Origin of the sequence: Microbacterium sp. BH-3-3-3 (genome assembly GCF_007679045.1) — a bacterium.
In the GTDB taxonomy this organism is placed as follows: Bacteria; Actinomycetota; Actinomycetes; order Actinomycetales; family Microbacteriaceae; genus Microbacterium; species Microbacterium algihabitans.
The window spans coordinates 57672-113549 of sequence record NZ_VEFS01000003.1 but is presented as its reverse complement, the minus strand read 5'-3'; the positions used below and the strand labels follow the sequence as shown (position 1 = coordinate 113549).

Sequence of the window (55878 nt, the reverse complement as noted above, 5' to 3'; positions counted from 1 at the left end):
TTCATCTCTTTCATCTCGCTCTTGAACACGCGGGCCGACTGGCCCATGCTCTTCGCGAGCGCCGGCAGCTTGGCGGCACCGAAAAGAAGGAGGATCACAGCGAGAACGGCGAGCAGGTGCCATCCGGTCAGACCTTGCAACATGAGGACTCCTCGACTCGTTCGTGCGGAGCTTCAGTCTAACCCGCGTGGTTGCGGCGGGCTTCAGCCACGGCGCGCGGGCGGAAAACGGACGCGATCAGCGGTACTGCGCCAGTCCGGCCGCCGCCCAGGCGGCCGCGGCACGACGTGCCCCGGCCGGTTCGAGCAGTTCGACCTCTCCCCCGCGGCGGGCGGCGAGGCGTTTGAGGCTCTGCTCGTCGGCGAGGCGGAGGGATGCCACGGCGGTGCCGTCATGATCGTCGTCGACCTCGGCGCGCTCGAGGTAGTCGGCCAGCAACGGCGCGACCGCGCGGGGGAAGCGGAAACGCGCGACCACCTCGTCGTCGCTTGGGGCGAACAACTCGGGCACCGGGTCGGCTCCGTGGATCGCCGGGGTGTCGGTCACGCTCGGCGCGCTCACGCGGTCGAGGTGGAACGTGCGCACCGCTTTCCGAAGGTGGTCCCAGCCCTGCAGGTACCACTGGTCGTTCGCGATGTGCACCTTGATCGGATCCACCGTGCGGGTGGTCGGCTCGGCGCCCGGCGCGCGGTAGGTGAAGGTGACGGCCACGCGGGCGCGCAGCGCGCGGTCGACCACGTCGCGCACGCCGTCGACCGGGCCGGGTGCCACGATCACCGGCGGCGGCGCGGTGGCGGCCCCTCGCGCGAGCTTGGCGAGCAGCGCCGTGACGAGCTCGCTGTCGCCGAAGCCCGGCAGGCTACGGGCGAGCTGGAGCCCGGCGAGAAGGGCAGCGGCTTCGCGCGCGGTCAGCCGCGGCGACCGTTCGAGGCCGACGGTGTTGGTGATGGCGATGACGTCGTCGCGGTCGAGCAGATCCCAGTCGATGTCGAACAGGTCGTGCGGCAGCTGCCAGTAGCCGCGTTCTCCGGGAAGACCGATCACGGTGAGCCGCTCGACCATCGCGCGCATCTCGTCGGGGGTCACGTCGAAGTCGGCCGCGGCCTCGGCCACGGGAACTTCGCCCTTGCCGAGCAGGTAGGGCACGAGCTGCAGCAGCAGGGCCGCCCGGTCGAGGGCGGCGACGGGGCGTTCGGGGATCACGCGGCACCCCCGTGCAGCACGACGGTCGCCTCGAGGCGACGGATGACCTCGGCCCGCAGGTCGGCGGGCTCGACCACGCGCACCTCGGGTCCGTACGAGGCGAGTTCGTCGGCGAAGACGTGCAGGTCGACGTAGGGCACGACGATCCCCTGCGGGGCGTCCTGCGGCGCCTCCTGGGCCCGACGCGCGAGACGCAGCGAGGCCTCGGTGCCGGGATGCACCTCCAGCAGGGCCAGCTGACGGGCGGCGACCGCACGGAGCCCCGCCACCGCGCGCTCGCCCGCGCCCTCGAGCAGCTCGGGGGCGAACTTCTCGCGGCGCACGGTCACGTCGCCGACGATCCGCGAGAGCAGGAACGTGCGATCGGCGTCCATGTTGAGGTCGAACCCGTACACGTGCCAGCGCGCCTCGTACTCGACCAAGGCGAGGGGGCGGATGCGCCGCTCGCGCGGCTGCGCCTCGCCCGGGCGCAGGTAGGTGAAGGTCACGACGCGGTTCTGCTCGATCGCGCGCTGCAGCGTCGGGAACGAGGCGTCGCGCACGCGGATGCGCGGGGCGTAGCCGATGATCGGCTCGTCGACGACGATGCCGAGCGCGCGGATCTTGCGCAGGCCGCTGCGCGCGTCGGCCGAGAGTGATTCGCTCCCCCACACGCCGCCGGCGATGTTGAGCAGCGCGACCTCGGCCGGACTGAACACGATGTCGTCGGGGAGCGCGTACTCCGCCGTGGGCACGCGGTAGCGCGCCTCGCGCAGGTCGTCGGGGTCGGCGCGGTTGCCGATCGTCTCGATCGGCACGCCGAGTCCGCGGAGGTTCTCTTTATCGCGCTCGAACATCTTCTCGAGCGCGTCTTTGGAGGCTCCGGCCTCGAGCTGCTCTCGGTAGCCGGTGACCGACGACAGGATCGTGTCCTTGGTGAGCCCCTGCTCGGTCGCCATGAGCGCGACCACGAGGTTCACCAGGCGCTCTTCGGGAGCGCTACGAGACGCAGTGGCGGACACTCGCCCATCCTAGGCGCGGTTGCGCGGCCCGCCGCGGTGCCGCGGCAGGCGGATCGTCGGGCTCAGCCGACGGTGCCGAGGATGTCGACCACGTAGACCAGCGCGCTACCGGCCGGCGCCTTGAGGATCTGCTGGTCCTGGTCGGTCTGATCGGCGGGGACGACGACGAGCACCTGGGAGCCGACGGTCTGCCCCTCGAGGGCGCTCGCGAGCGCCGGCGGCAGGCCCGAGACCTTCGCCTGTCCGGGCGCGCCGTTCTTCCAGGTCGACGCGAACGTCGTCTTGGCGCCCCACGCGACACCCTGCAGGTGGATGATCACCGAGGAGTCGGCGGTGACGGTCTCGCCGTCGCCCTTCTCGATCGTCTGCGAGCGCTCCTGGGTGGGCGCGTCTCCGGCGGGCATGACCACACCGGGCGTGCCGTCGGGTGCGCGCACGACCGAGGGCATGCCCGAGTCGGCGTTGTACTGGTCGGCGCCGTTCGCAGCCGGGAGGAACACCTTGCGCACGTCGAAGACGAAGATCGCGCTGTCGCCCTCGTCGATGCCGAGCGCCTGCGCACCCTGCGCGCCGAGCTGGTCGCCGGGGAGGGCCACGGCCACGCGCGAGCCCTCGGCCACGCAGTGCAGCATCGGGGTGAGCGAGGGGATCGCCTGCGTGAGACGCACGATCGGGGTCGCCGAGGCCACGTCGGAGGGATACTGCGTCGCGATGACCTGCGAGCCCGTGGTCGCGTCGAGCACGGTCACGTCGACGAACGCCAACTGGTCGTCGGCGGTGATGCGCTGACCGTCACCCTCGATGAGGGTCTGCGTCCCGGCCTGCGAGGGGACGAAGGGCGAGCGCACCGAGACGGTGGGCGCGGAGCCGAAGTCGCCACTGGCGTCGACCACCGCGGCGATCGAGCTGTCGGTGGGGGTCGGGCACGACGAGGCGGCGGATGCCGAGCACCCGACGAGGCCCATTCCGGCCAGGGCGGTCACGGCAACGAGAGCGGGGAGTCTGCGCACCGGAACAGTTTAGGCGGTCGAACCTGTGTCCTCCGACGCAGCCCCCGCGACGGACTGCCGCACGCCCTCGGCCGACTTCTGCGCCTCGCGCACGCGCTTGCGCAGGTTCTTGTCGGTGATCTCGCGATCGCCCACCGCGCCGGGGGTCCACAGCTCCACGTCGTCGTCGCCGTAGCTCGACTTCGACGCGCGGCGCTTGACCTCGGGCGGGATCGCTCCGGGTGCGAGACGGCGCGCCGTGATGAGGAAGCCCGTGTGCGCGACCATGCGGTGATCAGGGCGCACCGCGAGACCCTCGACGTGCCAGCCGCGCACCATCGTCTCGCTGGCATCCGGCTCGGTGAACAGCCCCGTCGCGCGGATGTACTCGGCCACGCGGCTGAGCTGCGTGGCGGTGGCGATGTAGCAGAGCACGACGCCGCCCGGGGTGAGCGCGTCGGCGACGGCGTCGATGCACTCCCACGGGGCGAGCATGTCGAGCACGACGCGATCGACGGATGCCGGCTCCACGGCATCCGGAAGGCTCTGCACCAGATCGCCCACGACGACCTCCCACGTGGCGGGGGCCTCACCGTGGAACGTCTCGACGTTGGCGCGGGCGACCTCGGCGAACTCCTCGCGGCGCTCGAACGACAGCAGACGGCCGGCCGGTCCGATCGCGCGCAGCAGCCACAGCGAGAGGGCGCCGGAGCCGACGCCGGCCTCGACGACCGTGGCCCCGGGGAAGATGTCGGCCTGCGCGAGGATCTGCGCGGCGTCCTTGGGGTAGACGATCGCCGCTCCGCGCGGCATCGACATCACGAAGTCGCGCAGGAGCGGGCGCACGGCGAGGTAGTCGTGGCCTGCGCTGTTGGTGACGACGCTGCCGTCGGGCTGGCCGACGAGCAGCTCGTGCTTCAGCACGCCGTTGTGGGTGTGCAGCTCGCCCGCCTCGCGCAGGGTGATGGTGTGCATGCGACCCTTGGGGCCGGTCAGCTGCACCCGGTCGCCGACCCGGAAGGGGCCGCTCAGGTGGGGGGTCTCGCTCATCGGGTGATCCGCGTCTCGTCGGGGTGGATGGGGGTGTGCGCGGCGTGCAGCGCGCGGAGGTCGGAGGCGGTGCGTCCGGAGAGGCTGGGCCACAGCTGCGCGGCGCCGACGCCCTCGAGCGACACCATGTGCGGCACGCCGAGGCTCACGGCCCCGCTGGCGATGGCCGAGCGCAGCCCGTTGGGCGAGTCCTCGATCGCGACGGTGTCGGCGATGTCGACGCCGAGCGCCGCGGCCGCCTGCAGGTAGGGGTCGGGGAAGGGCTTGGGACGTTCGACGTCGTCGCCGGCGACCACGACGTCGAACGCCGGGAAGTCGATCAGGTCGGCGACCGTCAGCGCCATGCGGCGCATCGACATGGTCACCAAACCGGTCTTCACACCCGCCGCGCGCAGGTCGGCGAGCAGCTCGTACGCGCCCGGGCGGAACGGCACGCCGACGGTCGCGAGCTGGCGCAGCACCTCGTCGGTCAGGTACGCGATGATCTCGTCGACGCTCCACGGCACGCCGGCGTTCTGCAGGAGCCCGGCCGAGTCTTCGAGCGCGAGGCCGACCATGCCGAGGGCCTGTTCGTGCGACCACGTGCCGCCGAAGCGCTCCACGAGCGGGGTCTCCGCGGCCATCCAGTACGGCTCGGTGTCGACGAGCGTGCCGTCCATGTCCCACAGGACCGCGGCGAGGGCGGGAGAAGTCATCGTTCCATCGTATCGAGCGCGGGTGTCGCGCCCGCACCCGCTCCCCACCACCGTCGGCGCTTCAGCGGTCGGACCCTCCGGCCGCGGTCTCGCCCGTACGCCTATTCTGGAAGTCAGCCCCGACGGGGCAGAGGAGGTTGCGTGGACGCACTGGGTCGCCGGATCATCGTCGCCGCTTTCGACGGCTGGAACGACGCCGGAGAAGCCGCGTCGGCCGCCGCCGCGATGCTGCGGGCGGATGCCGAGTACGAGGTCGTGCACACGGTCGACCCCGAGCTCTACTTCGACTACCAGTACACGCGCCCGCAGGTCGGACTCGACGCCGAGGGGCGTCGCACCCTGACCTGGCCCGAGGCGAAACTGCTGCGCCCCGTCGAGCGCTCCGACGACGCCGAGATCTGGCTGCTCGTGGGAGTGGAGCCCGCCCGCGCGTGGCAGGCCTTCGCCGCCGAGTTCATCGACGTCGCGCTGCGCGAAGACGTCACCGGCTTCGTCGCGCTGGGCTCGATGATGTCCGACGTGCCGCACACCCGGCCCATCTCGGTCTTCGCCGGCAGCGACAACGAGGTGGTCCGCCAGGAGCTCGGACTCGAGCGGAGCCTGTACGAGGGACCCGTCGGCATCCTGAGCGCCATCGGCGTCGTCTCCGAGACCGTGGGCATTCCCACCGCCAGCCTTTGGGCGAGCGTGCCGCACTACGTCGCCGGTCACACCCCGTCGCCCAAGGCCACCCTCGCCCTTCTCGAGAAGCTCGAGGCCGTCACCGGCATCACCGTGCCGCGCGGCGACCTCGAGGTCGAGTCGCGCGCGTGGGAGGCCTCGATCGACGCCGCCGCCGCGGACGACGAGGAGATGACGGAGTACATCCACCAGCTCGAGCAGACCCGCGACACGTGGGACTCCCCCGAGGCCTCGGGAGACGCGATCGCCCAGGAGTTCGAGCGGTACCTGCGTCGGGGCGGCGACGGCCCGACGAAGCCCGGCCGCGACGACCCGCCGCGTCGCTGACCGCCGGGTCCCGGCCCTTCGACAAGCTCAGGGACCTCGCGCTGCAAGGTGGCTGAGCCTGTCGAAGCCACCGCACCCCACCGCGCCGCCCGGCCACTGACCAACGGGCCCCGGCCCTTCGACAAGCTCAGGGACCTCGCCGAACCGAGGTGGCTGAGCCTGTCGAAGCCACCGCACCCCACCGCCCTGCCCGGCCCTTCTACAAGCTCAGGGACCTAGCCGAACCAAGGTGGCTGAGCCTGTCGAAGCCACCGGGCCCCACTGCCCTGCCCGGCCCTTCGACAAGCTCAGGGACCTCGCGTTGCAAGGTGCTGAGCCTGTCGAAGCCACCGGACCCCACTGCGCCGCCTGGCCGCTGAACGCCTGGTCCCGGCCCTCCGACACGCTCAGGGACCTGGCCGAACCAAGGTGGCTGAGCCTGTCGAAGCCACCGCACCCCACCGCCCTGCCCGGCCCTTCGACAAGCTCAGGGACCTCGCGTTGCAAGGTGGCTGAGCCCGTCAGGGACCCCTCCACCGCACACGACGACGGCGCCGCCCCGATCGGGACGGCGCCGTCGTGGCATCCGGGATCAACTGGCGATGATCGTCGACTCCGCGGGGATGACGCCGAGCACCAGCAGCACCATGATCAGCACGCCGAGGGCGACGCGGTAGATCACGAACGGCAGGAAGCTGCCGCGCTTGAGGTACTGCATGAGGAACGCGATCACGACGTAGCCGACGACGAACGCGATGATCGTCGCAATGGCCGTCTCGCCGAGCGTGTACGGGCCCGTGCCCTCGTCGAAGCTCTTGTAGAGCTCGAACAGACCGCTGGCGAACACCGCGGGCACGGCGAGCAGGAACGAGTACTCCGCCGCGGCGGTGCGCTTGTATCCGAGCGCGCGGCCGAGCGTCGTGGTGGCACCCGAGCGCGAGACGCCGGGCACGAGCGCGAGGGCCTGGGCGAAGCCGTAGGCGATGCCGTGCGGGTAGGTGAGGTCGTCGAGGTCTCGGCGACGCTTTCCGTAGTGGTCGGCGAGACCGAGCAGGATGCCGAAGACGATGAGCACGATGGCCGTGATCCACAGGCTCCGGAAGTTGTCGCGGATGAGGCTCTGCAGCAGCACACCCAGAAGGGCGATGGGGATCGTGCCGATGATGACGAGCCAGCCCATGCGGGCGTCGGGGTCGTTGCGCGGCACCTTGCCGGTGAGCGAGCCGAACCACCGCGAGATCACGCGGACGATCTTCTTGCGGAAGTAGATCAGCACGGCGAGCTCGGTGCCGATCTGGGTGATGGCGGTGAAGGTCGCACCCGGGTCGGTCTGCGACGGGAGGAACTCGCCCACGATGCGCAGGTGCGCACTGGAGGAGATGGGGAGGAACTCGGTCAGGCCCTGGACGAGCCCGAGGATGATCACCTCGAAGATGTGCATTCGGTCCTTCAGTACGTTCGGAGGAGGTCGGCGAGAACTCGTCGACCGAACTCGAGCGCGTCGACGGGGACGCGCTCGTCGACACCGTGGAACATCCCGGTGAAGTCGAGATCGGCGGGGAGTCGCAGCGGCGCGAATCCGTAGCCGGCGATGCCGAGGGCCGACAGCGCCTTGTTGTCGGTGCCGCCTCCCATCAGGTACGGCAGCACGGGCACGCCCGGGTCGTGTCGGCCGAGCTGGGCGACCATGGCGTCGACGAGGTCGCCCGAGAACGGCACCTCGAGCCCGATGTCCTGGTGCACGATCTCGATGTCGACGTCGGGTCCGACGATGCGGCGGATGTCGGTGAGGGCGGCCTCTTCGGTCCCCGGCAGCACGCGCACGTCGATGAGTGCCTCGGCGCGGTCGGGGATGACGTTGTGCTTGTAGCCCGCGGTGAGTCCCGTGGGGTTGGTGGTGGTCCGCAGCGTCGAGCGGATGAACGCGGATGCCGCGCCCGTGCGCAACGCAAGGGCGTCGGGGTCGCCGGCGTCATCACCGGTGATGTCGGCGAGGCCCGCCAGCAGCTGGGAGGTCGTGTCGGTGAGGCGAATGGGCCACTCGGTGCGGCCGAGGGCGGCGACGGCCTCGGCGAGCTTCGTCACGGCGTTGTCGGGGTGCAGGCCGCTGCCGTGGCCGGCGCGACCGCGGGCGACGAGCTTGAGCCAGACGAGGGCCTTCTCGCCGACCTGCAGCAGGTAGGCGCGACGACCGCCGACGGCGATCGAGTAGCCCCCGACCTCGCTGATGGCCTCGGTCGCGCCAGCGAACCACTCGGGGCGGTCGCGGATGACGAGGGCCGACCCTTCGACCCCGCCGTTCTCCTCGTCGGCGAAGAAGGTCACGATGATGTCGCGCTCGGGCTGCTCCCCCGCGCGCACGAGCTCGGCCACGGCGGTGAGGATCATGGCGTCCATGTCCTTCATGTCGACCGCGCCGCGGCCCCACAGCACGCCGTCGCGGATCTCTCCCGCGAACGGGTCGACGCTCCAGTCCTCGGCGACGGCGGGCACGACGTCGAGATGCCCGTGCAGTACGAGGGCCGGCTTGTCGCGGTTGCGCCCCGGGATGCGCGCGCACACGTTGGTGCGGCGCTGGATCGGCTCGTAGTACTCGGTTTCGAGGCCGAGGTCCTCGAGGTATGCCCCGACGTACTCGGCGGCCTCGCGTTCGCCGTTCGCCCGGCCTCCGCCGTAGTTGGAGGTGTCGAACCGGATGAGCTCGGATGCGACGTGCGCGACCTCGGGCAGGTAGGGGACGACCTTGGGCATGGCCACTACGGTACCTGCGGCGGGGCCGCTCCCCCGACGCGTGACGCCCCGCGACGCGCTCCGCCGGCGCGCAGGACGCGCCCGGGCTGCTGCACCGGTTCGAGGCGCGGCCCCGGGCATGGTAATGTCGTTCCTCGTTGCGAAAGCGACAAATCACCCAGATGCGCGGGTGGCGGAATAGGTAGACGCGCTAGCTTGAGGTGCTAGTGCCCTTTAACGGGCGTGGGGGTTCAAGTCCCCCCTCGCGCACACACGAGAAAGCCCCCCGGGTTCATCCCGGGGGGTCTTTCTCATTTCTGCGACAGGGTAGGGCTCGGACCCGTGCGGGGTTGGGCCCCTGGCGCCCGAGAGGCTCCGCTCGGCTCAGGCCATGCGCCCGAAGGTCGCGTCGATGCCGACCATCTCCATCGCGGCGGTGGCCTCGATCAGCTCACGCAGGTCGGCGTTGGCTCCGGGCGAGAACTCCTCGAGGCGTTCGGGCGAGATCGTCATCGGCGCTCCCGCGGGAGCCTGCTCGCTGGCGTCCAGCTGCGTCCCGTCGTTCGAGGGCGAGGCGCCCTGGAAGATCTTGCCGGCTTCGGACTGGTTGCCGAGGTCGAACGAGTACTGCTTGCTCTGGAGTCCCAGATCGACCAGCCGCTTGACCTCCGGGAACTGCTCGGCGTTGGTCTTCGGGATCGGCAGCGAGGTGCGCCAATTCACCCCGAGCGTCTCGAGCGCCTTGGCGTAGGCGTTCTCGTGCGCCTGATCGCGGACGATCAGGTACGAGATCGTGCCGCGCGCCATCTTGTTGTCGGTCATCTCGTAGAGGCGGCACTTCTGCAGACGGCCGGTCGATTCGAGCATCAGGTTGTACAGCAGGTCGAGGACGAGATTGCCCGAGTTGTACACGTAGCTCCCCGACCAGGGGTTGCCGACGGAGTCGACCGGAAGCGCGCCCTGCGCTCCGACCAGGTAGTGGTGGATGTTCCCGTGGTCCACGGCGATGCTCAGCGGGGTGGCTCCGCCCGCCCCGGGCTGGTCGACGGGGTCGGCGGGCGTGCCGTGGTAGCCGGGCGAACCGTCGAGAAGGCGAGAGATCGTGGTGCCGATCAACTCGACGTGGCTGATCTCCTCCGTACCGATCCCCTGGATGAGGTCCTTGTAGGCCTTTCCCGACGGACCGCGGAAGTTCATGCTTTGGAAGAGGTACTGCATCATGGTGCGCATCTCGCCGAACTGCCCGCCGAGCCCTTCTTGGAGCGCGTTCGCGGCGGCCGGATCCGGCTCGTCCTGAGCGATGTCGTTGATGAATTCCTGCAGGTGAAAGTACATGTTTCCTCCAAGGGGGTGGGTGGCCGACAGTGCGCCCGAAACGCTCCGTCGCCGAGCCCGTAGCCATGGCGGGCGTCGGCGACTACCCTGCCCGGTGGCCAGCGGCGCCATCCGCTCTCCCACCCCCACGGCATCCGGAACCCCCGTCCCCGATCCCGTGACGCTGCGGAAACACCGATGTGACATCGCGCGCTTAGCGTCGGGCCATGGCTTCTTTCCACGTGCCCACGATCGACATCTCGGCGTGGGTGGGTCCCGGTCCTGACCATGCCCGCGCGGCGGTGGTCGCGGCGGTCGACCACGCGTGCCGCACCGTGGGATTCATGCAGATCGTGGGGCACGGGGTTCCGGATGCCGTGATGCACGACCTCGAGGACGCACTGGACGAGTTCTTCGGCCTCCCGCTCGAGGCGAAGAAGGCGTACGTGCGACCGGCGGGCGAGAACCGCGGGTACAGCCCGCCCAAGAGCGAGTCGCTCAGCTACAGCCTCGGGGTGGATCCGGTGACGCGCATGAACGACTTCTTCGAGGCGTTCAACGTCGGCACGTCGTGGCAGGAGTATCCGGGCGCGTCGGTGTCGCCCGACGATTACGCGACGAACACGTGGCCCGCCGAGACGGCGCTGTTCGAGCCGGCCGTTCGCACCTACTACGACGAGGCGCGACGGGTCGCCCACACGCTCACCCGCATCTTCGCCGCGGCGTTGCGCGTGCGCGACGACTTCTTCGACGGGCTCACCGACCACTCCATCGACGTGCTGCGGATGAACAACTACGCCCTGCCGCCGGGGTCGATCGAGCTCGGCGCCGAGTTGACGGGCATGGGCGAGCACACCGACTTCGGGCTCGTGACGGTGCTGTGGGCCGACCAGGTGGCGGGCCTGCAGGTGCTCGGGCTCGACGGCTCGTGGAACGACGTCGCGCCCGCCGACGGCGCGCTGCTGGTCAACCTCGGCGACGTCGCCGCGCGACTCACCAACGACAAGTGGCTCTCGACCCTGCACCGGGTGAAGCCGCCGGTGATCGACGGCACGATCGAGCGGCGGCGTTCGGCGGCGTTCTTCCACGACGGCAACGCGGATGCCGTGGTGGGCCCCCTTCCGCACTTCGTCACCACCGAGGCTCCTGCGCTGTACGAGCCGGTCACGGTGAGCGAGCACATCGCCGCGAAGCTGGCCGGGTCGCGTGCCGGGCGCAAGAACGTCTCGGCGGTGCGCGAGGCCGCGCGGGTGACCGCGGCGAGCCGAGCCTGAGCGCGGGTGGCGCTGCCCGAGGGCAGCGCCACGCCCGGCGTCAGGCCGCGGACACCCCGAACAGCAGGCCCAGCACGTAGGTGACGGCGGCGGCGCCGAAGCCGATCGCGAGCTGGCGCAGACCCCGCTTCAGCGGCGACGCACCCGAGAGCAGGCCGACCATGGCGCCGGTGCCGAGCAACGCGATGCCGACGAGCCCCAGCGCGAGGGCGACGGCCGGGAAGCCGGCCATGCCGAAGATCCACGGCAGCACCGGGATGATCGCGCCGGACGCGAAGAACAGGAAGCTCGAAAGGGCCGCTCCCCAGGCGCTGCCGACCACGTCGTGCGAGTTCTCGCCGGGGGCGGCGGCGACCGGCGCCGAGCCCGCCTGCGCGGCGGTGACGACCTCGCGGGCCTTGTCGAACGCGGCATCCGGATCCATCCCGCGCGTGCGGTAGACCAGGGCGAGCTCGTTGGCGTCGAGGTCGAGGTGGGGCAGGGCCGAGTCGGCGAAGTCGCTCTCTTCGGTGGCCTCGAGCAGTTCGCGCTGCGAGCGCACCGAGACGAACTCCCCCGCGCCCATCGACAGGGCGCCGGCGAGCAGACCGGCGATTCCGCTGAAGAGCACGAAGCTCGGCGCGACGCCGGTCGCCCCGACACCCATCACGAGGGCGAGGTTCGAGACGAGTCCGTCGTTGGCGCCGAACACGGCGGCGCGGAAGGTTCCCGACAGTCGGCGGCGGCCGCGCGCGGCGAGTCCGCGGACGACCTCGTGGTGCACGCGCTCGTCGGCGGCCATCGCGGCCGTGGCGTAGGGCTCGTCGGCATAGGGCGAGCGCGCTTCGGCGTTCTGCGCGAGGGCGAGCACGAAGATCGAGCCGAACCGGCGGGCCATCCAGGAGAGCAGGCGTGTTCCGATGCCGGGCGACGGCAGGCGCTTCGGCGTCTCGCCGAGGAGGTCGATCCAGTGCTGCTCGTGTCGGCCTTCGGCTTCGGCGAGCTCGAGCAGGATGTCGCGCTCCTCGCCGGTGCGGCGCGACGCGAGCTCGCGGTACACGCGCGCTTCGGCGCGTTCGTCGACGAGATAGCGCGCCCAGCGGCGGCGATCGCGGGCGGTGGGTGTGGCGAGGTTCGTCACGGGGCTCCTTCAGGTCGTCCCCCACCGTAATGAGGGCGATCCGGGCCCCCGGGCGCGTCGGTCGATACTGACAGCATTTCGGCTCCCCGAAGCCCGGAAAGACGCGGATGCCGAGGGGCCCATGCCAGCATTTCGGGGTCGCGAAAAGCGGGGTCGCGGGGCCGAGGTCGGGTAACGCGGCCGGCGGCGAGGCGCATCGCTCGGGCAACGGCGTCGGGCCCTTTGTGGCCTTGAAACTGCATTTCGCTGACGAGTCGGTTGCAGCCTGTCACCGGAATGTCAGCGAGATGCAGTTTCGCGACGCGGAGCGCGCGGGTGGCCCACGCCGACCCGCAGCCCGGACGAGACCGCAACCCGCCCGGATCAGGAGTGCACGCGCCGGCGCAGCACGTCGATGCGCGCCTGCAGCTGAGCGACGGTGGCGTGCGAGACGGCGGGGCCTCCGCAGATCCGGCGGAGCTCGGCGTGCACGAGGCCGTGCGGTTCGCCGGTCTGGCGGGCGTACAGCCCGACCATGGTGTTGAGCAGCTGACGCTGCTCCTTGAGCGTGCGGTGGAGAGGGGCGGGGAGCCCGCCGTCGTCGACCGAGGCCGGCTCGACACCGCTCTCCTTCTCGGTCGCCTCGCGGGTCGAGCGGTGGCGCGACTGCCGCGTCGCGCGCGACATGAGCACCTCGTGCACCTGCTCGGGCTCGAGAAGGCCCGGGATGCCGAGGAACTCCTCCTCCTCGATGGTTCCCGGGACCGCGAGCTGCCCGAACTCCTGCCCGTCGAACAGCACGCGGTCGAAGTGCGCGAGCGAGCCGAGCGCCTGGTACTCGAATTCCTGCTCGAGCGCGTCGGAGGCTTTGTCCTCGCGCTCGGCGGCATCCATCATGTCTTCTTCGGCGTTCCACTGGTCTTCCGCGTCGCTGTCGCGGTCGAGGGCGTGGTCGCGCTGCGCCTCCATCTCGCCGGCGAGGGCGAGCAGTTGCGGGACGTTCGGCAGAAAGACACTCGCGGTCTCACCGCGACGACGGGCACGCACGAAGCGGCCGATCGCCTGCGCGAAGAACAGCGGGGTCGAGGCGCTCGTGGCGTATACGCCGACGGCGAGGCGCGGCACGTCGACGCCCTCCGACACCATGCGCACGGCGACCATCCAGCGCGTCGTCCCCTTCGAGAACGTCTCGATGCGTCCCGAGGCCTCCGCCTCGTCGGAGAGCACGACGGTGACCTTCTCGCCGCTGATGTCTTCGAGGATGGCGGCGTAGGCGCGCGCGGCGGTCTGATCCGTCGCGATGACCAGGCCACCGGCATCCGGAACCGTCTCGCGCACCTCAGTGAGGCGGCGATCGGCGGAACGGAGCACCGCGGGGATCCAGTCGCCGTTGGGGTCGAGCGCGGTGCGCCAAGCCTGCGAGGTGATGTCCTTGGTGTTGTCCTGGCCGAGCTGGGCCTCCATCTCCTCGCCCGCCTTGGTGCGCCAGCGCATCTGCCCGGCGTAGACGAGGAAGAAGACGGGGCGCACGACGCCGTCGTCGAGGGCGCGGCGATAGCCGTAGGCGTAGTCGGTGCGCGAGAGGCGGATGCCCTTCGAGTTCGGGTGGTACTCCACGAACGGGATCGGCGCGGTGTCGCTGCGGAACGGGGTTCCCGACAGCAGCAGGCGACGCGTGGCGCGGTTGTAGGCCTCGCGGAGGGCGTCTCCCCAGCTGAGGGCGTCACCGCCGTGGTGCACCTCGTCGAGGATCACGAGAGTCCGGGCATCCATCGTCAGGCGCTGGTGCACCTCGGCCTTCACCGCGACCTGCGCGTAGGTCACCGCGACGCCGTGGTACTGCCGCGAGGGTGTGGCGTGCCGGTTGGAGAAGAAGGGATCGAGACGGATGCCGACGCGTGCCGCCGCTTCCGCCCACTGGGTCTTCAAGTGTTCGGTGGGAGCGACGACGACGATGCGGTCGATCACGCGACGACGCATGAGCTCGGAGGCGAGGCGAAGGGCGAATGTCGTCTTACCGGCCCCGGGGGTGGCCGCCGCGAGGAAGTCGCGGGGACCCTTGCCGACGCCGTCGGGCCCGTCGGAGCCGAAGTATTGATCCAGCGCTTCGGCCTGCCATGCGCGCAAGCGCTGCGCGGTTCCCCACGGGGCGCGCTGCGGGAACGACGGAGACAGGTGCTCTGCGGCGAACGAACCGAAATGCGGCTCGGTGCCGTCGAGCGATCCATCGATCTGCGGGTCGGCGATCGCCCCGGGCGCGGGGTCGGCGGCGACGGGTGCGGTGGCGTGCGCCGGGTCGACGGGGGCGTCGGGGGATGTGGGGGCTTCGGGGGCGGATGCCGGGGACGCGGCATCCGGAGTCGTTCTAGGAGGCGCGGGGGCGCCGAGGGTGGCCGGAGCGGGGATTGCGACCGGGCCCGGGCTGGCGATCGGGCCGGGGGTTGCGACGGGGCCAGGACTTGCGACCGGACCGGGACTCGCGACCGGACCGGGACTCGCGACCGGGCCGGGAGAGGCGATGCGGGGAGTCGCCGTTTCGGCGGCGGGGCTCGTGTGCGGGAGGGCCGAGGTGCGGGCTTCTTCTTCCAGCATCGAACCTCCATCCTTCGCGAGCGCGAACATCCACGATAGGTCACTCCCGCGCTCCCCGTCGCGGGGCGCGGATGGCGGCCCGCCGCCTGTGCGTCGGTCGGAGGTCGCCGGGCGGGCAGAACGCAGGAGTTGAGGCATCCGCCCCGTGTCGTGGCCAGTTTCTCTGCATGGCCGGGTCGGGCGCGTCGGAAACTCCTGCGTTGTGGACGTCGGCGCGGGCGGCGGGCGGCGCCGGGGCGGGCCGACGGGGCGCCCGGGGCACGCACCGCTCGCTCGCAGTGTCGGAGGCCGGGGGTACCGTGGAAGGCGGAGGTTTCGATGACACTCGATCCGCACTCGCCCCGCACCTCGCCCACGCCCGACAATCCCGGCCCCCACCCGTGGCGCCGCTTCGTCGCCCTGGGCGACTCGTTCACCGAGGGCATCGGCGATCCGCTGCCCGACGGCGGCCATCGCGGCTGGGCTGATCGCGTCGCCGAGGTGCTCGGCGCGCAGGTCGACGACTTCGCCTACGCCAACCTTGCCGTGCGCGGGAAGCTCATCGCGCAGATCGTGGCCGACCAGATCGAGCCCGCACTCGCGCTCAAGCCCGACCTCATCACCATCTCGGCGGGCGGGAACGACGTCATCCGGCCGGGCAGCGATCCCGACGCGGTATCGCGGCAGTTCGAAGACGCCGTCGCGCGCCTCAGCACCAGCGGGGCGACCGTCGTCGTGTTCACCGCGATCGACACGGAGTTCACGCCGGTGTTCCGCGGCATCCGGGGCAAGGTCGCGATCTACAACGAGAACATCCGCTCGATCGCCGACCGTTACGACTGCGTCGTCGCCGACCAATGGGGTCTGAAAGAGGTGCAGGACATGCGCTTCTTCGACGACGACCGCCTGCACTACAACTCCCTCGGTCACCACGAGGTCGCCCGCATGGTGTTGCGAGCGCTCAACGTGCCGAACGACCTCGAGCCGATGAAGGCCGAGACCATGGCCATCACCACCTGGCGCGCCGCCCGCGAGAAAGACTTCGTGTGGGCGCGCGAATACCTCGTGCCGTGGGTGCTGCGGCGCCTGCGTCACCAGTCGTCGGGCGATCACATCCGGGCCAAGCGACCCGAGCCGCTCCCGATCGTGACTCTCGCCCCGGGTCCGGATGCCGCGGGCCCCCGCGAGACGCAGGTCTGACCCCCGTGCGCACTCTTCCCGACGCGGTGGGCGCTCTCCTGCAAGCGGCTGATGCCGACACGCTGCTGCGCGACGCCGACGCGCTCGCCGAGGCTCTCGCCGACGCCGGCTGGGCTCCGGAGGTCGAGAGCGGTCGCTTCAGCGCCGAGGGGTGGGACGTCGTGTCGTCGGCCTGGCCGCCGAACCTGTCGGTGTTCCGCGACGGCGACCTGCTCGATGTGCGTCGAGACGCCCTCGCGATCGCCGCGACGCTGCACGCCGAGCCGCAGCGGTGGGCCTTCGAGACCGAGGGCCCCGACTGGTCGGGCTGGACCACCGACGACCCGCGGTGGGACGACGACCAGATCGACTGGCTTCTCTGGCACGGGCAGGGCGTCGTCGTCGAGCTGTTCACCGCGCCCGCGGTTGCGGGTGAGGTGCCCGCGCACCTGCACCTCGCGATCGAGCGTGCCGACTCCCCGCCCGAGGGGCTGCCGCGAGACGATGCGCGCGACCTCCGCGTGGCATCCGAGGGGAGCATCGTCGAGCGGTGGTTCCTCGTGGGTGAGAGCGACCTGCCCGACGAACTGCTCGCCACGCTCGAGGCCGACCCCGATCAGCGCGTCAGCGCAGCCGCGGCGTCGGAGCGCCGGATGCGCGACGGCGGGTTCGACGACCCGACCGGCTGAGCCGCTCTAGGCGGGTCTCCGTCTCAGACCCGCCGCCCCCGCCCGAGCTCCCACAGCGCCACCGCGCTGGCAGCTGCGACGTTGAGCGAGTCCACTCCCCCGGCCATCGGGATCGTCACGACGGTGTCGGCCGCGGCGAGCGCGTGACGGCTGAGTCCGTCTCCCTCGGATCCCATCAGCAGGGCGACGCGTTCGTGCCCGGCGGCCGAGAAGGCGTCGAGGGTGACGGCGTCGTCCGACAGGGCGAGGGCCGCGAGGTGGAATCCGGCGTCGTGCAGAAGGGGCGCGGCATCCGACCATTCGGGCAGGCGCGTCCACGGCACCTGGAAGACGGTGCCCATGCTCACGCGGACGCTCCGCCGGTAGAGCGGGTCGGCGCAGCGCGGCGTGACGAGCACCGCGTCGGCGCCGAGGGCGGCTGCGGAGCGGAACGCCGCACCGATGTTGGTGTGGTCGACGATGTCTTCGAGCACGACGACGAGCCGCGCGTCGCGCACGATCTCTTCGACGGATGCCAGCGCGGGGCGATGCATCGAGGCGAGGAGCCCGCGGTGCACGGTGTACCCGGTCACCTGCTCGGCGATCTCGGCCGCGACCACGTAGACCTCGGCGTCGTCGCCGACCAGGGCGAGCGCGTCGGCGAGGAACTTCTGTTGCACGAGCACCGATCGCGGGCGGTGCCCGGCACGCAGCGCGCGGTCGAGCACCTTGGCGGACTCGGCGATGTACAGCCCACCCGCAGGCTCGCTCACCCGGCGCAGCGAGACGTCGGTGAGGTCGCGGTAGTCGGCGAGGCGCGGGTCGTCGGCGGAGTCGAGCGGGATCACGGGCATTCCCCCATCCTCCCAGCACGCCCCGCTCGCCCCGCTCGCACGTTGAGTGTCCACAACACCCCGCCCCGTCCGTTGCATACGGCGTGTCGTGGACCCTCAACGGGGGGGGGACGCGCCGCGCGTCACGCGACGTGCAGCGCGCGGCCTCCCGCGATCACCAGGGCCCGCTCGGGTTGGCGCACGAGAGCGTCCATGGGGTTCTCGGCATCCACCAGCACGATGTCGGCGCGAGCGCCCTCGACGAGGTCGTGCACGTCGCGGCCGACCGCCCACGCTCCCGCGCTCGTGGCCAGCTTCACCACGCGCAGCAGGTCGTCGTCGCGCACGAGTCCCCCGGCGCGGGCGTACTGCCAGGCGATGCCGAGCGTGTCTCCGGTGCCGTAGGGGCTCCACAGATCGCGGATGCCGTCGGTGCCGAGCCCCAGCGCGACTCCGGCCGCGTCGAGTTCGGCGAGGGGCAGCTGCGTGTTGCGCAACGGCGCGACGGTGGTCATGCTGACTCCCGCCTCACCCATCGCCGCGAGGAGGTCGCGACGGCGGGCGGGCGCGAGGTCGGCGACGGCGAATCCGTGCGCGATGTTCACGCGTCCGCCGAGTCCGTGCCGCTGAGTGCGTTCGATGAGGAGCTCGATCTGGAACGCCCCGAGCTCGGCGGGGTCGTGCAGGTGGATGTCGATGCCGACGCCCGTGTCGGCGGCGAGCGCGACGAGGGCGTCGATCTGGCCCACGGGGTCGCGGTCGATCGTGGCGGGGTCGAGCCCGCCCACCCAGTTGACGCCGTCTCGCCCCGCGGCCTCTCGCAGCAGGTCGAGCACACCCGGGCGGCGCAAAATCCCGTCTTGGGGGAACGCGACGATCTGCACGTCGAGGGCGCCCTCGTATCGCGCGACCGCCTGTTCGACCGCCTCGATGCCGCGCAGGCCCACGCCGAGGTCGACGTCGACGTGCGAGCGGATCGCCGTGGTGCCGTGACGCACGAGTTCGCGCAGCACGACGGCCGAGCGTTCGATCGACGGGATGCCGAGGGCATCGCGCTGAGCGCGCTCGTGGCGGATGCGCCCGTCGGTGCCGCCCTCTCCCCCGTACGACTGCCACGGCAGGCCCCACCACGACTTGTCGAGGTGCGCGTGCGCGTTCACGATGCCCGGGAGGGCGAGGAGCCCCCGCCCGTCGAACTCGCGCACACCGATCGGATCGATGGCCGCGGGCCGGATGGCGGTCATGCGACCGTCGGCGATGTCGATGTCGACGGCATCCGCTCCCCACGGCCGCACGCGGCGGAGACAGGTGACATCGAGCATGGCCGGAGGCGACAGGGGGGTCATGGCCCCAGTATCCGTGGGCGAGCGCGCGGCTCGAGGGTGCCGCGCTCGACGAGCGATGATCCGGATGCCACGACCGGGGAACCACACCGACCCCTCGCCGCGCGGGTCCGGGTCTGCGGCTCGGGGGTGCCGCGCTCGACGAGCGATGATCCGGATGCCACGACCGGGGAACCACACCGACCCCTCGCCGCGCGAGCCGGGGTCGACGGCCCGCCATAGACTCGATACGACGGAGGTGCGCATGACCGACACGGTGCAGGATGCCGAGTTCTCGGCATCCGTCGATCGTGCCGTCGAGGTTCTGGCCGGCCGTCGCGTGGCCGTGCTGACGGGCGCGGGGGTGTCGACCGATTCGGGGATCCCCGACTATCGCGGCAAGGGTGCTCCCACGCGCACGCCGATGACGGCGCAGCAGTTCCTCTCGAACGCCGATGCGCGTCGTCGGTACTGGGTGGGCAGCCACCTCGGCTGGAAGGTGTTCGCCGCCGCCGAGCCGAACGACGGCCATCGCGCGCTCGCCGCGCTCGAGACGGCGGGTGTCGCCAACGGCGTGATCACGCAGAACGTCGACGGACTTCACGTGCGCGCCGGCAGCGGACGCGTCGTCGAGCTGCACGGCACGATGCGCCGCGTCGGGTGCCTGCAGTGCGGGCAGGTATTCGACCGCCGCGATCTGGCCGAACGCGTCGAGGCCGACAACCCCTGGATCTCCCTCCCCGAGAACGTCGAGCTCGGCCCCGACGGCGATGTCACCCCGGCGAGCGCCGACGGCTTCGTCGTTCCCGTGTGCTCGGTGTGCGGGGGCACTCTCAAGCCCGACGTCGTGTTCTTCGGCGAGTACATCCCGGTCGAGAAGTTCCGCGAGGCCGAGCAGCTGGTGCACGCCAGCGACGCGCTCGTCGTGGCGGGGTCGTCGCTGGTGGTCAACTCCGGTATCCGGCTCGTCGAGCGGGCACGGCGCAAGCGTCTTCCGGTCGTGATCGTCAACCGTGGAGCCACGCGCGCCGATCAGCGCGCGGCCGTGAAGATCGACGGCGGCACGAGCGACGTGCTGAAGGCCTTCGCCGAGCGGCTGCCCGGACTGCTCTGACTCCGGCGACGTCCGCGGCGGCACGAGCGACGTGCTGAAGGCCTTCGCCGAGCGGCTGCCCGGACTGCTCTGACGGCCCGACGCCTCTCGGCATCCGGTCATCCCGCGCCGGTTAGGCTCGAACCGTGACGATTCTGACTCTGGTGCGGCATGGCGAGACGGCGTGGAACTACGAGGGGCGCATCCAGGGGTCGACCGACATCCCCCTGAACGACACGGGTCGTCTGCAGGCCCGTGGCATCGCCGACACCCTCGCCGCGGAGTACGCCGGCCGTGAGGTCGTCGTCGTCTCGAGCGACCTGGGCCGTGCCGCCGAGACGGCCGACATCATCGCCGCCGCCCTCGGCACCGAGGTCTCGCACCGCTTCCCCGGCCTGCAGGAGCGCTCCTACGGCGAGGCCGAGGGCATGGACGCGCCCACCTTCTACGACACCTACGGCCCGTGGCACGCGGCCGATGTGCCCGGCGCCGAGACCTGGCCGGTCGTGCGCGAGCGTGCGCTGGCCGCGCTCGCCGAGGCCGTGGCATCCGCCCCCGACGGCGTCGACGTGATCGCCGTCGCGCACGGGGCGCTCATCCGCGAGGTCATCATGTTCGCCACCGACGGAGAGTTCCCCCGCGAGGGCGAGCGCCTGCCGAACTGCTCGGCGACGACGTTCCGCCTCGATGGCGACCGTTGGGAGATGCTGGCCTACGCCGGCGTCGCGAGCTGACCCGAGCCCAGGTCCCTGAGCCTGTCGAAGGGACCGGCACCCGCGGACACCCAGGACCCCAGGTCCCTGAGCCTGTCGAAGGGACCGGAACGCGCAGACCCAGGACCCCAGGTCCCTGAGCCTGTCGAGAGGACCGGAACGCGCAGACCCAGGACCCCAGGTCCCTGAGCCTGTCGAAGGGACCGGAGACCGCGGACACCCGGAACCCGCAGACACCCGGTGGCTTCGACAAGCTCAGCCACCTCCCACGCGCGAACCCCGGTCGCTGACCCCGGTGGCTTCGACACGCTCAGCCACCTCACTCGCGCGAACCCGATCGCTGACCCCGGCGGCTTCGACACGCTCAGCCACCACCCACGCGCGAAACCCGGTCGCTGAGCCCGGTGGCTTCGACACGCTCAGCCACCACCCACGCGCGAACCCCGATCGCTGACCCCGGCGGCTTCGACACGCTCAGCCACCTCACCCGCTCACCCCGCCCGTGCGATAAGCGAGCGGGCGTGGCGCAGGATCGGCTCGTCGATCATGCGCCCCCCGTGGCGGAACACTCCCCGCTCCCCCTCGGCCGCCGCGAGCACTCCGCGCGCCCACTCGACCTGCTCGGGGGGTGGGGCGTACGCCTCGCGGATCGTCGCGACCTGCCCGGGGTGGATGCACGCGGTGGCCGTGAATCCGGATGCCACGGCATCCCGCGCCTCGTCCGAGAGTCCGTCCAGGTCGGCGATGTCGACGTGCACGGCGTCGATCGCCCTCTTGCCGAACGCCCCGGCGGCGAGCAGCACCCGGGCCCGCGCGAGTCGAGCGATGTCGCGGTACAAGCCGTCGTCGTGGCGGCTCGAGGTTCCGCCGACGCTCGCCACGAGGTCTTCGGCACCCCACATGAGGGCAACGACCTGCGGGAGCGCGGCGATCTGCTCGGCGGCGACCACTCCGCGCGCCGTCTCGCACAGGGCGATGACTTCGTACCCCTCGAGAGGGGCGAGGGATGCCGGGTCCTCGGCCTTCGCGACCATCACGCGCCGCACGCGCGTCCGCGCGAGGGCGTTGAGGTCGAGCGCGAAGTCGGGCGTCTCGGGTCCGTTGACCCGCACGATCACGCGGTCGGGGTCGGGATCGGCGGCGATCAGCTGCGCGCGGGCGTCGGCCTTGGCATCCGGGGCCACGGCGTCTTCGAGGTCGAGGATCGCGGCATCCGCCCTCTCGAGCGCCTTCGACAGCCGCTCCGGGCGGTCGCCGGGCACGAACAGGAGTGCGGGCCCGAGCGCGAAACTCACGCCGCCGCCTCCTGCGCCCACACCAGCACCGTGCGGGTCGCGGTGGCGACCACCTCGTCGTTCTGCGAGCGTCCGGTGTGCTCCATCACGACGATCCCCTGTCCGGGGCGCGACGCCGACGGCCGCACCGAGACGATCTCGGTCTCGGCGATCAGGGTGTCGCCGACGAACAGCGGGGCCGGGAAGCTCACGTCGGTCAGCCCGAGCTGCGCGACGAGCGTGCCCTGGGTGAGCTGTCCCACCGACAGGCCCACGAGGGTCGACAGCGTCCACATCGAATTCACCAGCGGACGCCCGAACGGCTGGGTCGCCGCGTACGCCGCATCGAGGTGCAGCGCCTGCGGATTCATCGTCAGGGTCGTGAACACCACGTTGTCGGCATCCGTCACCGTCCGCCCGGGCCGGTGCGCGTACCTCTCACCGACGACGAACTCCTCCAGATACAGGCCGCGCTGCTCGATCATGCCGCCACGGTACCCGTGAGCCCCAGCGCACGCGAGATCACCATGAGCTGCACCTCGGTCGTTCCCTCGCCGATCTCGAGGATCTTGGAGTCGCGGTAGTGGCGCGCCACGGAATACTCGTTGATGAACCCGTTGCCACCGAACACCTGTGTCGCATCCCGCGCGTTCGCCATGGCGGCATCGCTCGCGGTCATCTTGGCGACGGCGGCGTCGACGGTGAACGGCTTTCCGGCGTCGCACAGGCGCGCGGCGTGCACCCACGCGAGGCGGGCGGTGTGCACGCGGGCGTGCATGCGCGCGAGCAGGAACTGCATGTTCTGGCGCGTCGACAGGCGCTCGCCGAAGACGGTGCGGCTGCGGGCGTAGTCGACGGCGGCTTCGAGGCAGCCCTCGGCGGCTCCGGTGGCGAGCGCGGCGATCGCGACGCGGCCCTCGTCGAGCGTGCGGAGGAAGTTCTTGAACCCGTGCCCGCGCTCACCGAGCAGGTTCGCCTCGGGAACCCGCACGCCGTCGAAGGTGAGCGGATGCGTGTCCGAGGCGTTCCAGCCGACCTTGTCGTACGCGGGACCCACGGTGAAGCCCGGCGTGCCGTTGGGCACGATGATCGTCGAGATCTCGGGGCGGCCCGCATCGGTGCGCCCGGTGACAGCGGTGACGGTCACGAAGCGGGTGATGTCGGTGCCGGAGTTGGTGATGAACTGCTTCGTCCCATCGATCACCCATTCACCGCCCTCGAGCCGCGCAGTCGTGCGGGTGGCGCCGGCGTCGCTGCCGGCCTCCGCCTCGGTGAGTCCGAATCCGGCGAGCGCGCGACCGGCGACGAGGTCGGGCAGGTACTCCGCCTTCTGCGCGTCGGTGCCGTAGCGGTAGATCGGCATGGCACCCAGGCCGACTCCGGCTTCGAGGGTGATGGCCATCGACTGGTCGACGCGCGCGACGCCCTCGATCGCGACGCACAGGCTCGCGTAGTCGCCGCCCTGTCCGCCGACCTCCTCGGGGAACGGCAGGCCGAAGAGCCCCAGGTCGCCCATCTGCTCGACCAGGTCGAGGGGCAGCATGTGGGCGCGGTCGGCTTCGTACGAGCGCGGCGCGATCACCTCGTCGGCGAACTCGCGCACCATCGCGCTCAGTTCGCGCTCGTCGTCGGTGAAGGCCTGCTGGCTGTCGATGCTCACGAGAGGGACTCCTTGTGGGAAGGGATGGGGGCGGATGCCGGGATGCCGGCGGAATCGTGCGGTTCGGGGTGGGAGGAGGGAAAGGTGACTGAGACGGCACTGCGGGTCCCGGGCCCTTCGACAAGCTCAGGGACCTCGGTAGCGGCGGTGGCTGAGCCTGTCGAAGCCTCCGGCGCGAGAGCACTGCGGGTCCCGGACCCCTCGACAAGCTCAGGGACCTCGGTAGCGGCGGTGGCTGAGCCTGTCGAAGCCCCCGGCGCGAGAGCACTGCGGGTCCCGGGCCCTTCGACAAGCTCAGGGACCTCGGGAGCGGCGGTGGCTGAGCCTGTCGAAGCCCCCGGCGCGAGAGCACTGAGGGTCCCGGGCCCTTCGACAAGCTCAGGGACCGGCGTTACGGGCGTCACCGTCGCGACAACCGCGTCTCGCGCGACCTGCGCGCCGGCCGCCGTGCGCAGGCGCACCGTCCCCGCGTGCGGGCTCACGACCGTGTGCTCCATCTTCATCGCCTCGATCGTGACGAGGCGGGCGCCCGCGTCGACGGCGTCTCCGTCGGCGACGTGCACGGCGACCACGGTGCCGGGGAGCGGAGCGACGAGGTCGGGGTCGACGGCCCCGGGCGCGCGGCCCGCGGCGACGCGGCGACGCTCCGTGGCATCTCGCCGCGACACCACTCGCAACCGGTGCGCTCCCCCGTCGGCGTGCACCCAGTACTCGACCGGTCCGCCCGTCACGACCGCCTCTCCAGCGGTACCCGGCGCGACAGCGTGCACCTGCCCGGCGTCGTCTTCCAGCGACACCGTGCGCGCAGCCACCGCTCCGCCGGCACGCCAGGCCCCCACGCGTCCCCAGACCGAGCCGTCAGCCGGGTTCCCGGCATCCGCGACTCTCTGCGCCACGGCGGCGAGCGCGGCCGGCGACGGTTCCGGAGCCACCGGGGTCCCGCGCCGATCGAGCAGCCCCGTGTCGAGGTCACCCGCGCGCACGGCGGGATCGGCGAGCAGAGCCCGCAGATCCGCGATGTTCGTGTCGACGCCGAGCACGATCGTGTCGGCGAGGGCGGCGTCGAGTCGCGCGAGGGCGGTCTCGCGGTCGGGTCCGTGCGCGATGACCTTGGCGATCATCGGGTCGTACAACGAGCTGATCACACTGCCCGTCTCGACGGCGCTGTCGACGCGGGCGGATCCCGGATGCCACAGGCCCACGGTCCCGGTCGCGGGGAGGTATCCGCGGGCCGGGGTCTCGGCGTACACGCGTGCCTCGATCGCGTGTCCGTCGAGGCGGATCTCGCCGAGCTCGAGCGCGAAGCCCGCCGCGACCCGCAGCTGCTGCTCGACGAGGTCGATGCCGGTGACCATCTCGGTCACGGGGTGCTCGACCTGCAGGCGCGTGTTCATCTCGATGAAGAACGGCTCGTCGAGCCGGTCGCCCGCGACGAGGAACTCCACGGTGCCCGCGCCGAGGTAACCGACGCTGCGGGCGGCGGCGACGGCGGCCTCGCCCAGGCGGGCGCGCGTCGCGGCATCCACGACGGGTGAGGGAGCCTCTTCGATCACCTTCTGGTGCCGCCGCTGCAGGGTGCACTCGCGCTCGCCGAGCGAGAGGGCCGTGCCGTGCGCGTCGGCGAGCACCTGCACCTCGATGTGGCGCGGGCGCTCCAACAGCCGCTCGAGCAGCAGGGTGTCGTCGCCGAAGGCCGCGGCGGCGACCCGTCGCGCGGTCGCGAGGGCGTCGGCGAGGTCATCGGGCCCGGTGGCGACGGTCATGCCCTTGCCGCCCCCGCCGGCGGAGGGCTTCACGAGCAGGGGGTATCCGGCGCGATCGGCTTCGGCGGCGATCTCGGCGTCGGAGAGACCGGTCGCCGAGAACCCCGGCACCGTCGGCACGTCGTGGGCCGCGACGTGCTCCTTGGCGCGGATCTTGTCGCCCATCACCTCGAGCGCCTCGACTCCGGGGCCGACGAAGACGATCCCCGCCGCGGCGCACGCGCGGGCGAAGCCGGCGTTCTCGCTGAGGAAGCCGTAGCCCGGGTGCACGGCATCCGCCCCGGACGACACCGCGGCGGCGACCACCGCGTCGACGTCGAGGTACGAGGGCACGCGCACAGCGTGGTCGGCTTCGCGGGTGTGGGGCGCGTCGGCATCCGCGTCGGTGAAGACGGCGACCGAACGGATGCCGAGACGCCGCAGCGTCCGGAACACCCGGCGCGCGATCTCGCCGCGGTTGGCGACGAGAACGGTGGAGAAGGGGCGAATGGTCATGTTCACATCCGGAAGAGGCCGAAGCCCCGGTCAGCCAGCGGCACGCGACTGACGACGTCGAGCGCGAGCCCGAGCATCGTGCGGGTGTCGGCGGGGTCGATCACGCCGTCGTCCCAGAGTCGGGCGGTGGCGTAGTACGGGCTGCCCTGCTCTTCGTAACGGTCGCGGATGGGTTTCTGGAAGGCCTGGTCGTCGGCATCCGTCCACTGATCACCGCGCGCGGCGCGCTGGTCGCGCGTGACGGTCGAGAGAACGGATGCCGCTTGCGCCCCGCCCATGACCGAGATGCGGCTCGAGGGCCAGGTCCAGAGGAACCGCGGGTCGTACGCGCGGCCGCACATGGCGTAGTTGCCGGCGCCGTACGAGCCGCCGACGAGGACGGTGAGCTTGGGGACGCGGGTGGTCGCGACGGCGGTGACCATCTTGGCGCCGTCTTTCGCGATGCCTCCGGCCTCGGCATCCCGCCCCACCATGAATCCGGTGATGTTCTGCAGGAAGAGCAGGGGGATGCCGCGCTGATCGGCGAGCTCGATGAAGTGCGCGGCCTTGAGCGCCGACTCGCTGAAGAGAACGCCGTCGTTCGCGATGATCGCGACCGGGTGCCCGTGCAGGCGCGCGAAGGTCGTGATGACGCTCTCTCCGTACAGCGCCTTGAACTCGTGCAGGGTGCCGGCGTCGACGAGGGTGTCGATGATGGCGCACATGTCGACGGGCTGCGTGACGTCGGCGGGGACGATGTCGTAGAGCTCCTGCGGATCCCGAGCGGGATCGTTCGGCGCCTCGACCTGCCAGACCGGCGCGGGCGTCTGCGGAAGGGTCGCGACGATGTCGCGGACGATCTCGAGCGCGTGCTCGTCGTCGTCGGCGAGGTGGTCGACGACTCCCGAGCGGCGGGCGTGCAGGTCGCCGCCGCCGAGCTGTTCGGCGGTGACGTCTTCGCCGATAGCGGCCTTGACCAGGGGTGGTCCGCCGAGGAACACCGTGCCCTGGTTCCGCACGATCACGCTCTCGTCGCTCATCGCGGGGACGTAGGCTCCACCCGCGGTGCACGAACCCATGACGGCGGCGATCTGCGGGATGCCGCGGGCCGACAGCTGCGCCTGGTTGCGGAAGATACGGCCGAAGTGCTCGCGGTCGGGGAACACCTCGTCCTGCATCGGCAGGAACGCCCCGCCCGAGTCGACGAGGTAGATGCACGGCAGGCGGTTGTCGAGGGCGATCTCCTGCGCGCGCAGATGCTTCTTCACCGTCAGGGGGAAGTACGCCCCGCCCTTCACGGTGGCGTCGTTGGCGACGACCATCACGTGGCGCCCGTGCACGAAGCCGATCCCGGCGACGACCCCGGCACCGGGAGCCCCGCCGTCGTAGAGGCCGTGGGCGGCGAGGGGTGCGACCTCGAGGAAGGGACTGCCCTCATCCAGCAGGCGGTCGATGCGGTCGCGGGGGAGGAGCTTGCCGCGGGCGGTGTGACGCTCTCGCGCGGCGTCGGATCCACCGCGGGCGGCCGTGGCGAGGGTTGCGCGCAGCTGTTCCGCGAGGTCGCGCTGGGTGGGCGGCGCGGGGGTGGCGGGCGCGGCGTTCGGTGACGTCTCGGGCGCTGGCGCGGTGACCGGTGCTGTGCTCATGGCGGCTCCGTCTCGGGGCCGCATCGTCGACGGCACCGTCGTTCCGGTCGGGGTCGTTTCCGCCGGAGGGGTTTTCAGTTAATGTTGGCTAACTGAGATTCCAGGCTAGCCCGAGCGGATGCCGATGACAAGAGCAAACGACGAGCCTTCAGGGGCCGACGGCGAGACGCGCGCTGACGCGGTGACCGCGGTCGCACCCGCTCGCGTCGACGTCTCGCCGGACGACGCCTCCGGCGCGGCACGCGACCGCGCGACGGGCCCGACGCCTGACCCCGCTTCCGGCACCGCCCGCGACCGCGCCAAGGCCGACCGCCGCGCGGCCCTGCTCGCCGCCGCCGCCCGCCTGTTCGCCGAGCGCGGGTTCGACGGCGTGACCCTCGGCGACATCGGCGAAGCCGCCGGAGTGAGCGGCCCGGCCGTCTATCGCCACGTCGCGGGCAAGCAGGCGTTGCTGGGCGCGATCCTCGTCGACGTCAGCGAGCGGTTGCTCGAGGGCGGGCGCCGGGTTGCCGGGTCCTCCGTCGCGCACACAACCGCAGACCCGGCCCCCACCTCCCGTGGGGCCGAATCCCTCCGCGATCCTGCACACACGGCATCCGCCCCCGACCGTCCTGCGGATCGCGGCGCCGACGCGCCGTCTCTCGCAGCCCCAAAGCCGCGTGTCGCGGCTGATCTCCGCACGACGGCGGCGCCCGCCGACACCGCGCTCCGCGCGCTCGTCGACTTCCACGTCGCGTTCGCGCTCGCCGAGGCCGATGTGATCCGCGTGCAGGACCGCGACCTGGATCGCCTCTCCCCCGACGACCGCCGCACGGTGCGCAATCTGCAGAACGCCTACGTTGCGGTGTGGACGGAGGCGCTCGCCACAGCGCTCCCGGATGCCGAGTCCCCCGCCGAGCGCCGCGTGCGAGCCCTGGCGTGCTTCGGTCTGATCAACTCGACCCCGCACAGCGTGCGCGGAGTGCCCGCGGCTCGCGTGCGCCCCACTCTGACCCGCATGGCGCTGGCGGCGCTGACGGCCTGAGTCCCCGCCATCCGCCCCGCAGCCGGCGCCCGGCTAGGCGCGCCCGCCTGGCACCCCTCAAAACCGGAAGGTGCCGAGGGCGACCACTCCCCCGGCACCCCGTCGATGCACCGCGCGACGACAACGCCGCCGCGGGTCGCTCAGCGCAGCAGCATCGCCCTCCCGGGCTCGCGCAGCACGCCGGCGACGTCGGTGAGGAATCGCGCGGCCTCGGCCCCGTCGACCAACCGGTGGTCGAACGAGAGGCTGAGGGTGAGCACGTCGCGCAGGGCGACCTCTCCGTGGTGCTCCCACGGCGTACGCCGCAGAGCGCCGACCGCGAGGATGCCCGCTTCGCCGGGATTCAGGATGGGCGTTCCGGCATCGACGCCGAACACGCCGACGTTGGTGATCGAGAACGTCCCGCCGGTCATCGCGGCGGGAGCGGTGCGTCCGGCGCGGGCCGTCGCGGCGAGCTCGGCGATCGCGTCGGCGAGGTCGACGAGGTCGAGCCGGTCGGCATCCGGGATCACGGGAACCACGAGACCGCGGTCGGTCGCGGCGGCGATCCCCAAGTTCACGTAGTGGTGCTCGACGATCTCACCCGCCGCTTCATCCCACTTGGCGTTGAGCGCGGGAGTCCGCCCGAGCGCCAGGCACACGGCCTTCGCGACGATCGCGAGCACGCCGATGCGGTGCCCGTCGAGCGCGCGGTCGGTCTTGAGCGACGCGAGCAGTTCGGTGGTCGCGGTGACGTCGAGGGTGAGGAACGTCGTCGCGTGCGGAGCCGTGAACGCGCTCTGCACCATCGCCGCGGCCGTGTGCTTGCGCACTCCGCGGATCGGCGTGCGTGTCACCCGGTCGCTGGACCGGCCGGTCGGGGGGACCGTCGACATTGAAGCGGGGGCGGATGCCGTGACCTCGCCCACCTGGCCGCGCGCCACCGTCCCACCGGGGTGAGCGGGGGCGGATGCCGCGACCTCGGGCATCGCCCGAGTGCGCGCAGCGAACTCCTCGACGTGGCCGCGCGTGACCATCTCACCCGGGTGGGCTGCGGCGACCAGCACGAGGTCGACCCCGAGGTCTTTCGCGAGCTTGCGCACCGGCGGGGTCGAGCGCGGACGCTCGAGAGGCAGGTCGATCGGACCGGTCTTGACGACGTCGTGGGGAGCGGCCTCGCGCACGGCGTGGTCGGAGTCGATCACCGCGGTCCCACCGCCGCGCGCGCGTCGCTTCGGACGGTTGCCGGATGCCGGGGCGGCGCCGTACCCGACGAGGTTCGGGGTCGCGCGGGCGGCGATGTCGTCGGCGGGGGCCTCGAGCGGTGCCTCGGTGACCGTCTCGACGGCGCGGCCGGCCCCGGCCTCTCGAGTCGCCTCAGCAGAGGGGGCCGCCGGGGTACCGGCATCCGTCCCGCCGAGGTCGAACGACACCAGGGGTGAGCCGACCTCGACGACGTCTCCGGCCGCGGCGTGCAGACCCTGCACGGTGCCGGCGTACGGCGAGGGGATCTCGACGATCGCCTTCGCCGTCTCGACCTCGGCGATCGTCTGGTTGAGGGTGACGGTGTCACCCTCGGCCACGTGCCACTGCACGATCTCGGCCTCGGGAAGCCCCTCGCCGAGGTCGGGAAGCAGGAACTCGGCGATCATCGAACGCCTCCTCCGATCGTGCCCGCAATCCGCCCTGCAGCACTGCGCTCCGCGATCATCGAACGCCTCCCTCGACGGTCGCGGCGGATGCGCCGCCGGTGGGCGAAGAGCCCGCACCGCGCTCGAGCACCAGATCCACCGCGTGCAGGATCCGGTCCAGATCGGGCACGTGGTGCTTCTCGAGCTTCGACGGCGGGTAGGGGATATCGTGCCCGGTGACGCGCCGCGGCGGCGTCTCGAGGTAGTGGAAGCACTCCTCGGTGATGCTCGCGATGAGCTCCGCGCCGACTCCCGCTTCGCGCGCGGCCTCGTGCGTGACGACGACGCGTCCGGTCTTGCGGACGGATGCCGCGACCGTGTTCATGTCGATCGGCGAGAGCGAGCGCAGGTCGATGACCTCGAGCGAGATCCCGTCGTCTTCGGCGGCGACGGCGGCGTCGAGGGCGGTTCGCACCTGGGCGCCGTAGGTGACGATCGTGGCATCCGTGCCCTCGCGGGCGACGCGCGCGAGGTGCATCGGCGGGGCGTCGGCGAGGTCGGCGTCGAGATCGACCTCGCCCTTGGAGTGGTACAGGCGCTTGGGCTCGAAGAAGATCACCGGGTCGTCGGAGGCGATCGCCTGCTGCAGCATGACGTAGGCGTCCTGCGGGTTCGAGGCGGCGATCACGCGGAGTCCGGCGGTGTGCACGAAGTACGCCTCGGGCGACTCGGAGTGGTGCTCGGCCGCGCCGACGCCTCCGGCCCACGGGATGCGGATGACCAGCGGCATCCGGATGCGACCGTTGCTGCGGTAGTGCAGCTTCGCGACCTGGCAGACGATCTGGTCGAACGCCGGGTAGACGAAGCCGTCGAACTGGATCTCGACGACGGGTCGGTAGCCGCGCAGGGCGAGGCCCACCGCGGTGCCGACGATGCCGGCCTCGGCGAGCGGGGTGTCGACGACGCGCTGCGCGCCGAAGCGCTTCTGCAGGCCGTCGGTGACGCGGAAGACGCCGCCGAGCTTGCCGATGTCCTCGCCCATGAGCAGGACTTTGTCGTCGTTCTCGAGTGCCTTCGACAGGCCCGCGTTGATCGCGGAGCCGAGGGTCAGGGAAGTCATCGCGACATCTCCTTCTCGTCGCCGTGGGGAGCTTCGGGCACTGCCGCGTTGATCGCGGAACCGAGGGTGAGGGAAGTCATCGCGACATCTCCTTCTCGTCGCCGTGGGGAGCTTCGGGCACTGCCGCGTTGATCGCGGAACCGAGGGTCAGGGAAGTCATCGCGTGCCCTCCTGCTCGAACCCCGCGAGGTAGTCCATGTACTCGGCCTTCTGCCTTTCGACTCCGGCATGCGGTTCCGCGTACACGTGGTCGAACATGGTCTCGGGCGCACGCGTGGTCGCTCCGATGCACGCGGCGCGCACGTCGGCGGCGAGGGCGTCGGCGGCCCGGGCGACCTCATCCATGCCGGAGTCGTCGAGCATGCCCTCGGCCCGCAGGTAGGCCTCGAGCCGGGCGATCGGGTCGCGACCGGCCCACCGCTCCACCTCGTCGGCGTCGCGGTAGCGGGTGGGGTCGTCGCTCGTGGTGTGCGGACCCATGCGGTAGGTCACGGCCTCGATGAACGAGGGCCCTTCGCCGCGGCGGGCACGGTCGAGGGCCCAGCGCATGGCGGCGACGCAGGCGAGGGCGTCGTTGCCGTCGATGCGGAGGCTCGGGATGCCGAAGCCCGGCGCCCGGCCCGCGATGGGGTACTTGGCCTGCACAGTGACGGGCTCGGAGATGGCCCACTGATTGTTCGAGCACACGAACACCACGGGGGCGCCGTACGACGAGGCGAACACCATCGCCTCGTTGACGTCGCCCTGGCTGGTGGCACCGTCGCCGAAATACGCCACGGCCACATCGGTCGAGCCGTCGCGCTGCGCACCCATGGCCCAGCCCGTCGCGTGCAGCGAGTGCGCGCCGATGATGATCTGGGGCGGGGCGACGTTGATCGACGCGTGGTCGTAGGCGGAGTGCTCTTCGCCGCGCCAGGCGAGCACGTAGCCCTCGGGCTTGGCGCCGCGGGCGAGCAGCACGCCGTGCTCGCGGTAGCTGGGGAAGGCGAAGTCGCCGGGAGCCATGGCGTGGGCGGTGCCGACCTGCACGGCCTCCTGGCCGCGGCAGGGCGCCCACAGGGCGAGCTGACCCTGGCGCTGCAGCGCGACGCCCTCGGCGTCGAGGCGACGGGTGAGCACCATGTCGCGGTGGAGGGAGCGCAGCTCGTGCGGCGAGAGGTCGGCGATCCAGGGATCGAGCTCGGCGTCGGCGATACGAGTGCCGTCCGGCTCGAGCAGGCGGAGGACGTCGTCGACGTCGTCCTGGGGGTCGTGGTCGTCGGCTCTTCCGGTCGAAGAGTCTCGCGTCTGGGTGTACGTCATCGTCATCCCTCCAGGTGCGGCCCGTGGCTCCTCGTGAGAGCCGGGGCGATCCGGGTGTCGGCAACAGCGCCGACGTGGCCGACCGTACGCGCGGAATGCACCCCGCTCAAGACCTCGTCGTCATATTGAGCACTGTGCCCATTGCAGACGGCCCCGGCGCTGCTAATGTTTCGCAGCATGAGCAAGCTCGACGCGGTCGACCTCGACCTCCTCCGCGCCCTGTCCGCCGATCCGCGCGCCACCGTCGTCGCGCTCGCCGAGAAGCTCGGCCTCTCGCGCAACACCGTTCAGGCGCGCATGAGCCGCCTCGAACGCGGTGGGGTGTTCCTGTCGTACGAGCGGACGTTGTCGGCGGAGGCGCTGGGCTTTCCGATCGAGGCGTTCCTGCAGGTGACCGTGCGCCAGGCCGAGCTGCCGATCATCCGCGAAGAACTCGCCAAGGTTCCCGAAGTGCTGCAGGCGCACGGGCTGAGCGGTCAGGTCGACCTGCTCGTGCGCGTCGCGTGCCGTGACACCCAGCACCTGTTCGACACCGATGCGCGCATCCTCGCGATCGAGGGCGTCGAGCGCACCGAGACCTCGCTGGTGATGGGCGAGGTGATCGGCTACCGCGTGGGCCCGCTGATGCAGCTGGCACGCGAGGAGAACTAGCCGCGAGGTCCCTGAGCCTGTCGAAGGGACCGGAACCCCTGAAAGACCGGTGGCTTCGACAGGCTCAGCCACCTCCGAACCGAAAGCCCCTGAGCCCGCGAGGTCCCTGAGCCTGTCGAAGGGACCGGAACCCGCGCCGGCCTACGGCGCCGGCACCACCGGGATGCTCGCCGTCTCGGTCTTCTCCTCGACCGCGCCGCCGGCGTCGAGCCGCACGAGCACGACGCCGACGAGGATCAGCGCACCGCCGACGAACTGCACGGGAGCGGGCGTCTCGCCGAGCAGCAGCCAGGCGAACCCGAGGGCGAACAGCACCTCGCTGAGCCCGACGAATGACGCGAGGCGCGAGCCGATGAGCGGCACCGCGATCACCCCGAGGGCGTACCCGACCGTGGTGGCGACGCCGCCCACCCAGAGCAGGGGCAGGATGCCGGGAACCTCGAGCCCCGCGAGCGACACCGTGATCGAGGGTGCGGCGAAGGGCAGGATCCCGGTGGCGACGAGGATGCCCATCAGCACGGTTCCGGTGATCAGGCCTCCCGCGGCGAGAGCGAGGGGCGGGAGATCGTCGCCCGCGCGCCCGGCGATGACGAAGTAGGCGGCCGCGCACACGGCGGCGCACAGCGCGAAGATCGTCCCCAGCAGGTCGAAGCGCGCCCCGCTGATGTCGACCACGAGCACGAGGCCGACCATCGCCACGACGGAGCCGATCAGCACCGCCTTCGAGGGAGCCGTGCGGGTGCGCGCCCAGACCGCGAGCACGAGCAGCACCGGCGCGATGTACTGGATGAGCAGGGCGACGGCCACCGGCATCCGCTGCATCGCGGCGAAGTAGAACAGCTGGCATCCGGCGACGGCCGTGAGGCCGAAGGCGAGGATGAGCAGTCCGTGTCGGCGGATGAAGCCGCGCTGTCGGCGGATCGCGAGGATCAGCGCGGGCGACAGCAGGAGCGCCGCGACCCCCATCCGCACGAGCAGGACCGCCCCGAGCGACCAGCCCCCGTCGAGCAGGGGCTTCACGAACGGACCGCTCGACGAGAACGCGAGGGCCGAGGCGACGGCGATCACGAGCCCGGTGACGGCTCCGGAGCCGTGTGGGGTGGGGCGCGGAAGGGTGACGGACGAGGTGGTCATGCGAGCCTGCTGTCAGGAGTGAAGAACGTTTACACTCGTGACAGTACGACCCGCGCCTGTCAGGAGTCAACATGGTCTTCATTCGTGACACCGAACTGGTGCTGCGCGCTGCCGTCGAGCTGGTCAACACCCTGCCGCAGACCGATGTCAGCGGCGTCGACACCCTCGAGGAGGTCGAGGCCCTCGAGGCCTTCACCGAGCGTCACGGCTACACCGGGTCGCGCACGCGCGATGCGCGCGAACTCGCGGCGGTCCGCGGCATCCGCCCCCGTCTTCTCGAGCTGTGGAGCACGGATCGCGACGGGGCGGTGCCCCTCGTGAACGCCATGCTCGCCGACGGTCGGGCGCTCCCCCAGTTGGTGCGGCACGACGGGCTCGACTGGCACATCCACGCGAGCGATCCGGCCGATCCGTTGGCGACGCGCATCCTCGTCGAGTCGGCGTTGGCATTCGTCGACGTCATCCGTGCGGACGAATACGCGCGCGTTCGCGTGTGCGACGCCGACGACTGCGCGGGCGTCTACGTCGACTTCTCGAAGAACGGCTCGAAGCGCTACTGCGACGCCGGCAATTGCGGCAACCGTATGAACGTCAACGCGTACCGTCGCCGCAAGGCCGAGGCTCCGGCCTGACCGCGGGGCGGGGATCTTCCCCTCTTCTGCGGCGATGACACCTGCCCGGGGGGGGTGACGCACCGCACTGATCGCGATCGCGTGCGGACCCACGTTCGCCGTATGGATCGCCGACCCGTGATGCGCGTTTCGTGGGCGGATGCCGAGAACCCGCCCGACCTTCCCCTCGGGCGCTCCGTCTCGACGCCGTCGGCGCTCGGCCGTCTCGCGCTCTCGTCTACGGTCGAGGCATGAGCAGCACCGCGACGGTCCGCCCAGCCACCCTCGACGACGCGGACTCGATCGCCGCCGTTCATGTCGAGACGTGGCGTGAGACCTACACGGGTCTCATGCCCGATGAGATGTTCGACGACACCGCCCTCGAGCGGCGGCGTGGGGCGTGGGCGTTCATGCTCGGCGCCGACGCGCCCCCGCTGACCATCGTGGTCGCCGAACGCGACGCGCGGATCGTCGGGTTCGCCCTCGCCGGGGCGTCGAAGGGCGCCGACGCGACGAAGGGATTCGAGCCGACGCGCGATCTCACCCTCTTCGCGATCTACCTGCTGGCTTCAGAGCACGGCACCGGTGTCGGTCACGCCCTGCTCACGGGGGCCATCGCCGACCGTCCCGCTCAGTTGTGGGTCGCGAGCGCGAATCAGCGCGCGCGGGCGTTCTACGAACGGCATGGCTTCCGCGAAGACGGGGTGTCGTTCGAGGATGCCCACATCGGCGGCATCGTCGAACTGCGCATGGTGCGGTAGCGAGCCCGCTCGAGCCGAGCCCGATGTCTCCAGCCTGGCTCGGCACCTTCGCTCAGCACGAGCCCCCGCTCACTCCGCGTCCACGAACCCCCGGATCGCCGCCGCCGCAGCCTGAGGCGTCTCGTAATGGATGAGGTGTCCGACGTCGGGGATCTCGACGAGCTCGGCTCGCGGGAACAGCGTCGCGAGGTGACGTTCCGCTTCGATCGGCGTGATGTCGTCTTTCTGCGCGGCGATGAGCAGCGTGGGTTGAGCGATGCGCGGCGCGAACTCGCGCACGTCGTGCGACACGCTCGTCACGAAGGCCTCGTGCAGCACATCGCGGTCGGCGAACCGCGAGAAGTATTCGTCGTGCTGCTCGTGAACGAACCGCCGCAGTTGCGGGTCGCGTGTCTTCGCCATGGCGTTGCTCATGACGCGGACGATGAGTCCGTTGCGCAGAAGCCCCTCGCCGATCGCGCGAGGAAGCTTCGCCCCGGCCAGGTAATAGAACACGGCGAGGCGGGTCAGAATCCCTCGCGGCCCCTCGAGCGCGGGTGCACCGATCGGGTTGACGAGGATCAGTCTGGGCGTCGACAGCCCTCCGGCGACAGCGGCCGACGACACGATCGAGCCGAACGAGTGGCCGAGGATCACGGCATCCGGAGCGACGTCTTCGACGAAAGCGCGCAGCCACGCGGCGTAGGTGTCGAGGTCGTGCGGGCGCCCGACGAGAGGGGCCGTCTCGCCGAACCCGGGAAGATCGGGCGAGATGACCCGGATGCCGGGAAGGTGCGCCACGACGGGATCGAGCCCGTGGTGCTCGCCGCGGAAGCCGTGCACCGCGACGATCGTGGTCGCTGCGGAATCGTCGCCGTAGACCCAGTACGCGGTCGTGCCACCGAGCACGTGCGCCTCGCGTCGCGTCACGGGGATCGCGGCGAGCAGTTCGGCGTACGGATTCGGCATGGGTCGAGTCTAGGAGGGGGTTCCGACATCGACCTGGGCGCTGCGACGGAGCCCCTCCGCGCCCCGCGCGAACGCGTCCGACCCGCGCCCCCACGTTCGGGCATCCGGGCGCCGCGACGGAGCCCCTCAGCTCCCCGCGCGAACGCGTCCGACCCGCGCGAGCGCGTCCGCCCCACGCCACCACGTTCGGGCACCTGGGCGCCGCGACGGAGCCCCTCCGCTCCCCGCGCGAGCGCGAATCCGGCCCCCGGCCGAGCCGCGGCATCCGCCCCGGTCCTCCCCCGTCGACCCCGGTGCCTGCGCGCCTGGCCGCCCATGTCGGAACCCCGCTCTACCGTGGGCGCATGACCACGTGGCAGGCCGAGCCGCTTCCTTTGTTCCAGACGCCCGAGTGGGCGCGCCTCATCGGCGTGTTCGATCTCGAGACCACCGGGATCGACGTCGAGAACGACCGCATCGTCACCGCGCACGTCGGCGTTCTCGACGTCGACGGACACGTCGTCGACGCCCGCGACTGGCTGGCCGATCCGGGTGTGGAGATCCCGGCCGGGGCGGCCGCCATCCACGGCATCAGCACGGAACGCGCCCGGGCCGAGGGCGCTCCGGCGCCCCGCGTGGTCGGCGAGGTCGTCGAAGCGCTGTCGGCGCTGTTCGCGGCGGGGATCCCGGTCGTGGCCTACAACGCGCCGTTCGACTTCTCGCTGTTGAAGAACGAGGCGATCCGGCACGGCGTCGAGCCCATCGCCGCTCCCTCGCCGGTCATCGATCCGCTCGTCGTCGACAAGACGTACGACCGGTATCGCCGCGGAAAGCGCACGCTGTCGGTCGTCGCCGAGCACTATTCCGTGCCGCTCGAGTCGGCGCACGAGGCCTGTGCCGATGCCGTCGCGGCGGGTCGGCTCGCCCTCGCGCTGGCCGAGAAGTTCGGTCCCTGGATGCCGTCCACCCTCGACGAGCTCCACACCCGCCAGATCGGGTGGGCCCGCGCGCAGGCGGCGAGCCTCACCGAGTATTTCATCAAGATCGGGCGACTGGATGCCACGGCTCCCCCGGTCGACGGAGCGTGGCCGATCCGCTGAGTGGTGCTAGCGAGGTTTTCTGCGTCGCGAGCGGTTGCCTGATCCGCTGAGCGGGACCAGTTGCGACCTCGCCACGGCTTCCCCGCTCGATGACGCGTCAGTGGTCCGTGAGCGGTCAGGATCCTGATCTCGAACGGTGTCCCCGGTCGACGGCTTCTCACATAGCCGCGACCTCGGCTCGGCTCTCCGGTCGACAGCGTCGGGCGGCCTCACTGCACGACCTCGACTCGGCTCCCCGGCGGACGCGTCGGGCAGCCCCACTGCGTGATCTCGACTCGACTCCCCGGTCGACAGCGTGGGGCCGGCCCGCCCCTCGATCTGCCCTGCCGGTCCGATCCTGCCGAGCGGTCCTGCCACCGATTCAGCCTGGCCCTCAGCGCCGGTGCGAACTGTAGTCCCCGTCCCCGATCCCGCCCGTGGCCTGGACTTCTCCCGACCACGAACCCAATGTCTGAGGTCCCCGATACCGTTCTCCCATGACCAGCACCGCCCCTTCCGAAGACCGGCCGCGACCGGTGTTCCGCGAGACCGACGGTGCGCCCTGACCCAGCGATGACGAGCTCGAGATCGAGGCCCGATGGGCGGCGATACGCGAGTCCGCAGACGTCGACTGGTGGCCGTACGATCAGCCCACGCACCAGTCCGACGCACTCAGCGCAGTGCCCGAGGTCGAGTGGTGGGCGGATGCCGACGACGACGCCCCCTGCGCCGTGAACGGCGTGGTCATTCCGCTCCTCGTCGGCGACTCGCCCGCGTCCGAGTGGGCGGATATCGCGGGAGCACCGTCGGAAGTCCCCCGCGAAGCGTCCAGCGAGACCGCCCCGCAGAACGCCGTCGATCCGTTCGACGAGTTCCTGTCGGCGGATGCCGATGACGGCGACGTCGACGCCCCTCTCCATCGGCTGAAGGCCGTCGCGCGGCTGCGCCAACGGGCGACCGCGGAGGAGTACCGACTCATCGCGTCCATCCTGCAGTCAGCTGCCGAAGACCCCACTCCGTGGGCGGGACCCGATCCGACCCGTGACCCCTCATGGAGCGACGCACGTCGGCGCACCATCCGCGCCGTCCGCCGCGATCGCGCGGACATGGCCGAACGCGCCGCCGTCGCCGAGATCGCCGTGCGTCTCCGCCTGTCCGAGCAGACCGTCCGCACGCGCGCGGCGCACGCCCGCACCCTCGACGAGCGCACCCCTGCGGTCTGGCAAGAGTTCAGCGAGGGGCGCATCTCGGAGCGCCACGCGGTCGAGGTCGCTCGACTGGCGTCGTCCCTGCCCGACGAGCCCGAGCCGTTGCAACGATTCGATGAGCAGGTGTGCGAGCGAGCCGTGGTGCTCACACCCGCGAAGTTCGCCGTCGCGGCGCGCGTCATCCGCGAGCGCGTCCACGCGGAGTCCCTCGAAGAGCGTCATCATCGCGCGGCGGCAGATCGCGGCGTCTGGATGTCCGCCGAGCTCGACGGCATGGCCTCGCTGAGCGCCCTCCTCCCTGCCGATCGGGCTCGTGCCGTGATGTCGCGCCTCGACGGAGTGGCTCGCTCTCTCCGCGCCCTCCCTGACGAAGACCGGACTCTCGCGCAGCTGCGCGCTGATGCTCTGGCCGATCTCGTCGCGACGGTGTCCTCCGGCGCCCCCGAGCCGGCGCGAGTGGAAGCCGCCACCTCGGACTCACCGCCGGCAGGGGCATCGATGTCGACCCAGCCCGCGGTCGCTCCGCCGCAGGTCGCTCCGCCGCAGGTCGCTCCGCCGCCGATCGATTCACCTACGATCGATGCACCCTCGTTCGATTCACCGCCGGTCGCTCCGCCGCACGTCGCTGCGCCCCCGGCCGCTTCGCCCCCGGCCGCTTCTTCCCAAGCCGCTTCGCCACCCGCCTTCGCCGCACCGCGTTCCACGCCCTCCGCAACGGTGATCGTCACCGTCCCCGCCCTGACGCTGCTCGGCGCATCCGCCGAACCCGCCACGCTGGAGGGCTACGGCCCCATCGATCTCGACACGGCCCGTCGCCTCGCCGGCAATGCGACCTCGTGGATCCGTCTGCTCACCGACCCCGTGACCGGCGCGCCCCTCGCTCTCGACCGCAAGACCTATCGAGTTCCGCTCGCGCTTCGTCGTTGGCTCGGCGTGACGCATCCGACGTGCGTCTTCCCCGGATGCAATCGGGCCGCCCGCGAATGCGACATCGATCACCGCACGGCGTGGGCCGAAGGCGGAACGACCGACGAAGACAACCTCGACCCGAAGTGCCGCCATCACCATCGACTCCGACACGAAACGCTGTGGGAGCCGTCCGCCTCGCCCGACGGTGACCTGACATGGCGTTCGCCGCGGGGCGAGACCTTCGACGCGGATCCGCCGCCGTTCTAGAACTCACGCGCGGATCCGGGGAAAGCTCATGCCCGCGGTCGTGCCCCCTGCGTCCGAGCCCACCCGGTCAAGTCCACAGGAGCGAGCCCACGCTGTGGAGCACACGAACCCGCCAGCTCGACTCACTCCGCCTGCAGCGCCCGCCTCCACGCCACTTCCCGCTCCAGCTGCCCCGTACGACGGAACATCCGCACCTGATACGTATTCGCGAGAACGCCCGCGAGCTCGTCCCGATCCGCGGGCACGAACCCGAGGCTCTGCCAGAACCCTCCCGACCGACGGCTGAAGAGCCAGGCCGTATGCGCACCCTCGGCGGCTGCTCGCTCGAGAGCGAAGACGGCCAAGGCGCGACCGTGGCCCAGCAATCGTCGCTCGGGCGCGACCGCGACGCTCCGGATCAACACATGCCGCCCGTCAGCGCTGACTTCCCATCCCGTGCTGCCGATGATCCGACCGGCGCCAGCCCGAGCGGCGTCAGCCGTATCGGCGCCAGCCCGAGCGGCGTCAGCCGTATCGGCGCCAGCCCGAGCGGCGTCAGCCGTATCGGCGCCAGCCCGAGGAACATCAGCCCGACCAGCGCCAACCTCATCGGCACCAACACCAAGAGCACCACCCCGACCAGCGCCACGCCCTCCGGCACCACCATCACCGGCCTCAACCCGACGAGCACCGACGCCACAGGCACCGTCCCCACCAGCCCTCTTCCCACCGACGCCCTCGCGCTCCACCCACAGGCGCACCGTCGGCGCGTCGAGGCCGGCCACGGTCAGATCCGCCTCGCGCAGAAAGACCTCGATCTCCGCGATCTCCTCCGCCGTCCGGCACCGCTGCAACTTCATCGCTCCAGCAAACCAGCCCGGCGCAGACACCGACCACCCGCCCCACCACCCCCTCCAGCCACACGCCCAGCCCCACACTCCCGACCACACCCGCCCACCCCACACTCCCGACCACGCGCGCCTGCCCCACGCCCTGCCACACTGATCCGGTGACCTTCCGCATCGCCACCGTGCAGGCCGAAGCCCGACCCGGAGCCCTGCTCCACAACGTCTCGCGAGCGGCGCACCTCATCGCCGCGGCGGCGGAGGCGGATGCCGATGTGGTGGTGTTCCCGGAAGCGTTCCTCACCGGCTACGCCGACGAGGTCTTCGCGGCGCCCCTTCCCGACCTCCACGACCTGCAGTGGCAGGATCCTCTCCGACGCATCGTCGACGAGACCGGCGTCATCGCCATCGTGAACACCGCCCTGCAGACGGGCGGCAGACGCACCCTCACCGACGTGGTGTTCGCTCCCGGACGTCCACCGTTCGCCGCCTACGCCAAACAGCACCTCCACGCCCCCGAACGCGAGATCTTCGACGCCGGCGAGCGGGGCTTCTCGTTCGAGGTGAAGGGCGTCCGCGTGGCGTTGTCGGTCTGTTACGACGCGAATTTTCCCGAGCATGCGGCCGCCGCCGCGGCATCCGGTGCTCTCGTGTACGTGAACAGCGGCGCGTACTTCCCCGGGGGCGAGCGGCGACGCGACCTGCACTACGCCTCGCGAGCCCTCGACAACGGCGTGTACGTCGTCTTCAGCGGACTCGTGGGCGCGCCCAGCGACTTCATCGGCGGTTCGGCCGTGTTCGATCCGCTCGGTCGTCGCGTCGCCTCCGTCGAAGGTCGTGAGGGGGTCGCGGTCGCCGCCATCGACCTTGCCGTCGTCGCCGAGGCGCGCGCCGAGCAGCGCATGTGGCGAAACCGCCGCGACGACCTCGGAGGATACGAGAACGCGGGAAAGCTCACGTCGAGGGTCTGAGGGCAGGCACGCATTCGCGTGGACACACACGCGACGACGGGGCAGCGGGTGCAGTTCGTCGTGACCGGCGCTCGTCGGCAGAACGACCCTGAAGGATGCGAGACCGCGCGACACCGCGCCGTCCGCTGCACCCCGCAGCCGAGCCCGCCGCCCGACGCACCCCACGCACCGACGCACCCCACGCAACCAATTCGGAAAAGCGAAAGCCCCCCATCCCGAAGGACGAGGGGCTTTCGCTGCGAGAACCGCTGCGGATCAACGACCGCCGAAGTTCTTGAAGCGCTGGTTGAACTTCTCGACGCGACCGGCGGAGTCCATGATGCGCTGCTTGCCCGTGTAGAAGGGGTGCGAAGCGGACGAGATCTCCACGTCGATGACGGGGTACTCCACGCCGTCGAGCTCGATCGTCTTGTCGCTCGAGACGGTCGAACGGGTGAGGAAGGTGTCGCCCGAACCGAGGTCGCGGAAGACGACGGCCTTGTACGTGGGGTGAATGTCAGTCTGCATGGGAGGTCCTTTGAGAAGTGGTGTCCTGGATTCTGCCAGGACGTCAAAGTCTGCGGCGCCGAAGGCACCAACGTCAGAGTCTATCAGGCCCGAGCAGTGCCCTGACACGAGGGCGCCGGTTCAGCCGACACCCGGATCCGAACTCTCAGACCGCGCGGGCCACGTACCGCCCGGCCTCGCGCGTCAGCGAGATCTCGAGCCCGACCGACATAGGGAGTCGAGCGCGAGAAACGCCCGGATCCGAACTCTCAGACCGCGCGGGCCACGTAGCGCCCGGCCTCGCGCGTCAGCGAGATCTCGAGCCCGACCGACAGACGGAGTCGAGCGCGAGAAACACCCGGATCCGAACTCTCAGACCGCCCGCGCCGCGTAGCGCCCGGCCTCGCGCGTCAGCGAGATCTCGAGCCCGACCGACAGACGGAGTCGAGCGCGAGAAACACCCGGATCCGAACTCTCAGACCGCCCGCGCCGCGTAGCGCCCGGCCTCGCGCGTCAGCGAGATCTCGAGCCCGAACGTCTTCGTGAGGTTCTCGGCCGTGAGGGCCTCCTCGAGAGGACCGGATGCCACGACCTCGCCGTCGCGCAGCAGCAGCACGTGCGTGAAACCGACCGGGATCTCCTCCACGTGATGCGTGACCATCACCATGGCGGGCGTGGTCGGCGCCTGCGCGTAGCCCGACAGCAGGGTGAGCAGCTCTTCGCGCGCACCCAGGTCGAGGCTCGCGGTGGGCTCGTCGAGCAGCAGCAGCTCGGGGTCGGTCATGACCGCTCGAGCGATCTGCACGCGCTTCTGCTCGCCGTCGCTGAGGGTGCCGAAGGTGCGGTCGGCGAGGTGGTCGAGCTTCCACTCGGCGAGCACGCGAAGTGCACGACGCTCGTCGATGTCGTCGTAGTCTTCGCGCCAGCGACCCACGACCGAGAACGCGGCCGTGAGCACGACGTCGAGCACGGTCTCTTCCGGCGGCACGCGACGCGCCATCGCCGACGAGGCGAAACCGATGCGCGGACGCAACTCGAACACATCGGTGCGACCGAGACGCTCCCCGAGGATCGTCACCGAACCCGACGTGGGGTGCAGCAGGGTGTCGGCGAGCTGGAGCACCGTCGTCTTGCCCGCGCCGTTCGGCCCGAGCACGACCCAACGCTGGTCGTCCGACACCTCCCAATCGAGGTGGGACACGATGTCCCGCGCGTTCCGGCGGACGACGACGTCGGAGAACTCGAGCACCTGGGGCATGGATCTAGCCTACTGTCCGAGACAGGGGCTCCCGGATGCCACGCGGCCCCTGTGGAGAGTGCCGGAGCGCCCCCGCGCCCGTCGCGCGCGGCGATTTCCGAGACGTCCCCGGTCGTCGTGCCGCACATCGCGACCGCGGCCGCCTACCTCCCCGCGACCTCCGCGTAGAGCGCCGCGGTGGTCTCCGCGATGGCCGCCCAGCTGAAGTCCTCGACGGCTCGCGTGCGACCGGCTTCTCCGTAGGCCCGGGCGGTATCGGCATCCGTCACGACCTCCGTCAGCACGCGGGCGAGATCGTCGACGAACCGCTCGGGATCGACGGGCGTTCCGGTCCCGTCCTGCACCTGCTCGATCGGCACGAGACGCCCGGTCACGCCGTCGACGACGACCTCGGGGATGCCGCCGGTCGCCGTCCCGACGACCGCTGCGCCGCACGCCATGGCCTCGAGGTTCACGATGCCCAGCGGCTCGTACACCGAGGGACAGACGAACGTCGTCGCCGAGGTGAGGATCGCGCTGAGCTCGTTGCGCGGCAGCAGCTTCTCGATCCACACGACCCCGTCGCGGGTGGCCTGGAGCCCCCGGACCAGCTCCTGCACCTCGGCCATGATCTGCGGGGTGTCGGGGGCGCCGGCGCACAGGATGAGCTGCACCTCGGGCGGCAGCTGCTCCGCCGCGCGCAGCAGGTAGGGCAAGCCCTTCTGGCGGGTGATGCGACCGACGAAGACGACCGAGGGGCGCGACGGATCGATCCCCTGCGACGCGAGGAACGCGTCATCCGACACCGGATGCCACGACTCGGTGTCGATGCCGTTGTAGATGACCCGCACCTTGGCGGGATCGAGCGAGGGGTAACTGCGCAGGATGTCGTCGCGCATGCCGGAGCTCACCGCGACGACCGCGGCGGCCCCCTCGTAGGCGGTCTTCTCGATGTAGCTCGAGACGGCGTAGCCGCCCCCGAGCTGCTCGGCCTTCCACGGGCGCAGCGGTTCGAGGCTGTGCGCGGTCACGACGTGCGGGATGCCGTGGAGCAGGGATGCCAGGTGCCCGGCGAAGTTCGCGTACCAGGTGTGCGAGTGCACGACGTCGGCGCCGGCGATGTCGGACACGATCTCGAGATCGGTGCCGAGCGTCTGGATCGCGCCGTTGGCGGAGGCGAGCTCTGCGGGCACACCGTATGAGGTCACGTCGGCTTCGTCACGGTCGGCGCCGAACGCGCGGACCTGCACCTCGGTGCCCTCGGCGCGCAGCGCCTTGACGAGCTCGGTGGCGTGGACTCCGGCTCCGCCGTAGATCTCCGGCGGGTATTCCTTGGTCACGATGTCGACGCGCATGACACGAACCGTAGTACAGCGAAAGGCGCGCCGCAGACGTGTTTCCGCAGCCGCATCCGCCCCTTAGTGTGGTGCCATGCCTGCAGCGCCGAAGGTCTTCGGAATCATCCTCGCCGGCGGCGAGGGAAAGCGACTCATGCCCCTCACGGCCGATCGCGCCAAACCCGCCGTTCCGTTCGGCGGCCAGTACCGCCTGATCGACTTCGCCATCTCGAACCTCATCAACTCGGGGCTGCGGCAGCTGGTCGTGCTCACGCAGTACAAGTCGCACAGCCTCGACCGTCATATCTCTCAGACGTGGCGCATGTCGCCGATGCTCGGCTCGTACGTCGCCTCGGTCCCCGCGCAGCAGCGACTGGGCAAACGCTGGTTCTCGGGCTCGGCCGACGCGATCCTGCAGTCGATGAACCTCATCCGCGATGAGAAGCCCGACATCGTCGTCGTCATCGGTGCCGACCACGTGTACCGCATGGACTTCAAGCAGATGCTCGACGCGCACATCGCCTCGGACGCGAAGGCCACCGTCGCCGGCATCCGTCAGCCGATCTCGCTCGCGAACCAGTTCGGCGTCATCGACACCGACCCCAGCGACCCGACGAAGATCCGCGCGTTCCTCGAAAAGCCGCAGAGCCCGGCAGGCCTCGCCGACTCGCCGCACGAGGTGCTCGCTTCGATGGGCAACTACATTTTCGACGCCGACGCCCTCGTCGACGCCGTCACGCACGACGGCGAGCTGCCGACCTCGGCCCACGACATGGGCGGCGACATCGTCCCCTACTTCGTCGACCGCGGCGAGGCGGCCGTCTACGACTTCCAGCGCAACGACGTGCCCGGGTCCACGCCCCGCGACCGGTCGTACTGGCGCGACGTCGGCACGATCGAATCGTTCTACGACGCGCACATGGATCTGATTTCGACGCTGCCGATCTTCAACCTGTACAACAACGACTGGCCGATCTTCTCGCAGACCTTCAACGCCCCTCCGGCGAAGTTCGTCCGTGACTCGGTCGGGCGCATCGGCAACGCGATCGACTCGATCGTGTCGCTGGGCTCGGTGCTGTCGGGAACCCACCTCGAGCGCAGCGTCGTCGGCCCGTGGGCCCTCGCGGGCGGCGGATCGACGATTACCGACTCGGTGCTGTTCGATAGCGTTCAGGTGGGTGCGGGAGCGCGGATCCACCGCGCGATCCTCGACAAGAACGTGGTGCTCGAGCCCGGGGCGACCATCGGCGTCGATCGCGAGCGCGACCTGGCCCGCGGTTTCACCGTCACCGAGACGGGCATCACCGTCGTCGGCAAGGACGTGCACGTCCACGCCTAGTCGTGAAACGCGGTTCCGGATGCCGAGAACCTCCGGATGCGAAGAGGGGGCGGTGACCGCGAAGGTCGCCGCCCCCTCGTTCGCAGCGATAGGAGGTGGGGAGCTTGCCGCTCCGCGTCAGACGCCCACGCGCTCGAACGCGTCGCGCGAGACTCGGCCTGCCCGCTACCCGTTCAGCTCCGCGTCGGACGCCCACTCGCTCGAACGCGTCGCGCGAGACTCGGCCTGCCCGCTACCCGTTCAGCTCAGCGTCAGACGCCCACGCGCTCGAACGCGTCGCGCGAGACTCGGCCTGCCAGGTACCCGTTCCGCTCAGCGTCAGACGCCCACTCGCTCGAACGCGTCGCGCGAGACTCGGCCTGCCCGCTACCCGTTCAGCTCCGCGTCAGACGCCCACGCGCTCGAATGCGTCGCGCGAGATGCCCTTCTCGAGCACGACCTTCGACCATTCCTTGGCCGTGTGCAGGCTGTGATCGCGGTAGTTGCCGCAGCTGAACGCGTCGGTTCCGGGCACGTCGTCCCACTGCACGTCGTCGACGATGGCGCGCAGCGAATCGCTGATCGCATCGACCAGGGCGGCCACGTCGGGCTCGCCCCACATGATGACGTGGAAACCGGTGCGGCATCCGAACGGCGAGATGTCGATGAGGCCGTCGATGCGGTCGCGCACGAGGCTCGCGAGCAGGTGCTCGATCGTGTGGAGTCCGGCCGTCGGGATCTCCTGCTCGTTGGGCTGCACGAGACGCAGATCGAAGTTGGAGATGACGTCACCGCGCGGCCCCGACTCGGTGCCGATCAGGCGGACGTACGGCGCCAGAACGGCGGTGTGGTCGAGGGTGAAGCTTTCGACATCGGCCATGAGGGGTCCCTTCTCAGGAGTCGGCGGTGCGAAAAGCCTACGCGGGGGCTCCGACATCGCCCCCGCGCATGACGCCGTGCGACGAGAGCGCAGTTGCGCAGATGCGACCGGTCGTGGACCGCGCGACCCCCGACTCACCCGCTAGGGTCGAGCGCGTGCCTGCGCCCGCTCGTTTCCTCGTCGTGCTCGATGCCGACTCCACCCTGATCCGCAACGAGGTCATCGAACTCCTCGCCGACGAAGCCGGCCGCGGTGCCGAGGTCGCTGCGGCGACCGAGGCGGCCATGCGCGGCGAGGTCGACTTCGCCACGAGCCTGCGCTCACGCGTCGAAGCCCTCGCGGGCGTCTCGACCGAGGCCTTCGCTCGCGCGATCGCACGCATCGAGCCGACTCCCGGCGTGCGCGAGCTCATCGCCGCGGTGCACGAACGCGGAGGGATCGTCGGAGTCGTCTCCGGAGGCTTCCACGAAGTGCTCGACACCATCGCGCCCGACCTGGGGGTCGACGTCTGGCGCGCGAACCGGCTCGTCGCCGACGACGGCCGCCTCACCGGCGAGGTCGACGGAGAGATCGTGGATGCCACGGCCAAGGCCGGCACGCTCCGCCGCTGGGCCGACGAGAACGGCGTCCCCCTGCGGTCGACGTTCGCGATCGGCGACGGCGCGAACGACCTCGAGATGATGAAGACGGCCGGCCTCGGTCTGGCGTTCAACGCGAAGCCCGCCGTACGCGAGCGGGCCGATCTGGTCGTGGGCGACGTGGATCTGGTGCAGGTCATCGCCCTCCTCCCCCGCTGACGCAGGGATCCCGCGCGAATCCCAGAGCGGGCGGATGCCGTGGGGCTCTCGGGTCGCGCGGACGGCAGGAGCGGTCGAACCGACGCCTGATCTGCTCTTTATCAGATGCACTCGCCGATGTCGGAACCCCGTCCTACGCTCGCAATATGGACGTCATCCTCGTACCCGGACTCTGGCTCACCGCGTCGTCATGGGACGACATCGTTCCCGCTCTCGAGGCGGCAGGGCATCGCCCGCACGCCCTGAGCATGCCCGGCCCCGCCGTCGGCGACCTCGTGATCGACGACTGGGTCGACGCCGTCGTCACCGAGATCGACCGTCTGGACCAGCGCGTCGTGCTCGTCGGACACTCGGGCGGGGGCAACGTCGTCTGGGGCGCGGCCGACCGACGCCCGGACCGGGTCGCGCGGGTCGTCCTCGTCGACACGATCGTGCCCCACCCCGGCGCGATGATCTCGGAGTTCCCCGTCGAAGACGGCGTGGTGCACTTCCCCGGGTGGGAGTTCTTCGACGCCGACGACACCGCCGACATCGACGAAGAGACGCGCACCCGCACGGCGACGCAGGTCGTCGACGTACCGGGTCGCGTGCCGACCTCGCCCATCACTCTCGGCGACGAACGACGCTTCGAAGTCCCTGTGACGGTGCTCTCAGGTCAGCTCGACGCCGAGTCACTGCCCCGCGTGCTCGCCGACTGGGGTGACTACGCCGATGAGTTCGGCAAGATCCGCGACGTCGAGGTCGTGCGACTCGGGTCGGGCCATTGGCCACAGTTCTCGCAACCCGAGAAGTTCGCCGAGAAGCTGGTCGCCGCCGTGCGCTGAGAGGCACAGCGGCTCGAGAAGCCGATCGAACGAGCGTCCTTCCAGCCGCGCCGGGTTTGGTGGCCCGCGCCGTCGCTGTAGGGCGCCGGGGTTGGTGACCCACGCTCTGGGGCGCCGGGTCAATGACCGACAATCTGGGGCGTCGGGGTTGGTGACCGACGCTCTGGGGCGCCGGGGTTATTGACCGAGGCTCTGGGGCGCCGGGGTTGATGACCGACGCTCTGGGGCGCCGGGTTCAGTGACCGACGCTCGCGGGCGTCGGGGTCAGTGCCCCATGCCGAGGCCACCGTCGACCGGGATGACCGCGCCCGAGATGTAGGCGGCGTTATCTCCGGCGAGCCAGGTGACGACGCCCGCGACCTCATCAGGCGAAGCGAAACGACCGGCGGGGATGCTCTTCTTGTACTCCGCCTGCGTGTCGGCGGGGAGCTCAGCCGTCATGTCGGTCTCGATGAACCCGGGAGCCACGACGTTGGCCGTGATGCCGCGACCGCCCAGCTCGCGCGTGAGCGAACGGGCGAAACCGACGAGGGCGCTCTTGGACGCCGCGTAGTTGATCTGTCCGGCCGAACCGTAGAGGCCCACCACGCTCGAGATGAGGATGACGCGACCCCACCGCGCTTTGAGCATGCCCTTCGAGGCGCGCTTGACGACGCGGAACGCGCCGCCGAGGTTGGTGTTGACCACGCTGTCGAAGTCGTCCTCGCTCATGCGCAGCAGCAGGGTGTCCTTGGTCACTCCGGCGTTGGCGACGACGACGGCGATCGGTCCGAGCTCAGCCTCGACCTGCGAGAACGCCGCGTCGACAGCAGCGGCATCGGTCACGTCGGCGCGCACGGTCAGGGTTCCCTCGGGGCCTTCGCCCGAACGGGCGGTGACGGCGACCTTCCAGCCCTCCGCGACGAAGCGCTCGGCGATGGCGCGACCGATCCCCCGGTTTCCTCCGGTGACGACGACGACGCGGTCCTGAGACATGGTGAGACTCCTGCGCTTGCGGGTGACGGAACCGGCCCAGCCTACCGACGACCGGGCCGGGACACCGCGAGCACACCGAAGCAACGACAGCCCGCCCGACATCTCGCCGCCCAGCCGTTCCCGACTCAGCCGTTGCAGACTCAGTCGTTTGACACGGGTGGAGACGCGCTGGAACGCTGGTGAAGACCGCAATGAAAGGGACTCCCGTGAGCGACGACCGCACGACCGATCCGAACCAGCCCGGATACACCGACGGCGCCTCGCCCTCGAACGGCGCCCCCTCCGCGTCGCCCTACGCCCCGCAGAGCGACACCGACTCCACGAGCGCCACCGCGAGCGGAACCGGCGACGCCGCGGCATCCGGGACCACGGCCTCCGAAAACACGGGCTCCGGAAACGCGGCATCCGGAAACACCACTCCCGACGCGCCCGCCTACGGGGCTCCCCCGGCTCCGCCGTACGGGGCCCCCGATGCCCCGTCGGCACCTCCCGCGCCGCCCTACGGCTCGGCCTACGACGCTCCCGCGCCCGACGCCGCGGCATCCGCCTACGGCTCCGCCCCCGCAGCTCCGGCCTCCGACCAGCAGGGCTACGGCCAGACGGCGTACGGACAGCAGGCCTACGGGCAGCCCGCCTACGGACAGGCATACGGACAGCAGGCGTACGGACAGCAGGCCTACGGGCAGCAGTACGGCTACACCGCCCCGCCGAAGACCAACCTGCTCGCGATCCTGTCGCTGATCGCCTCGCTCGTCGGTTTCATCATGTTCCTGCCCGTGATCGGACAGATCGCCGGCGTGATCATGGGCCACATCTCGCTCAAGCAGATCAAGACCACCGGAGAGCGCGGCCACGGCATGGCCCTCGCCGGTCTGCTGATCGGCTACATCAGCCTCGGCCTGATCGTCCTGTTCGTCATCGGCATCTCGATCCTGATCGCCTCGACCGCGAACTCGACCAGCTCGGGCTACGGCGTCTGACGCCCCCGTCGCGCACGACGAGCCGCCGGACGCAAGGCGTTCGGCGGCTTGTCATGACGTCGAACAACCGGCACCGCAACCCCGCCCCATGACATTCCTGCGGGCGTACCCTGAGACCACTGTGAAGACATCGCATCGAGCCCAATCCGCGACGTCGCTTCCCCAGGCTCCCCGGGATGACGCCGACACCCGTTTCGCCAAGTACATGGTGATGATGGGTATCCGTATCGCGTGCTTCATCGCCATGGCGGTCATCACCCCGTACGGCTGGTACACCTTTGTCTTCGCCGCCGGGGCGATCTTCCTCCCCTACCTCGCCGTGATCGTCGCCAACGTCGGCCAGGACGCCTCCAACCGGACCGTCATCAACCCCGAGCGCGCGATCGAAGCCCCGGTGACGCCCACGGCGACCGTGGCCCCCGCCGAGGGTCCGATGGTCATCCGCATCGCCGAGACCCCGCGTCAGGATCCCCCGCGCGACGACCGCCCGTGACGGCGTCGACGTCAGCGGGAAGCGCGCGCGTCGAATGCTCCCGAGCCGGATGCCGTGACGACGCCGTCTGGGCTGTGCACTGGCGCAACCCGCGCATCCACTCCGCCGACCGCCGCAAGACCTGGGTCGCGTGCGAGGCGCACGTGTCGTACCTGCGCGAGTTCCTGAGCGCCCGCGACTTCCCCGTGCGGGTGGAGGCCCTGTCGAACGAACCGGCGTGAGCGCCGCGCCGACCGACGTACCCTGGAAGACGTGACCGGAGCATTCGACGACGCAGCGCGACACGGTGCCGGGTCGTCGATCGTGAGCCGGTCGTCGAGCTTCCGCGGCATCCGGATCGTCCGTGACGACGCCGCCGTTCACCGAGGACACCGCTCATGAGCCGCCGCGAGACCCCCGCCGCCGCCCGGTGGGCGATGTACGTCGGCGTGGCCATCCTCTTCGCGATCGCCTGCGGATTCCTCTCGAACTGGCAGTTCTCCCGCAACGCCGAGCGCAGCGAGCAGCTCGAGCTCGTCGCGAACAACTACGACGCCCCGCCCGTCGCCCTCGGGGATCTGCTCGCCCCCGGGGCGCAGCTGACGCCCTCCGACGAGTGGCGCCCCGTGCGCATGCAGGGCGAGTACCTCACCGACGAACAGCTGCTCGTGCGCAACCGCGCGCACGGCGGCTCGGCCGCGTTCGAGCAGCTCGTGCCGTTCCGCCTCGACGACGGACGCACCTTCCTCGTCGATCGCGGATGGCTGCCGCCGGGCAACCAGCAGTCCGTCCCCGATGTCATCCCCGATCCGCCGTCGGGACAGGTGACCGTCGAGGTGCGCCTCCGCCCCGAAGAGGCCGCGCCCACCTCCGGTCGCAGCGCCGATCCGGGTCAGGTGCCGACGATCAACCTGGGCCTCGTCGCCGAGCAGACCGGCCCCCTCGAACCGGGCGCGTATGGACTGCTCATGTCGGAGACGCCCGCGCCGCAGACCGCGCCGAACACGGTGGATCCGCCCAGCAACGACCCCGGCCCGTACCTGTCGTACGCGGTGCAGTGGATCCTCTTCGCCGTCATGGGCTTCGGCTTCATCACCTACGTGATCGTCAACGAACGCAAGCTGCGCCGCGAAGAAGCGGAAGACGCGGACGAAGAGGGTGACGAGCTGATCGAGGTGACCCCCGAGCCCGAGAGCGTCACGACCGAGAAGCGCCGCGTCGACCCCGTCGCCCTCCATCGCGCGCGAAAGCGCCCGAAGGATCGCGACGCCGACGACGAAGACGCGCTGCTCGACCAGCGCTGAGAAGAACCGGCAGGATGACGGCATGCCCCTCATCATCCGTCGCGCGAACCCCGACGATCTCGCCGCGGTCCGACTGATCGGGATCTTGAGTTGGCCACCCACCTACGGCCCCGCACGTGGCGCGGAATACGTCGTCGACGGCCTCGACCGCTACTGGAACGAAGAGGCCATCGGCTCCGCGATCCGCGAGGGCCGCATCGATGTCGCCTTGGATGGCGGCGACGTGGTCGGGATGGCCGAGATCGATCGCCTAGGCGACGACTTCGTGCTCTGGAAGCTCTACGTCGCGCCGGGTCATCAGCACCGCGGGGTCGGCCGCCGACTCGTCGAGGCGGCTAAGACGCGCGCTCGCGCGAACGGCGGCGATCTCGTCACCGAGTACGACGTCGGCAATCCGGCCGTACGCGGCTTCTATCTGCGTGCGGGGTTCGTCGACGATGTCGCGCCGTGGCCCGGCACCGACGCCGTGTGGATGCGGTCGCCGCGCGAGACGCCTGTCTGATGAACGGATGCCGGTGGGAGGACGATCATCGTCGGAGACCGTGCACACAAGGTGTGGTGGCGATCCTCGTCGATCGCCCGCACTCACCGATGACTAGATAGATCATCCCGAGGGGCGAACATGTCCGCGATCTGACGGAGGCCATCCACATGAAGATCGGCGGAGGCTGCTTGCGGTCGCTTCGCATGCACATGTCCCCACGGCCCGCGCCGAATGTGAGCCGTCTTCATGCCGGCGGCGCGGGCTGGCAGGACATCGTTGTCGAGTCGGTCTCCCACGTAAAGAATGCGCTCCGGCGGCTGCCCCGCGGCGGTGACGACATGTTCGAAGAACCCGGGCGCAGGCTTGCGAATTCCCCAGTCCGCTGAGGATCCAACGAAGTCGGCTTCGACGCCCGCGTCTCTGAGATCCGCCGCGATGCGCCGAGGTTGATTGCCGGCAATGCCAACGTCCAGACCTGCGTCGCGAAGACGCTGCAGAGACTCCATGACGTCGGGATAGATGTCGGGTAATCCCACTTCGACGGAGGCCGGAGTCGCTACATCGAGAGCCGACCAGACGTTACGGTGGTCCTCTCCACGCTCGATGAAAACGCCCAACAGTCCCATCACCGTGAATGGTGAGGCGCCGACACTATCGGCCATAGCTGCCCACATTCGAGACTCGTCGACAAGTGTCTCCCCGACATCGAAGACCACGCAGCGAATGCCAGCGACGGAGAACGAGCCCATCGTCCGATGCTCTCATGAGGCGATTCCGGACTGCGGCCGCGCAAGGTCCCGCAACGCCGACGACGAAGACGCGCTCCGAACGGCGCGGCTGCCCGCCCCCGCGGCATCCGGAACGAACGCGCGAAGCGCCGCGGGCTGTTACGCCAGAGTGATCAGATCCGCGTAATCGCGGCCCCAGATGTCTTCGACACCGTCGGGCAGGATCAGCACGCGCTCGGGGTTGAGCGCCTCGACCGCACCCTCGTCGTGCGAGACGAGCACGACGGCACCCTCGTAGTGCGACAGGGCGCCGAGGATCTCTTCGCGCGAGGCGGGGTCGAGGTTGTTCGTGGGCTCGTCGAGCAGCAGCATGTTCGCCGACGACACCACGAGCGTCGCGAGAGACAGACGCGTCTTCTCGCCACCCGAGAGCACACCGGCGGGCTTGAGCACGTCGTCGCCGACGAACAGGAACGAGCCGAGCACCTTGCGGGCCTCGGTCGCGGTGATGTGCGGCGCCGACGACATCATGTTCTCGAGCACCGAGCGATCGACGTCGAGGTTCTCGTGCTCCTGCGCGTAGTACCCGATCTTCAGGCCGTGACCGGGCTCGAGCTGTCCGGTGTCGGGCTGGTCGACGCCGGCGAGGATGCGCAGCAGCGTCGTCTTTCCGGCACCGTTGAGGCCGAGGATGACCACGCGCGACCCGCGGTCGATCGCGAGGTCGACGTCGGTGAAGATCTCGAGCGAGCCGTACGACTTCGACAGACCGGATGCCATGAGCGGAGTCTTGCCGCACGGTGCGGGCTTCGGGAAACGGAGCTTGGCGACGCGCTCGTCCTGACGCACGTCATCGAGGCCCGACAGCATCTTCTCGGCGCGGGCGACCATCTGGTGGGCGGCCGCGGCCTTCGAAGCCTTCGCACCGAAGCGCGCGGCCTGCAGCTGCAGCGCCGTGGCCTTCTTCTCGACGTTGACGCGCTCCTTCTTGCGGCGCTCCTCGTCGGCCACCCGCTGGCGCAGGTAGTTCTTCCAATTCATGTTGTAGACGTCGATGACCTGGCGGTTCGCGTCGAGGTAGAACACGCGGTTGACGGTCTCGCCCACGAGCTCGACGTCGTGCGAGATCACGATGAGCCCGCCCTTGTAGCCCTTGAGGAACTCGCGCAGCCACACGACGCTGTCGGCGTCGAGGTGGTTGGTCGGCTCGTCGAGGATCATCGTCTGCGCGTCGGAGAAGAGAATGCGCGCGAGCTCGATACGGCGACGCTGACCACCCGAGAGGGTCTTCAGCGGCTGGTCGAGGATGCGGTCGGGAAGCGACAGGTTGTGCGCGATCGACGCCGCTTCGGCCTCGGCCGCGTATCCGCCGGCCGACTCGAACTCCTCGGTGAGGCGGCCGTATTTCTTCATCGCCTTCGCCGCGACGGCGGGGTCGTCGTCGCCCATCGCCATCGACGCCTCGTGCATGCCGAGGGCGAGCGAGCCCAGCCCGCGGGCGTCGAGGATGCGCGTGCGTGCGAGCATCTCGGGATCGCCCGAGCGGGGATCCTGGGGCAGATAGCCGAGCTCACCGGAGCGGTCGACGCCCCCGTTGGAGGGCAGCAGGTCGCCGGCGAGCACCTTGGTGAGGGTGGTCTTTCCGGCGCCGTTGCGTCCGACGAGGCCGATCTTGTCGCCGTCGGAGACGCGGAACGCCACGTCTGACATGAGCACGCGGGCACCCACGCGGATCTCGAGGTCGTGCACGGCGAGCACAGCGAACGTCCGTTCTTCGGGGATGGGGAAGCAGGCCGACATGGCCAGCCACCCAGTATAAGACGCGCCCCTGCATGCCCGCCGACAGCCGAATCCCCCGAGCCCGCTCCCGCCCACGGGAGGGGGCGCAAGGGTCGACGAACATCCCGGATGCCGTTGTCTCGGCGTCGAGACGAAGGCCCGGGTCCAGCGGCATCCGGGTTTGCGTTCTCACCCGAGGTCTGACCTAAACTAAGCCTATCCTTACCTAACACGCAGGAGGCTCTTCGTGTCCCGATTCCGCGCACTGGCGGCACTCGCCGTCGGTTCCGCCCTCGTCCTCACCGGCTGCGCCGGCACCTCGGCCGCCCCCGGAGACGAGG

At 70.7% G+C, this 55878-nt stretch carries 55 protein-coding genes and 1 tRNA gene (2 of these 56 running past the window's edge); 24 read left to right on the top strand and 32 right to left on the bottom strand.

The features are described 5' to 3' along the window. The 6 genes from tatA to FS769_RS10855 form a co-directional block, all read right to left on the bottom strand. A protein-coding gene (gene tatA / locus FS769_RS10880) for a Sec-independent protein translocase subunit TatA (protein ID WP_144833330.1) crosses the window boundary here: on the bottom strand, nt 1-143 show its 5' portion. It extends 109 nt beyond the left edge of the window; 143 of the gene's 252 nt are visible here — the first part of the coding sequence; it begins with the start codon at nt 141-143; the stop codon falls past the left edge of the window. Nucleotides 144-237: 94 nt separating this feature from the next. Next, nucleotides 238-1200: a WYL domain-containing protein gene (locus tag FS769_RS10875; protein ID WP_144833766.1), complete on the bottom strand. Its 963-nt coding sequence runs from the start codon at nt 1198-1200 to the stop codon at nt 238-240. Next, the gene (locus FS769_RS10870; protein WP_144833328.1) at nt 1200-2204 is read right to left on the bottom strand and encodes a YafY family protein; all 1005 of its coding nucleotides are present in this window, start codon (nt 2202-2204) and stop codon (nt 1200-1202) included. Before FS769_RS10870 ends, FS769_RS10875 begins: the two co-directional genes overlap by 1 nt. 62 nt (nt 2205-2266) lie before the next feature. Then, nucleotides 2267-3214 (bottom strand): FKBP-type peptidyl-prolyl cis-trans isomerase, encoded by a 948-nt coding sequence (locus FS769_RS10865; RefSeq protein WP_144833326.1) that lies wholly within the window; start codon nt 3212-3214, stop codon nt 2267-2269. A 9-nt stretch (nt 3215-3223) separates the two neighbouring features. After that, the gene (locus tag FS769_RS10860; RefSeq protein WP_144833324.1) at nt 3224-4243 is read right to left on the bottom strand and encodes a tRNA (adenine-N1)-methyltransferase; all 1020 of its coding nucleotides are present in this window, start codon (nt 4241-4243) and stop codon (nt 3224-3226) included. Continuing rightward, nucleotides 4240-4938: an HAD family phosphatase gene (locus tag FS769_RS10855; protein ID WP_144833322.1), complete on the bottom strand. Its 699-nt coding sequence runs from the start codon at nt 4936-4938 to the stop codon at nt 4240-4242. Before FS769_RS10855 ends, FS769_RS10860 begins: the two co-directional genes overlap by 4 nt. A 141-nt stretch (nt 4939-5079) precedes the next feature. Between FS769_RS10855 and FS769_RS10850 the strand changes: the two genes are divergently transcribed. Continuing rightward, a complete protein-coding gene (locus tag FS769_RS10850; protein WP_144833320.1) occupies nt 5080-5946 on the top strand; it encodes a PAC2 family protein in 867 nt (288 codons plus the stop codon). A gap of 571 nt (nt 5947-6517) precedes the next feature. Here the strand turns inward: FS769_RS10850 and FS769_RS10845 are convergent. Both FS769_RS10845 and FS769_RS10840 read right to left on the bottom strand, forming a co-directional pair. Continuing rightward, nucleotides 6518-7366 carry an undecaprenyl-diphosphate phosphatase gene (locus FS769_RS10845; RefSeq protein WP_144833318.1) on the bottom strand — a complete coding sequence of 283 codons (849 nt, stop codon included), beginning with the start codon at nt 7364-7366 and terminating at the stop codon, nt 6518-6520. Nucleotides 7367-7374: 8 nt separating this feature from the next. Further along, on the bottom strand, nt 7375-8676 hold the full coding sequence (locus FS769_RS10840) for a M20/M25/M40 family metallo-hydrolase (RefSeq protein WP_144833316.1): 1302 nt from the start codon (nt 8674-8676) through the stop codon (nt 7375-7377). 163 nt (nt 8677-8839) lie between these two features. On the opposite strand from FS769_RS10840, the gene FS769_RS10835 reads away from it, so the two are divergent. Continuing rightward, nucleotides 8840-8925: transfer RNA gene (locus FS769_RS10835), tRNA-Leu, on the top strand. Nucleotides 8926-9039: 114 nt separating this feature from the next. On the opposite strand, the gene FS769_RS10830 is transcribed toward FS769_RS10835, so the two are convergent. Then, a complete protein-coding gene (locus FS769_RS10830) occupies nt 9040-9990 on the bottom strand; it encodes a manganese catalase family protein (RefSeq protein ID WP_144833314.1) in 951 nt (316 codons plus the stop codon). Between the two features lie 206 nt (nt 9991-10196). Here FS769_RS10830 and FS769_RS10825 point away from each other — a divergent pair, with 206 nt between their 5' ends. Further along, nucleotides 10197-11243, top strand: a complete 1047-nt coding sequence (locus FS769_RS10825) for an isopenicillin N synthase family oxygenase (RefSeq protein WP_144833312.1) — start codon at nt 10197-10199, stop codon at nt 11241-11243. Between the two features lie 40 nt (nt 11244-11283). Here FS769_RS10825 and FS769_RS10820 read toward each other — a convergent pair whose 3' ends face one another. Both FS769_RS10820 and FS769_RS10815 read right to left on the bottom strand, forming a co-directional pair. Continuing rightward, nucleotides 11284-12363 carry a VIT1/CCC1 family protein gene (locus FS769_RS10820; protein WP_144833310.1) on the bottom strand — a complete coding sequence of 360 codons (1080 nt, stop codon included), beginning with the start codon at nt 12361-12363 and terminating at the stop codon, nt 11284-11286. Nucleotides 12364-12726: 363 nt separating this feature from the next. Further along, a complete protein-coding gene (locus tag FS769_RS10815) occupies nt 12727-14934 on the bottom strand; it encodes a DEAD/DEAH box helicase family protein (protein WP_396652417.1) in 2208 nt (735 codons plus the stop codon). Between the two features lie 318 nt (nt 14935-15252). Between FS769_RS10815 and FS769_RS10810 the strand changes: the two genes are divergently transcribed. Both FS769_RS10810 and FS769_RS10805 read left to right on the top strand, forming a co-directional pair. Beyond that, nucleotides 15253-16113, top strand: a complete 861-nt coding sequence (locus tag FS769_RS10810; RefSeq protein ID WP_144833308.1) for an SGNH/GDSL hydrolase family protein — start codon at nt 15253-15255, stop codon at nt 16111-16113. Between the two features lie 5 nt (nt 16114-16118). Then, nucleotides 16119-16781: a hypothetical protein gene (locus tag FS769_RS10805; protein WP_144833306.1), complete on the top strand. Its 663-nt coding sequence runs from the start codon at nt 16119-16121 to the stop codon at nt 16779-16781. Between the two features lie 23 nt (nt 16782-16804). On the opposite strand, the gene FS769_RS10800 is transcribed toward FS769_RS10805, so the two are convergent. Next, entirely contained in the window at nt 16805-17614 is an 810-nt protein-coding gene (locus tag FS769_RS10800; protein WP_144833304.1) for an RNA methyltransferase, read from the bottom strand. Nucleotides 17615-17736: 122 nt separating this feature from the next. Then, a complete protein-coding gene (locus FS769_RS10795; protein WP_144833302.1) occupies nt 17737-18939 on the bottom strand; it encodes an amidohydrolase family protein in 1203 nt (400 codons plus the stop codon). 241 nt (nt 18940-19180) lie between these two features. Here FS769_RS10795 and FS769_RS10790 point away from each other — a divergent pair, with 241 nt between their 5' ends. Further along, on the top strand, nt 19181-20029 hold the full coding sequence (locus FS769_RS10790; RefSeq protein WP_144833300.1) for a Sir2 family NAD-dependent protein deacetylase: 849 nt from the start codon (nt 19181-19183) through the stop codon (nt 20027-20029). A 125-nt stretch (nt 20030-20154) separates the two neighbouring features. Further along, nucleotides 20155-20742: a histidine phosphatase family protein gene (locus FS769_RS10785; RefSeq protein WP_144833298.1), complete on the top strand. Its 588-nt coding sequence runs from the start codon at nt 20155-20157 to the stop codon at nt 20740-20742. A 470-nt stretch (nt 20743-21212) separates the two neighbouring features. On the opposite strand, the gene FS769_RS10780 is transcribed toward FS769_RS10785, so the two are convergent. The 5 genes from FS769_RS10780 to FS769_RS10760 are packed head-to-tail and all read right to left on the bottom strand — an operon-like array spanning nt 21213 to nt 27538. Then, nucleotides 21213-22016 carry a CoA ester lyase gene (locus FS769_RS10780; protein WP_144833296.1) on the bottom strand — a complete coding sequence of 268 codons (804 nt, stop codon included), beginning with the start codon at nt 22014-22016 and terminating at the stop codon, nt 21213-21215. Continuing rightward, on the bottom strand, nt 22013-22480 hold the full coding sequence (locus FS769_RS10775; RefSeq protein ID WP_144784845.1) for a MaoC family dehydratase: 468 nt from the start codon (nt 22478-22480) through the stop codon (nt 22013-22015). The genes FS769_RS10780 and FS769_RS10775 overlap by 4 nt, the downstream gene beginning before the upstream one ends. Next, nucleotides 22477-23655, bottom strand: coding sequence for an acyl-CoA dehydrogenase family protein (locus FS769_RS10770; RefSeq protein WP_144833294.1), 1179 nt, complete (start codon nt 23653-23655; stop codon nt 22477-22479). The genes FS769_RS10775 and FS769_RS10770 overlap by 4 nt, the downstream gene beginning before the upstream one ends. Then, on the bottom strand, nt 23652-25913 hold the full coding sequence (locus FS769_RS10765) for a biotin carboxylase N-terminal domain-containing protein (protein WP_144833292.1): 2262 nt from the start codon (nt 25911-25913) through the stop codon (nt 23652-23654). Before FS769_RS10765 ends, FS769_RS10770 begins: the two co-directional genes overlap by 4 nt. A gap of 2 nt (nt 25914-25915) precedes the next feature. Then, nucleotides 25916-27538 carry a carboxyl transferase domain-containing protein gene (locus FS769_RS10760; protein ID WP_144833290.1) on the bottom strand — a complete coding sequence of 541 codons (1623 nt, stop codon included), beginning with the start codon at nt 27536-27538 and terminating at the stop codon, nt 25916-25918. Nucleotides 27539-27860: 322 nt separating this feature from the next. Between FS769_RS10760 and FS769_RS10755 the strand changes: the two genes are divergently transcribed. Continuing rightward, a complete protein-coding gene (locus tag FS769_RS10755) occupies nt 27861-28562 on the top strand; it encodes a TetR/AcrR family transcriptional regulator (RefSeq protein ID WP_396652421.1) in 702 nt (233 codons plus the stop codon). A 140-nt stretch (nt 28563-28702) separates the two neighbouring features. Here FS769_RS10755 and FS769_RS10750 read toward each other — a convergent pair whose 3' ends face one another. The 3 genes from FS769_RS10750 to pdhA all read right to left on the bottom strand — a co-directional run bounded on the left by FS769_RS10750 (nt 28703) and on the right by pdhA (nt 32594). After that, complete coding sequence (locus FS769_RS10750) at nt 28703-30193, bottom strand: dihydrolipoamide acetyltransferase family protein (protein WP_144833287.1); 1491 nt, start codon at nt 30191-30193, stop codon at nt 28703-28705. Between the two features lie 55 nt (nt 30194-30248). Then, nucleotides 30249-31292: an alpha-ketoacid dehydrogenase subunit beta gene (locus FS769_RS10745; RefSeq protein WP_144833285.1), complete on the bottom strand. Its 1044-nt coding sequence runs from the start codon at nt 31290-31292 to the stop codon at nt 30249-30251. 156 nt (nt 31293-31448) lie between these two features. Next, complete coding sequence (gene pdhA / locus FS769_RS10740) at nt 31449-32594, bottom strand: pyruvate dehydrogenase (acetyl-transferring) E1 component subunit alpha (protein WP_144833283.1); 1146 nt, start codon at nt 32592-32594, stop codon at nt 31449-31451. Between the two features lie 177 nt (nt 32595-32771). On the opposite strand from pdhA, the gene FS769_RS10735 reads away from it, so the two are divergent. Next, nucleotides 32772-33245, top strand: a complete 474-nt coding sequence (locus FS769_RS10735) for an Lrp/AsnC family transcriptional regulator (RefSeq protein ID WP_144833281.1) — start codon at nt 32772-32774, stop codon at nt 33243-33245. A gap of 141 nt (nt 33246-33386) precedes the next feature. Here FS769_RS10735 and FS769_RS10730 read toward each other — a convergent pair whose 3' ends face one another. Beyond that, entirely contained in the window at nt 33387-34379 is a 993-nt protein-coding gene (locus FS769_RS10730; protein ID WP_144833279.1) for a DMT family transporter, read from the bottom strand. A 71-nt stretch (nt 34380-34450) separates the two neighbouring features. Between FS769_RS10730 and FS769_RS10725 the strand changes: the two genes are divergently transcribed. From FS769_RS10725 to FS769_RS10720, 3 genes are all read left to right on the top strand, one after another. Beyond that, a complete protein-coding gene (locus FS769_RS10725) occupies nt 34451-35011 on the top strand; it encodes a CGNR zinc finger domain-containing protein (RefSeq protein WP_144833277.1) in 561 nt (186 codons plus the stop codon). Between the two features lie 102 nt (nt 35012-35113). Continuing rightward, nucleotides 35114-35245, top strand: coding sequence for a hypothetical protein (locus FS769_RS17095; protein ID WP_260979745.1), 132 nt, complete (start codon nt 35114-35116; stop codon nt 35243-35245). Beyond that, entirely contained in the window at nt 35242-35751 is a 510-nt protein-coding gene (locus tag FS769_RS10720) for a GNAT family N-acetyltransferase (protein ID WP_144833275.1), read from the top strand. Before FS769_RS17095 ends, FS769_RS10720 begins: the two co-directional genes overlap by 4 nt. Before the next feature lie 69 nt (nt 35752-35820). On the opposite strand, the gene FS769_RS10715 is transcribed toward FS769_RS10720, so the two are convergent. Continuing rightward, the gene (locus tag FS769_RS10715; protein WP_144833273.1) at nt 35821-36699 is read right to left on the bottom strand and encodes an alpha/beta fold hydrolase; all 879 of its coding nucleotides are present in this window, start codon (nt 36697-36699) and stop codon (nt 35821-35823) included. A 344-nt stretch (nt 36700-37043) separates the two neighbouring features. Here FS769_RS10715 and FS769_RS10710 point away from each other — a divergent pair, with 344 nt between their 5' ends. Next, a complete protein-coding gene (locus tag FS769_RS10710; protein WP_144833271.1) occupies nt 37044-37778 on the top strand; it encodes an exonuclease domain-containing protein in 735 nt (244 codons plus the stop codon). 659 nt (nt 37779-38437) lie between these two features. Then, nucleotides 38438-40141, top strand: coding sequence for an HNH endonuclease signature motif containing protein (locus FS769_RS10705; RefSeq protein WP_260979744.1), 1704 nt, complete (start codon nt 38438-38440; stop codon nt 40139-40141). A gap of 122 nt (nt 40142-40263) precedes the next feature. Here the strand turns inward: FS769_RS10705 and FS769_RS17090 are convergent, their stop codons facing one another. Further along, nucleotides 40264-40545, bottom strand: coding sequence for a GNAT family N-acetyltransferase (locus tag FS769_RS17090; RefSeq protein WP_260979743.1), 282 nt, complete (start codon nt 40543-40545; stop codon nt 40264-40266). Then, nucleotides 40539-40820 (bottom strand): hypothetical protein, encoded by a 282-nt coding sequence (locus FS769_RS17085; protein WP_260979742.1) that lies wholly within the window; start codon nt 40818-40820, stop codon nt 40539-40541. Before FS769_RS17085 ends, FS769_RS17090 begins: the two co-directional genes overlap by 7 nt. Before the next feature lie 309 nt (nt 40821-41129). On the opposite strand from FS769_RS17085, the gene FS769_RS10695 reads away from it, so the two are divergent. Continuing rightward, nucleotides 41130-41936, top strand: coding sequence for a carbon-nitrogen hydrolase family protein (locus tag FS769_RS10695; protein WP_144833267.1), 807 nt, complete (start codon nt 41130-41132; stop codon nt 41934-41936). Nucleotides 41937-42191: 255 nt separating this feature from the next. Here the strand turns inward: FS769_RS10695 and FS769_RS10690 are convergent, their stop codons facing one another. The 3 genes from FS769_RS10690 to glgA all read right to left on the bottom strand — a co-directional run bounded on the left by FS769_RS10690 (nt 42192) and on the right by glgA (nt 45014). Beyond that, the gene (locus FS769_RS10690; protein ID WP_055837630.1) at nt 42192-42443 is read right to left on the bottom strand and encodes a type B 50S ribosomal protein L31; all 252 of its coding nucleotides are present in this window, start codon (nt 42441-42443) and stop codon (nt 42192-42194) included. A gap of 454 nt (nt 42444-42897) precedes the next feature. Further along, entirely contained in the window at nt 42898-43680 is a 783-nt protein-coding gene (locus FS769_RS10685; protein ID WP_144833265.1) for an ABC transporter ATP-binding protein, read from the bottom strand. A 143-nt stretch (nt 43681-43823) separates the two neighbouring features. Then, a complete protein-coding gene (gene glgA, locus FS769_RS10680; RefSeq protein ID WP_144833263.1) occupies nt 43824-45014 on the bottom strand; it encodes a glycogen synthase in 1191 nt (396 codons plus the stop codon). A gap of 76 nt (nt 45015-45090) precedes the next feature. On the opposite strand from glgA, the gene glgC reads away from it, so the two are divergent. Beyond that, nucleotides 45091-46335: a glucose-1-phosphate adenylyltransferase gene (gene glgC, locus FS769_RS10675; RefSeq protein WP_144833261.1), complete on the top strand. Its 1245-nt coding sequence runs from the start codon at nt 45091-45093 to the stop codon at nt 46333-46335. A 385-nt stretch (nt 46336-46720) separates the two neighbouring features. Here glgC and FS769_RS10670 read toward each other — a convergent pair whose 3' ends face one another. After that, the gene (locus FS769_RS10670; RefSeq protein WP_144833259.1) at nt 46721-47194 is read right to left on the bottom strand and encodes an S-ribosylhomocysteine lyase; all 474 of its coding nucleotides are present in this window, start codon (nt 47192-47194) and stop codon (nt 46721-46723) included. Nucleotides 47195-47349: 155 nt separating this feature from the next. Here FS769_RS10670 and serB point away from each other — a divergent pair, with 155 nt between their 5' ends. Beyond that, the gene (serB, locus tag FS769_RS10665; protein WP_260979741.1) at nt 47350-47991 is read left to right on the top strand and encodes a phosphoserine phosphatase SerB; all 642 of its coding nucleotides are present in this window, start codon (nt 47350-47352) and stop codon (nt 47989-47991) included. A gap of 146 nt (nt 47992-48137) precedes the next feature. Beyond that, nucleotides 48138-48815: an alpha/beta fold hydrolase gene (locus FS769_RS10660; protein WP_144833255.1), complete on the top strand. Its 678-nt coding sequence runs from the start codon at nt 48138-48140 to the stop codon at nt 48813-48815. A 264-nt stretch (nt 48816-49079) separates the two neighbouring features. On the opposite strand, the gene fabG is transcribed toward FS769_RS10660, so the two are convergent. Then, nucleotides 49080-49790, bottom strand: coding sequence for a 3-oxoacyl-ACP reductase FabG (gene fabG / locus FS769_RS10655; RefSeq protein ID WP_144833253.1), 711 nt, complete (start codon nt 49788-49790; stop codon nt 49080-49082). Nucleotides 49791-49996: 206 nt separating this feature from the next. Here fabG and FS769_RS10650 point away from each other — a divergent pair, with 206 nt between their 5' ends. From FS769_RS10650 to FS769_RS10630, 5 genes are all read left to right on the top strand, one after another. After that, entirely contained in the window at nt 49997-50770 is a 774-nt protein-coding gene (locus FS769_RS10650) for a DUF4190 domain-containing protein (RefSeq protein WP_260979740.1), read from the top strand. 211 nt (nt 50771-50981) lie between these two features. Beyond that, nucleotides 50982-51263: a DUF3099 domain-containing protein gene (locus FS769_RS10645; RefSeq protein WP_230704564.1), complete on the top strand. Its 282-nt coding sequence runs from the start codon at nt 50982-50984 to the stop codon at nt 51261-51263. Beyond that, entirely contained in the window at nt 51260-51484 is a 225-nt protein-coding gene (locus tag FS769_RS10640; RefSeq protein WP_144833247.1) for a hypothetical protein, read from the top strand. The genes FS769_RS10645 and FS769_RS10640 overlap by 4 nt, the downstream gene beginning before the upstream one ends. Before the next feature lie 156 nt (nt 51485-51640). Further along, nucleotides 51641-52546 carry an SURF1 family protein gene (locus FS769_RS10635; protein WP_144833245.1) on the top strand — a complete coding sequence of 302 codons (906 nt, stop codon included), beginning with the start codon at nt 51641-51643 and terminating at the stop codon, nt 52544-52546. A gap of 22 nt (nt 52547-52568) precedes the next feature. Then, nucleotides 52569-53048 (top strand): GNAT family N-acetyltransferase, encoded by a 480-nt coding sequence (locus FS769_RS10630; RefSeq protein WP_144833243.1) that lies wholly within the window; start codon nt 52569-52571, stop codon nt 53046-53048. An 83-nt stretch (nt 53049-53131) separates the two neighbouring features. On the opposite strand, the gene FS769_RS10625 is transcribed toward FS769_RS10630, so the two are convergent. Beyond that, nucleotides 53132-53779 carry an HAD family hydrolase gene (locus FS769_RS10625; protein WP_144833241.1) on the bottom strand — a complete coding sequence of 216 codons (648 nt, stop codon included), beginning with the start codon at nt 53777-53779 and terminating at the stop codon, nt 53132-53134. A 138-nt stretch (nt 53780-53917) separates the two neighbouring features. Then, nucleotides 53918-55516: an ABC-F family ATP-binding cassette domain-containing protein gene (locus tag FS769_RS10620; protein WP_144833760.1), complete on the bottom strand. Its 1599-nt coding sequence runs from the start codon at nt 55514-55516 to the stop codon at nt 53918-53920. A gap of 268 nt (nt 55517-55784) precedes the next feature. On the opposite strand from FS769_RS10620, the gene FS769_RS10615 reads away from it, so the two are divergent. After that, on the top strand, nt 55785-55878 hold the start of the coding sequence (locus FS769_RS10615; protein ID WP_144833239.1) for an iron-siderophore ABC transporter substrate-binding protein. Its footprint extends 929 nt past the window's final position; 94 of the gene's 1023 nt are visible here — the first part of the coding sequence; the start codon lies at nt 55785-55787; its stop codon lies beyond the right edge, outside the window.

What these genes read in the sequence shown, in the direction of transcription:
- FS769_RS10860 (WP_144833324.1), bottom strand. Translation starts at nt 4,243, where the DNA reads ATGAGCGAGACCCCCCACCTGAGCGGCCCCTTCCGGGTCGGCGACCGG.
- FS769_RS10855 (WP_144833322.1), bottom strand. Translation starts at nt 4,938, where the DNA reads ATGACTTCTCCCGCCCTCGCCGCGGTCCTGTGGGACATGGACGGCACG.
- FS769_RS10845 (WP_144833318.1), bottom strand. Translation starts at nt 7,366, where the DNA reads ATGCACATCTTCGAGGTGATCATCCTCGGGCTCGTCCAGGGCCTGACC.
- FS769_RS10840 (WP_144833316.1), bottom strand. Translation starts at nt 8,676, where the DNA reads ATGCCCAAGGTCGTCCCCTACCTGCCCGAGGTCGCGCACGTCGCATCC.
- FS769_RS10830 (WP_144833314.1), bottom strand. Translation starts at nt 9,990, where the DNA reads ATGTACTTTCACCTGCAGGAATTCATCAACGACATCGCTCAGGACGAG.
- FS769_RS10825 (WP_144833312.1), top strand. Translation starts at nt 10,197, where the DNA reads ATGGCTTCTTTCCACGTGCCCACGATCGACATCTCGGCGTGGGTGGGT.
- FS769_RS10815 (WP_396652417.1), bottom strand. Translation starts at nt 14,934, where the DNA reads ATGCTGGAAGAAGAAGCCCGCACCTCGGCCCTCCCGCACACGAGCCCC.
- FS769_RS10810 (WP_144833308.1), top strand. Translation starts at nt 15,253, where the DNA reads ATGACACTCGATCCGCACTCGCCCCGCACCTCGCCCACGCCCGACAAT.
- FS769_RS10800 (WP_144833304.1), bottom strand. Translation starts at nt 17,614, where the DNA reads ATGCCCGTGATCCCGCTCGACTCCGCCGACGACCCGCGCCTCGCCGAC.
- FS769_RS10795 (WP_144833302.1), bottom strand. Translation starts at nt 18,939, where the DNA reads ATGACCCCCCTGTCGCCTCCGGCCATGCTCGATGTCACCTGTCTCCGC.
- FS769_RS10790 (WP_144833300.1), top strand. Translation starts at nt 19,181, where the DNA reads ATGACCGACACGGTGCAGGATGCCGAGTTCTCGGCATCCGTCGATCGT.
- FS769_RS10775 (WP_144784845.1), bottom strand. Translation starts at nt 22,480, where the DNA reads ATGATCGAGCAGCGCGGCCTGTATCTGGAGGAGTTCGTCGTCGGTGAG.
- FS769_RS10765 (WP_144833292.1), bottom strand. Translation starts at nt 25,913, where the DNA reads ATGACCATTCGCCCCTTCTCCACCGTTCTCGTCGCCAACCGCGGCGAG.
- FS769_RS10760 (WP_144833290.1), bottom strand. Translation starts at nt 27,538, where the DNA reads ATGAGCACAGCACCGGTCACCGCGCCAGCGCCCGAGACGTCACCGAAC.
- FS769_RS10750 (WP_144833287.1), bottom strand. Translation starts at nt 30,193, where the DNA reads ATGATCGCCGAGTTCCTGCTTCCCGACCTCGGCGAGGGGCTTCCCGAG.
- FS769_RS10745 (WP_144833285.1), bottom strand. Translation starts at nt 31,292, where the DNA reads ATGACTTCCCTGACCCTCGGCTCCGCGATCAACGCGGGCCTGTCGAAG.
- pdhA (WP_144833283.1), bottom strand. Translation starts at nt 32,594, where the DNA reads ATGACGTACACCCAGACGCGAGACTCTTCGACCGGAAGAGCCGACGAC.
- FS769_RS10735 (WP_144833281.1), top strand. Translation starts at nt 32,772, where the DNA reads ATGAGCAAGCTCGACGCGGTCGACCTCGACCTCCTCCGCGCCCTGTCC.
- FS769_RS10730 (WP_144833279.1), bottom strand. Translation starts at nt 34,379, where the DNA reads ATGACCACCTCGTCCGTCACCCTTCCGCGCCCCACCCCACACGGCTCC.
- FS769_RS10725 (WP_144833277.1), top strand. Translation starts at nt 34,451, where the DNA reads ATGGTCTTCATTCGTGACACCGAACTGGTGCTGCGCGCTGCCGTCGAG.
- FS769_RS17095 (WP_260979745.1), top strand. Translation starts at nt 35,114, where the DNA reads ATGGATCGCCGACCCGTGATGCGCGTTTCGTGGGCGGATGCCGAGAAC.
- FS769_RS10720 (WP_144833275.1), top strand. Translation starts at nt 35,242, where the DNA reads ATGAGCAGCACCGCGACGGTCCGCCCAGCCACCCTCGACGACGCGGAC.
- FS769_RS10715 (WP_144833273.1), bottom strand. Translation starts at nt 36,699, where the DNA reads ATGCCGAATCCGTACGCCGAACTGCTCGCCGCGATCCCCGTGACGCGA.
- FS769_RS10710 (WP_144833271.1), top strand. Translation starts at nt 37,044, where the DNA reads ATGACCACGTGGCAGGCCGAGCCGCTTCCTTTGTTCCAGACGCCCGAG.
- FS769_RS10690 (WP_055837630.1), bottom strand. Translation starts at nt 42,443, where the DNA reads ATGCAGACTGACATTCACCCCACGTACAAGGCCGTCGTCTTCCGCGAC.
- FS769_RS10685 (WP_144833265.1), bottom strand. Translation starts at nt 43,680, where the DNA reads ATGCCCCAGGTGCTCGAGTTCTCCGACGTCGTCGTCCGCCGGAACGCG.
- glgA (WP_144833263.1), bottom strand. Translation starts at nt 45,014, where the DNA reads ATGCGCGTCGACATCGTGACCAAGGAATACCCGCCGGAGATCTACGGC.
- glgC (WP_144833261.1), top strand. Translation starts at nt 45,091, where the DNA reads ATGCCTGCAGCGCCGAAGGTCTTCGGAATCATCCTCGCCGGCGGCGAG.
- FS769_RS10670 (WP_144833259.1), bottom strand. Translation starts at nt 47,194, where the DNA reads ATGGCCGATGTCGAAAGCTTCACCCTCGACCACACCGCCGTTCTGGCG.
- FS769_RS10660 (WP_144833255.1), top strand. Translation starts at nt 48,138, where the DNA reads ATGGACGTCATCCTCGTACCCGGACTCTGGCTCACCGCGTCGTCATGG.
- fabG (WP_144833253.1), bottom strand. Translation starts at nt 49,790, where the DNA reads ATGTCTCAGGACCGCGTCGTCGTCGTCACCGGAGGAAACCGGGGGATC.
- FS769_RS10645 (WP_230704564.1), top strand. Translation starts at nt 50,982, where the DNA reads ATGATGGGTATCCGTATCGCGTGCTTCATCGCCATGGCGGTCATCACC.
- FS769_RS10635 (WP_144833245.1), top strand. Translation starts at nt 51,641, where the DNA reads ATGAGCCGCCGCGAGACCCCCGCCGCCGCCCGGTGGGCGATGTACGTC.
- FS769_RS10630 (WP_144833243.1), top strand. Translation starts at nt 52,569, where the DNA reads ATGCCCCTCATCATCCGTCGCGCGAACCCCGACGATCTCGCCGCGGTC.
- FS769_RS10625 (WP_144833241.1), bottom strand. Translation starts at nt 53,779, where the DNA reads ATGGGCTCGTTCTCCGTCGCTGGCATTCGCTGCGTGGTCTTCGATGTC.